Source organism: Microbacterium schleiferi (assembly GCF_015565955.1).
Taxonomy (GTDB): Bacteria; Actinomycetota; Actinomycetes; order Actinomycetales; family Microbacteriaceae; genus Microbacterium; species Microbacterium schleiferi_A.
In genome coordinates this window covers 2,007,273-2,064,253 of record NZ_CP064760.1, presented here as the reverse complement: position 1 = coordinate 2,064,253, position 56,981 = coordinate 2,007,273, and the positions used below count along the sequence as shown (strand labels likewise).

Annotated in this window: 53 protein-coding genes, 1 tRNA gene and 5 pseudogenes (2 of these 59 cut by a window edge); 38 read left to right on the top strand and 21 right to left on the bottom strand. The window is 66.9% G+C overall.

The window, feature by feature from the left end:
* Positions 1-2,252, top strand: the 3' portion of a protein-coding gene (locus tag IT882_RS09945; protein WP_194385032.1) for an AAA family ATPase. It extends 493 nt beyond the left edge of the window; only the last 2,252 of its 2,745 coding nucleotides appear in the window; its start codon lies beyond the left edge, outside the window; its stop codon occupies positions 2,250-2,252.
* A gap of 112 nt (positions 2,253-2,364) precedes the next feature.
* Positions 2,365-3,294, top strand: coding sequence for a virulence protein RhuM/Fic/DOC family protein (rhuM, locus tag IT882_RS09940; protein ID WP_194385033.1), 930 nt, complete (start codon positions 2,365-2,367; stop codon positions 3,292-3,294).
* Positions 3,295-3,303: 9 nt separating this feature from the next.
* Here the strand turns inward: rhuM and IT882_RS09935 are convergent, their stop codons facing one another.
* Complete coding sequence (locus IT882_RS09935; protein ID WP_228480987.1) at positions 3,304-3,483, bottom strand: helix-turn-helix domain-containing protein; 180 nt, start codon at positions 3,481-3,483, stop codon at positions 3,304-3,306.
* Positions 3,484-3,618: 135 nt separating this feature from the next.
* Between IT882_RS09935 and IT882_RS09930 the strand changes: the two genes are divergently transcribed.
* A complete protein-coding gene (locus IT882_RS09930; RefSeq protein ID WP_194385034.1) occupies positions 3,619-4,242 on the top strand; it encodes a hypothetical protein in 624 nt (207 codons plus the stop codon).
* Positions 4,243-4,509: 267 nt separating this feature from the next.
* Here the strand turns inward: IT882_RS09930 and IT882_RS09925 are convergent, their stop codons facing one another.
* From IT882_RS09925 to IT882_RS09900, 6 genes are all read right to left on the bottom strand, one after another.
* Positions 4,510-5,001, bottom strand: a complete 492-nt coding sequence (locus IT882_RS09925) for a Fur family transcriptional regulator (RefSeq protein WP_195691740.1) — start codon at positions 4,999-5,001, stop codon at positions 4,510-4,512.
* A gap of 102 nt (positions 5,002-5,103) precedes the next feature.
* The gene (locus tag IT882_RS09920; protein ID WP_229382046.1) at positions 5,104-6,081 is read right to left on the bottom strand and encodes a hypothetical protein; all 978 of its coding nucleotides are present in this window, start codon (positions 6,079-6,081) and stop codon (positions 5,104-5,106) included.
* Between the two features lie 22 nt (positions 6,082-6,103).
* Positions 6,104-7,021 carry a zinc ABC transporter substrate-binding protein AztC gene (gene aztC, locus IT882_RS09915; RefSeq protein WP_229382045.1) on the bottom strand — a complete coding sequence of 306 codons (918 nt, stop codon included), beginning with the start codon at positions 7,019-7,021 and terminating at the stop codon, positions 6,104-6,106.
* Positions 7,018-8,184 carry an ABC transporter gene (locus tag IT882_RS09910; RefSeq protein WP_195691738.1) on the bottom strand — a complete coding sequence of 389 codons (1,167 nt, stop codon included), beginning with the start codon at positions 8,182-8,184 and terminating at the stop codon, positions 7,018-7,020. Before IT882_RS09910 ends, aztC begins: the two co-directional genes overlap by 4 nt.
* 34 nt (positions 8,185-8,218) lie before the next feature.
* Positions 8,219-9,127: a hypothetical protein gene (locus tag IT882_RS09905; RefSeq protein ID WP_229382044.1), complete on the bottom strand. Its 909-nt coding sequence runs from the start codon at positions 9,125-9,127 to the stop codon at positions 8,219-8,221.
* 121 nt (positions 9,128-9,248) lie between these two features.
* A complete protein-coding gene (locus IT882_RS09900) occupies positions 9,249-10,196 on the bottom strand; it encodes a hypothetical protein (protein WP_195691736.1) in 948 nt (315 codons plus the stop codon).
* Between the two features lie 440 nt (positions 10,197-10,636).
* Between IT882_RS09900 and IT882_RS09895 the strand changes: the two genes are divergently transcribed.
* The 6 genes from IT882_RS09895 (at position 10,637) to IT882_RS09870 (ending at position 15,210) form a co-directional block, all read left to right on the top strand.
* On the top strand, positions 10,637-10,924 hold the full coding sequence (locus IT882_RS09895; RefSeq protein WP_195691735.1) for a hypothetical protein: 288 nt from the start codon (positions 10,637-10,639) through the stop codon (positions 10,922-10,924).
* Positions 10,925-11,356: 432 nt separating this feature from the next.
* On the top strand, positions 11,357-12,199 hold the full coding sequence (locus IT882_RS09890) for a sulfurtransferase (RefSeq protein WP_195691734.1): 843 nt from the start codon (positions 11,357-11,359) through the stop codon (positions 12,197-12,199).
* A gap of 186 nt (positions 12,200-12,385) precedes the next feature.
* Entirely contained in the window at positions 12,386-13,213 is an 828-nt protein-coding gene (locus tag IT882_RS09885) for a DUF4397 domain-containing protein (RefSeq protein WP_195691733.1), read from the top strand.
* On the top strand, positions 13,213-13,866 hold the full coding sequence (locus IT882_RS09880; protein WP_195691732.1) for a class F sortase: 654 nt from the start codon (positions 13,213-13,215) through the stop codon (positions 13,864-13,866). Before IT882_RS09885 ends, IT882_RS09880 begins: the two co-directional genes overlap by 1 nt.
* A 14-nt stretch (positions 13,867-13,880) precedes the next feature.
* Complete coding sequence (locus IT882_RS09875) at positions 13,881-14,450, top strand: RNA polymerase sigma factor (RefSeq protein ID WP_195691731.1); 570 nt, start codon at positions 13,881-13,883, stop codon at positions 14,448-14,450.
* Positions 14,437-15,210 carry an anti-sigma factor gene (locus tag IT882_RS09870; protein ID WP_195691730.1) on the top strand — a complete coding sequence of 258 codons (774 nt, stop codon included), beginning with the start codon at positions 14,437-14,439 and terminating at the stop codon, positions 15,208-15,210. The genes IT882_RS09875 and IT882_RS09870 overlap by 14 nt, the downstream gene beginning before the upstream one ends.
* 96 nt (positions 15,211-15,306) lie before the next feature.
* On the opposite strand, the gene IT882_RS09865 is transcribed toward IT882_RS09870, so the two are convergent.
* Both IT882_RS09865 and IT882_RS09860 read right to left on the bottom strand, forming a co-directional pair.
* The gene (locus IT882_RS09865; protein ID WP_195691729.1) at positions 15,307-16,629 is read right to left on the bottom strand and encodes a flavin monoamine oxidase family protein; all 1,323 of its coding nucleotides are present in this window, start codon (positions 16,627-16,629) and stop codon (positions 15,307-15,309) included.
* A gap of 43 nt (positions 16,630-16,672) precedes the next feature.
* The gene (locus IT882_RS09860; protein WP_195691728.1) at positions 16,673-18,367 is read right to left on the bottom strand and encodes an ABC1 kinase family protein; all 1,695 of its coding nucleotides are present in this window, start codon (positions 18,365-18,367) and stop codon (positions 16,673-16,675) included.
* Between the two features lie 56 nt (positions 18,368-18,423).
* Between IT882_RS09860 and IT882_RS09855 the strand changes: the two genes are divergently transcribed.
* Positions 18,424-18,960 (top strand): hypothetical protein, encoded by a 537-nt coding sequence (locus IT882_RS09855; protein WP_195691727.1) that lies wholly within the window; start codon positions 18,424-18,426, stop codon positions 18,958-18,960.
* Positions 18,961-18,962: 2 nt separating this feature from the next.
* Here the strand turns inward: IT882_RS09855 and IT882_RS09850 are convergent, their stop codons facing one another.
* The 5 genes from IT882_RS09850 to IT882_RS09830 all read right to left on the bottom strand — a co-directional run bounded on the left by IT882_RS09850 (position 18,963) and on the right by IT882_RS09830 (position 23,173).
* Positions 18,963-19,544 carry a hypothetical protein gene (locus IT882_RS09850; protein WP_195691726.1) on the bottom strand — a complete coding sequence of 194 codons (582 nt, stop codon included), beginning with the start codon at positions 19,542-19,544 and terminating at the stop codon, positions 18,963-18,965.
* On the bottom strand, positions 19,541-19,891 hold the full coding sequence (locus IT882_RS09845; RefSeq protein WP_195691725.1) for a hypothetical protein: 351 nt from the start codon (positions 19,889-19,891) through the stop codon (positions 19,541-19,543). Before IT882_RS09845 ends, IT882_RS09850 begins: the two co-directional genes overlap by 4 nt.
* Complete coding sequence (locus tag IT882_RS09840; protein ID WP_195691724.1) at positions 19,888-21,681, bottom strand: TIGR03767 family metallophosphoesterase; 1,794 nt, start codon at positions 21,679-21,681, stop codon at positions 19,888-19,890. Before IT882_RS09840 ends, IT882_RS09845 begins: the two co-directional genes overlap by 4 nt.
* 74 nt (positions 21,682-21,755) lie before the next feature.
* Positions 21,756-22,337 (bottom strand): hypothetical protein, encoded by a 582-nt coding sequence (locus IT882_RS09835; RefSeq protein WP_195691723.1) that lies wholly within the window; start codon positions 22,335-22,337, stop codon positions 21,756-21,758.
* The gene (locus tag IT882_RS09830) at positions 22,334-23,173 is read right to left on the bottom strand and encodes an inositol monophosphatase family protein (RefSeq protein WP_418887745.1); all 840 of its coding nucleotides are present in this window, start codon (positions 23,171-23,173) and stop codon (positions 22,334-22,336) included. Before IT882_RS09830 ends, IT882_RS09835 begins: the two co-directional genes overlap by 4 nt.
* A gap of 105 nt (positions 23,174-23,278) precedes the next feature.
* Here IT882_RS09830 and IT882_RS09825 point away from each other — a divergent pair.
* Positions 23,279-23,354: transfer RNA gene (locus tag IT882_RS09825), tRNA-Lys, on the top strand.
* Between the two features lie 225 nt (positions 23,355-23,579).
* On the opposite strand, the gene IT882_RS09820 is transcribed toward IT882_RS09825, so the two are convergent.
* The 3 genes from IT882_RS09820 to IT882_RS09810 form a co-directional block, all read right to left on the bottom strand.
* Positions 23,580-24,821: an MFS transporter gene (locus IT882_RS09820; RefSeq protein ID WP_195691722.1), complete on the bottom strand. Its 1,242-nt coding sequence runs from the start codon at positions 24,819-24,821 to the stop codon at positions 23,580-23,582.
* Positions 24,818-25,207, bottom strand: a complete 390-nt coding sequence (locus IT882_RS09815) for a MarR family winged helix-turn-helix transcriptional regulator (protein WP_267490551.1) — start codon at positions 25,205-25,207, stop codon at positions 24,818-24,820. Before IT882_RS09815 ends, IT882_RS09820 begins: the two co-directional genes overlap by 4 nt.
* A gap of 137 nt (positions 25,208-25,344) precedes the next feature.
* Entirely contained in the window at positions 25,345-25,908 is a 564-nt protein-coding gene (locus tag IT882_RS09810; protein ID WP_195691721.1) for a TetR/AcrR family transcriptional regulator, read from the bottom strand.
* Positions 25,909-26,549: 641 nt separating this feature from the next.
* Here IT882_RS09810 and IT882_RS16485 point away from each other — a divergent pair.
* The 10 genes and pseudogenes from IT882_RS16485 (at position 26,550) to IT882_RS09760 (ending at position 35,959) form a co-directional block, all read left to right on the top strand.
* Positions 26,550-27,149, top strand: coding sequence for a nitroreductase family protein (locus IT882_RS16485; protein WP_324253942.1), 600 nt, complete (start codon positions 26,550-26,552; stop codon positions 27,147-27,149).
* A 167-nt stretch (positions 27,150-27,316) separates the two neighbouring features.
* Complete coding sequence (locus tag IT882_RS09800) at positions 27,317-28,519, top strand: substrate-binding domain-containing protein (RefSeq protein WP_195691720.1); 1,203 nt, start codon at positions 27,317-27,319, stop codon at positions 28,517-28,519.
* Between the two features lie 15 nt (positions 28,520-28,534).
* Positions 28,535-29,341 carry an ABC transporter ATP-binding protein gene (locus IT882_RS09795; protein ID WP_195691719.1) on the top strand — a complete coding sequence of 269 codons (807 nt, stop codon included), beginning with the start codon at positions 28,535-28,537 and terminating at the stop codon, positions 29,339-29,341.
* Positions 29,338-30,084, top strand: a complete 747-nt coding sequence (locus IT882_RS09790) for an ABC transporter ATP-binding protein (RefSeq protein WP_195691718.1) — start codon at positions 29,338-29,340, stop codon at positions 30,082-30,084. Before IT882_RS09795 ends, IT882_RS09790 begins: the two co-directional genes overlap by 4 nt.
* Complete coding sequence (locus IT882_RS09785) at positions 30,081-30,956, top strand: branched-chain amino acid ABC transporter permease (protein WP_195691717.1); 876 nt, start codon at positions 30,081-30,083, stop codon at positions 30,954-30,956. The genes IT882_RS09790 and IT882_RS09785 overlap by 4 nt, the downstream gene beginning before the upstream one ends.
* A pseudogene (locus IT882_RS09780) lies at positions 30,953-32,067 on the top strand (branched-chain amino acid ABC transporter permease). Before IT882_RS09785 ends, IT882_RS09780 begins: the two are co-directional and overlap by 4 nt.
* Positions 32,064-33,632: a class I adenylate-forming enzyme family protein gene (locus tag IT882_RS09775; protein ID WP_195691716.1), complete on the top strand. Its 1,569-nt coding sequence runs from the start codon at positions 32,064-32,066 to the stop codon at positions 33,630-33,632. Before IT882_RS09780 ends, IT882_RS09775 begins: the two are co-directional and overlap by 4 nt.
* Complete coding sequence (locus IT882_RS09770; RefSeq protein ID WP_195691715.1) at positions 33,616-34,305, top strand: TetR/AcrR family transcriptional regulator; 690 nt, start codon at positions 33,616-33,618, stop codon at positions 34,303-34,305. The genes IT882_RS09775 and IT882_RS09770 overlap by 17 nt, the downstream gene beginning before the upstream one ends.
* On the top strand, positions 34,302-35,054 hold the full coding sequence (locus IT882_RS09765; RefSeq protein WP_195691714.1) for a 3-hydroxybutyrate dehydrogenase: 753 nt from the start codon (positions 34,302-34,304) through the stop codon (positions 35,052-35,054). The genes IT882_RS09770 and IT882_RS09765 overlap by 4 nt, the downstream gene beginning before the upstream one ends.
* Positions 35,051-35,959 carry an alpha/beta fold hydrolase gene (locus IT882_RS09760; protein ID WP_195691713.1) on the top strand — a complete coding sequence of 303 codons (909 nt, stop codon included), beginning with the start codon at positions 35,051-35,053 and terminating at the stop codon, positions 35,957-35,959. The genes IT882_RS09765 and IT882_RS09760 overlap by 4 nt, the downstream gene beginning before the upstream one ends.
* A 47-nt stretch (positions 35,960-36,006) precedes the next feature.
* Here IT882_RS09760 and IT882_RS09755 read toward each other — a convergent pair whose 3' ends face one another.
* Positions 36,007-36,792: an IclR family transcriptional regulator gene (locus IT882_RS09755; RefSeq protein WP_195691712.1), complete on the bottom strand. Its 786-nt coding sequence runs from the start codon at positions 36,790-36,792 to the stop codon at positions 36,007-36,009.
* A 139-nt stretch (positions 36,793-36,931) separates the two neighbouring features.
* Here IT882_RS09755 and IT882_RS09750 point away from each other — a divergent pair.
* From IT882_RS09750 to IT882_RS09740, 3 genes and pseudogenes are all read left to right on the top strand, one after another.
* A pseudogene (locus IT882_RS09750) lies at positions 36,932-37,713 on the top strand (CoA transferase subunit A).
* Between the two features lies 1 nt (position 37,714).
* The gene (locus tag IT882_RS09745; protein ID WP_195691711.1) at positions 37,715-38,368 is read left to right on the top strand and encodes a CoA transferase subunit B; all 654 of its coding nucleotides are present in this window, start codon (positions 37,715-37,717) and stop codon (positions 38,366-38,368) included.
* Positions 38,365-39,548, top strand: a pseudogene (locus tag IT882_RS09740) (acetyl-CoA C-acetyltransferase). Before IT882_RS09745 ends, IT882_RS09740 begins: the two are co-directional and overlap by 4 nt.
* Before the next feature lie 68 nt (positions 39,549-39,616).
* Here the strand turns inward: IT882_RS09740 and IT882_RS09735 are convergent.
* Complete coding sequence (locus IT882_RS09735) at positions 39,617-39,844, bottom strand: hypothetical protein (protein ID WP_195691710.1); 228 nt, start codon at positions 39,842-39,844, stop codon at positions 39,617-39,619.
* 104 nt (positions 39,845-39,948) lie between these two features.
* On the opposite strand from IT882_RS09735, the gene IT882_RS09730 reads away from it, so the two are divergent.
* The 9 genes and pseudogenes from IT882_RS09730 (at position 39,949) to serA (ending at position 50,164) form a co-directional block, all read left to right on the top strand.
* Positions 39,949-41,343: an alpha,alpha-trehalose-phosphate synthase (UDP-forming) gene (locus tag IT882_RS09730; RefSeq protein ID WP_195691709.1), complete on the top strand. Its 1,395-nt coding sequence runs from the start codon at positions 39,949-39,951 to the stop codon at positions 41,341-41,343.
* 32 nt (positions 41,344-41,375) lie between these two features.
* Positions 41,376-42,191: a trehalose-phosphatase gene (gene otsB / locus IT882_RS09725; RefSeq protein WP_195691708.1), complete on the top strand. Its 816-nt coding sequence runs from the start codon at positions 41,376-41,378 to the stop codon at positions 42,189-42,191.
* A gap of 9 nt (positions 42,192-42,200) precedes the next feature.
* Positions 42,201-43,906: pseudogene (gene ilvD / locus IT882_RS09720) on the top strand (dihydroxy-acid dehydratase).
* A 45-nt stretch (positions 43,907-43,951) separates the two neighbouring features.
* Positions 43,952-45,753, top strand: a pseudogene (locus tag IT882_RS09715) (acetolactate synthase large subunit).
* A 3-nt stretch (positions 45,754-45,756) separates the two neighbouring features.
* A complete protein-coding gene (gene ilvN, locus IT882_RS09710; RefSeq protein ID WP_195691707.1) occupies positions 45,757-46,266 on the top strand; it encodes an acetolactate synthase small subunit in 510 nt (169 codons plus the stop codon).
* Positions 46,267-46,353: 87 nt separating this feature from the next.
* The gene (gene ilvC / locus IT882_RS09705) at positions 46,354-47,379 is read left to right on the top strand and encodes a ketol-acid reductoisomerase (protein ID WP_195691706.1); all 1,026 of its coding nucleotides are present in this window, start codon (positions 46,354-46,356) and stop codon (positions 47,377-47,379) included.
* Between the two features lie 232 nt (positions 47,380-47,611).
* Positions 47,612-48,025 (top strand): DNA polymerase III subunit gamma/tau, encoded by a 414-nt coding sequence (locus IT882_RS09700; RefSeq protein ID WP_229382042.1) that lies wholly within the window; start codon positions 47,612-47,614, stop codon positions 48,023-48,025.
* Complete coding sequence (locus IT882_RS09695; RefSeq protein WP_229382041.1) at positions 48,022-48,405, top strand: bacitracin resistance protein; 384 nt, start codon at positions 48,022-48,024, stop codon at positions 48,403-48,405. The genes IT882_RS09700 and IT882_RS09695 overlap by 4 nt, the downstream gene beginning before the upstream one ends.
* A gap of 154 nt (positions 48,406-48,559) precedes the next feature.
* Positions 48,560-50,164: a phosphoglycerate dehydrogenase gene (gene serA / locus IT882_RS09690; protein ID WP_195691705.1), complete on the top strand. Its 1,605-nt coding sequence runs from the start codon at positions 48,560-48,562 to the stop codon at positions 50,162-50,164.
* Positions 50,165-50,168: 4 nt separating this feature from the next.
* Here the strand turns inward: serA and IT882_RS09685 are convergent, their stop codons facing one another.
* Entirely contained in the window at positions 50,169-50,723 is a 555-nt protein-coding gene (locus tag IT882_RS09685) for a TetR/AcrR family transcriptional regulator (protein ID WP_195691704.1), read from the bottom strand.
* 78 nt (positions 50,724-50,801) lie between these two features.
* Between IT882_RS09685 and IT882_RS09680 the strand changes: the two genes are divergently transcribed.
* The 5 genes from IT882_RS09680 to IT882_RS09660 all read left to right on the top strand — a co-directional run bounded on the left by IT882_RS09680 (position 50,802) and on the right by IT882_RS09660 (position 56,824).
* On the top strand, positions 50,802-52,412 hold the full coding sequence (locus tag IT882_RS09680; protein ID WP_195691703.1) for an MFS transporter: 1,611 nt from the start codon (positions 50,802-50,804) through the stop codon (positions 52,410-52,412).
* Entirely contained in the window at positions 52,375-53,427 is a 1,053-nt protein-coding gene (locus tag IT882_RS09675; RefSeq protein WP_195691702.1) for a 3-isopropylmalate dehydrogenase, read from the top strand. The genes IT882_RS09680 and IT882_RS09675 overlap by 38 nt, the downstream gene beginning before the upstream one ends.
* Positions 53,428-53,499: 72 nt before the next feature.
* Entirely contained in the window at positions 53,500-54,606 is a 1,107-nt protein-coding gene (locus IT882_RS09670) for a branched-chain amino acid aminotransferase (protein ID WP_195691701.1), read from the top strand.
* 116 nt (positions 54,607-54,722) lie between these two features.
* Positions 54,723-55,502, top strand: a complete 780-nt coding sequence (locus IT882_RS09665; protein ID WP_195691700.1) for a fumarylacetoacetate hydrolase family protein — start codon at positions 54,723-54,725, stop codon at positions 55,500-55,502.
* Positions 55,499-56,824, top strand: a complete 1,326-nt coding sequence (locus IT882_RS09660) for an MFS transporter (protein ID WP_229382040.1) — start codon at positions 55,499-55,501, stop codon at positions 56,822-56,824. The genes IT882_RS09665 and IT882_RS09660 overlap by 4 nt, the downstream gene beginning before the upstream one ends.
* Here the strand turns inward: IT882_RS09660 and IT882_RS09655 are convergent.
* Positions 56,821-56,981, bottom strand: partial view of an aminotransferase class V-fold PLP-dependent enzyme gene (locus tag IT882_RS09655; protein WP_195691699.1) — the final stretch only. 937 nt of this gene lie beyond the right edge of the window; the window shows 161 of its 1,098 coding nt (coding positions 938-1,098); its start codon lies beyond the right edge, outside the window — the gene reads right to left on this strand; its stop codon occupies positions 56,821-56,823. The two genes, IT882_RS09660 and IT882_RS09655, sit on opposite strands and share 4 nt — an antisense overlap.

The following is a 56,981-nucleotide window of genomic DNA, read 5'->3' as shown; positions in this document are numbered from 1 at the left end:
AGTTGCAGCACCGCCGTTCGCGCGCGCTTGACCCGCACATCCATCGTCATCTGTGGCTCAACGTGAAGGTGCTCGGCGCCGACGGCAGGTGGTCGAACGTCGACTCCCGAGTCGCGATGAAGCTGCACACCGTTGTGAATGCCGAAGGTGAGCTTGCTGCGCGCACCGATCCTGAGTGGATCGCAGCGCTGGCCCGCCACGGCTACACGATCGGGATCGACGGCGAGATCGCTGAGCTGGCCGCTACCGTGCGCCCGCTGTCTCGTCGGTCCGCGCAGATCGAAGCCAACCGTGCACGCCTGATCGCTGAATGGACGTCTGCTCACGGCGGGTCCGCGCCCAGCATGGACGCGCTGACGCAGATCGATCGGCGCGCGTGGGCGGTGTCGAGGCCGAACAAGCCCCAGGGCCTCGATGAAGGCTCGTGGGAAGCAGTCGTGCGCGACGAGATCGCCGAGATCGATCAGACCCTGCGCCAGGAGCGCGCCACGGTCGAACTCGATCACGTCGATCCTGCGGTGCTCGATCGTGACCTGCTCGCGGCGATGGCGATCGTCGACGCGGACGGGCGCTCTGTGGGCTCCAGTGGGCGATTCAGTGCTTTCGACGTGCGCGCCGGCGCCATCCGCGCGCTCTCACGCAGTGGAATCGTCGCCGCGCGTGCCGACCTCGATCAGGTGATCGACGACGTCACCGCACGAGCGCTGCGCGAGTCGGTCGACCTCGGAGGCGGGGCCGACGCCCCCGCGCACGTCAAGGTCTTCATGGCGACCGAAACGATGAGGTCGAAGATCTTCCTCTCGCACCGGCTCGACCGAATCGCAACGCCCGGACGCTCCCTCCTCCCCACCGAACTGCGAAAGCAGGCCGGTGGGGAGTGCGGCCAACTGGACTCGGCGCAATTCGTCGCCGCAGCCGCGATCGCCGGAAGCGACGGCCTGGTCGCCGTCACCGGGCCGGCCGGTGCAGGCAAGACGACCATGCTGCGGGTCGTCTTTCGCGCGCTGAGCGCGCAACGCCGACGCATGCTCATCGTCGCGCCCACGCGCAAGGCGGCTTCGGTTGCAGCGCGCGAGGTCGGCGCGGCCGCAACCAGCATCCACGCGCTCCTCGCGGATCACGGATTCCGGTGGGGCACGGATGCCGCGGGTGCCACGACCTGGCATCGACTGTCGATCGGCGACGTGGATGCTGCTACCGGAGCGATCTACGACGGCCCGACGAGCTTCGTCCTGCGCGCGCGGGACCGCATTGTCGTCGACGAGGCCGGCATGGTCGACCTGCAGGTCGCGAACGCGCTCGCAGAACTCGCCCACGAGCGCGGTGTCGGCGTCGCCATGGTCGGCGACCCTTATCAAGCTCTCCCCGTCGGACACGTGGGTGCCATGGCTGCCGCCGTCCGGCACGCTTGCGCCGCGGTCGAGCTGGACGCGGTGCACCGATTTGCGGATGCCGAGTACGCGGCCCTCACGCTCGAGCTGCGGCATCCCGACGATGCCGAGCACGCGGCGCGTATCGCGAGCCGACTGGACGAACGCGGGCACCTGACACGAGTCGACCATGCGGAGGATGCCCATCGGCACATGATCGACGCCTACTTCGCATGGCAGGCGCGCGGCAAGCGTGTCGCGCTCGTCACCGGCGCCAATAGCGACGCCGGCGCACTCAACGACGAGATCCAGCAGCGGCGGGTCGATCGCGGGGAACTGGACCCGACCGTTCTCGCGTGGGGCATGGGGGAGCAGCGCATCCTCGTCGGCGACACCGTTCAGACGCGCCGCAACGATCGTCGTGTGGGGGTGGAGAATCGCGCCACCTGGGTCGTCAGCAAGATCGCCGAAGACTCGCTGCTGCTGCGATCCGTCAACGACAGCGGCGACGTGCGGAAGGTCACACGCGTCTACGCGCTCGAGCACGTGCAACTCGCGTACGCGTCGACCGTGCACGGCATCCAGGGCGAGACGGTGGATGCCTCGATCGTCGGCCCTGACGTGGACGCCGCCGGCCTCTACGTCGGCCTCACCCGTGGACGCGAGCACAACGAGGTGGTCACTGTCGCACCCACCGGCCGCGCCGCGCGCGCGAACGTCGCGACTTGCATGCTGCGCGGCACCACGGAGCTGACGATGCAGGACGCCGTGCGCGCAGCCCAGGCAGAGATGCAGCGGGCTGCGCAGGTTCGAGATCGACACGAGGCCTTCACCCGCGGGCCTCACGTTGCGCCGAGCGCGGGGCGTGGGATGTCGATCTGACGGAGGCAGTCCTGACTCGCGTACCGATGCCATCGCCCGCGCGAAAGACGTCGGAGCAACAGACCCGGTGCGATCGCGCTCCGTTGTCGGCCGCTCATGGTGAACTAGGCGAATGACGTCGGCGATCGAGATCTTCGAGTCCATGGATGGTGTGGTGTCCCTCGAGCTGCGCACGGAGGGTGAGGCCGTGTGGGCGTCGCAGGCTGACATCGAGCAGCTGTTCGGGATCGATCAGTCGGGCGTCTCGCGCCACATCCGCAACATCCTGCGGTCGGATGAGGTGGACTCCGAGAGCAATATGCAAAAAGTGCATATTGCTGGGGTCGCCAGGCCGGTGACGTTCTACAGCCTCGACGTCGTCCTCGCAGTCGGGTATCGCGCAAACTCCGCCCGCGCTGTGGAGTTCCGCCGCTGGTCGACCGATGTGCTCAAGAGATACATGCTGAAGGGAGTCGCGACCAACGAGCGCCGGCTCCTGGAGCTCGACTCGCTTGTGAAGGTTCTGTCGCGGTCGACTGATCAGCTCGTTGCCGGGGTAGCCGAAGTCGTCGCCAGATATCTGCCGAGCCTGCGCGCGCTCCGCGACTACGACGAGGGCGAGATCCCGGTTGTTGACGGCGATGTGCCGACCTGGACGCTGACTTATGACGAGGCGCGGGCGGTGATTGACGAAGTCGGGGCGGAGTTTCCGGTCGACGCGCTGTTCGGCGGCGAACGGGGCGACGCGCTGCGCGGTGTGGTGGCGACGATCTATCAGGGATTCGGGGGAGTGGATCTGTACCCGACGGTGCAGGAGAAGGCGGCGAATCTGCTCTACCTCGTCGTGAAGGACCACCCGCTCACCGACGGGAACAAGCGCAGCGCGGCGGCGCTGTTCGTGCACTTCCTCGCCCGTAACCAGGTGCTCGATGACGCGCGCGGCGTGGCGCGGATCTCCAACAACGCGCTGGCAGCGATCACGCTCATGGTCGCGATGAGCGACCCGAAAGAGAAGGAACTGATGATCGCTCTTCTCGTGAGCATGCTCGCCGGCGAAGGCTGACCCGAGTAGTCAGGGCTCGACGCCGAAGATCCTCAGCAATGCAGCCCTCGGGATCATTCGCCGGGGGCCCAGCTGGACAGTCGGGATCGTCCCGCTGTCGATGCCGAGCTTGATCGTGCGGTAGTCCACGCCGACGAGTTCTGCAGCAGCCTTCATCGTCAACGCGAGCGACGTCGATGTCTGGTTCATCGTTCCATCTCCCATGGTGTTTGCGCAGTGCGTGACAGCACTTGCGCACACCGTACACCCGAAGTGAGCAATGCGCGACATGAATTCTTCACGTCACGCATTGCCCTCCAGAAATGCGCATGGCAGACTCGCCGCATGACCGAACTTGTCGTCGAGTCGATCGCGCCCGAGCGAGTCGAGGTAGGCGATGGCATCAGCATCCCGACTGCCTGGGACGTCATCGTGACGGGTGAGCCCGGCGTGCCTGGCGCCATCCGACTCCACGGCGAATACGACCACGCCCTGCGTCGCGCGGTAGCCGCGACAGTTCGTGTCGACCGCGTCGGCGAGGGCGATGAGGTCACGGCGCAGGTGCTGCGCGAAGCGCGGGTCCAGTGGCTCGTCGCGGCATCCGCGTTCCGGATTGTCACGGTCGCACGAGAGGGCGGCGAGTTCCAGCCGCTGTCGTCCTATCTCGCAGACGTGAGGGCACACAGCGATCGCACGCCGACCGAGGCTCGCGACCAGGCGATCGTCCTGTACCGGATTGCATCCACCATCAATCTCGCTCCGCTCAAGTTCGTCTCGGACTACCTCAACGTGAGCGTCAGCACTGCGACCCGGATGATGGCTCGGGCGCGCCAGCAGGGGCTGGCTGCAGATCTGATCACCCGTGAGACCTACAACCGCATGCAGCAGGACGAGCAGCGACGGATGACGGGGCCACACCGGGTGCCGGGCTCGAGCCCCTCGCGTTCCGGCCCCTCGATCGGCATGTGATTCCCGCGTCGCTGCGACTCGGATGGATTCGCGAGCGCGAGCGGCGTAGCCTTGACTGAAGCCGGGGATCAGCCACGCGGCGGCGTTTGCGGCCTTGGTCAACTCCCCGATCTCCATCGATTCGATGTTGAGAATCTCCTCCGTCGGATCGCCCACATATCGCCCGCATTTGCCATGAATGTGGGCGATTCTTCTTGCATGTTCCTGTCGGCGCATGCCCTCGACAGCCGCAGGATTCAGCGGTTTTCGGCGCCGAATGCGGGTCGTTCACATGCCCCAAGCCTCATTCGATTCCCCCCATCTCCACCACGGCACACAGAAGATGGATGCCGAAGCCGCTGTCACACTGTCGGATTTCCCGCACTCGCGGCATCGGCCGAATACCTCGATGCGGTGATGGGTGACCGTGAAGCCGTGCTCAACGGCGGCCGCACGGATCCAGTCCTCATCGGGAGGGTCGATATCGGCCGCGTTTCCGCACGCCTCGCAGATGAGGTGATGATGATGGTCCTTCGGCCTGTGGCACGTGCGAAAGAGCTGGCCAGCGCTCACCGTTACCGTGTCAGCCTCGCCCATGTCTGCGAGAGACCCGAGATGCCGGTAGACGGTGGCAAGCCCGATGGACTCGCCATGGCGCGTGATCTGCAGGTGTAGCTGCTGGGCTGAGACGAACCCGTCGGCCCGGGCGAGGGCCTCGCGTACCGTCTCCCGTTTCGCGCTCTCCCGAGTGGGTGCCTGATCGCTCGTGGATTCGGTCACGGTGCCTCCTTGCACACGGGAAACGTCGACGGGGGACGAGGGCACCGGTGCGGATCCCCCCGAGGGTTCCGCACCGGTGCCTGTCTCATGAGTCGAACGAGATCAGCTGATCGCGATCTCGTTCGGGGTGTGGTCGAGCTCGACGCTGGAGAGGACCTCGCCAGTGGTCAGGTCGATCGCGTGAATCGAGTTCTTCGCCGGCTCGGTGACATACGCGATGGTGCCGTCGACCTTGATGGCCGGGTGAGGGTTCTGCCATTCGGCGGGACCCTCCCATGCCTCGATGACCGGATACGCGTCGGTGATCTCTCCGGTCTCGGGGTCGAGCACATGGATCTGGCCGTCCGTCGAGAGGATGTAGGCACGGTCGCCGGGGCCGCGAGCGACGTCGCGCCAGGTGTACTGCACCTCGTCGGGGAGGTCGATGACCTCGTAGCTGTGCGCGGCAGTGTCGATGAGAGCGACCGCGTTCAAGAGGTAGCTCTCGTCATCGGGATCGTTCTTGTAGTCACCGACGATGACGGTACGGCCGTTCTCATCACCGACGGTTGTAAGAAGCAGGCCGTCTTCGAGGACGATCGACACGCCGTGGTGGGGCGCGTCGGACGTGTAAGCGGTCGCCTCGGGGAGCGAACCGTATCCGTCCGCGAAGGCATCGGTGTCGACGATGGTCGTTGTTCCCGTTCCGTCGTCGAACAGGACGGTCTTTCCCCCGTGGATGACCACGTGGCCAGCGGCCGTCGCGTCGAAGACGAGATCGGTGAGGGCAGGCTCGGCCGTGTCGAGGATCTGGAAGCCCTCGGAGGTGGTCACGGCGACGGTGCGGCCGTCGCCGAACGCGTTGAGGCGGACGAAGTCCTCCGATGCGAATTCTCCGACGACTTCGAGGGTCTCCGGATCGAGGACGGCGACGCCGCCCTCATAGCCGACCGCGATGCGTCCTTCAGCCGCATCGACGGAGTTGCTCGACGCATCCGATTCGCGAGGACTCTCGGTCGTTCCGCTCGCGCATCCCGCCGCGAGCAGCGAGATGCCTGCCACGGTCGCGGCGAAGGCGACGCGGCGCTTGTGCTGTGTCATGGTGTTTCCTTTCATTGTTGCCTCAGCGAGTGAGGCCGTCGGAGATGCGCGCAGTGTTCTCGCGCATCATCGCGAGGTAGGTGTCGGCGCCTTCGCCGGGGTCGGTGAGGGACTCGGTGAACAGCTCGACGACGTCGACGTCGAGGCCGACCTCGCGCGCCAGAACCTGAACGAGCCGGTCTGGCTGCGAAGACTCGGCGAAGATCGTCGGCGCGCCGGCGGTCTCGATTGCGTTCGCCAGGTCGCGGAGGTCTGCCGCACTCGGCGCCGCAAGGGTCGTCCCGCCGGGGATGACGGTGCCGACGATCTCGAAGTCGAACCGGTCGGCGAGGTAGCCGAAGACATGATGATTCGTGACGAGAGCGCGCTGAGCGGCCGGGATGGCAGCGAAAGCTGAGACCATCTCGTGGTCGAGCTCGCCGAGCTCGGCGAGGTAGGCATCCGCGTTCGCTCCAACGGCCGCCGCGTCGACGCCGTCGACCTCGATCAGCGCCGCTTCGACTGCCTCGACCACGTCGACCACACGCGCCGGGTCTGTCCAGAAGTGCGGATCAGGCACCCCGGCGGTTTCTCCGGAGGCATAGTCAAGCACCTCGATGACCTCACCGGCGACGACCATCGCTACCCCTGCCGAACGCGCCCGGTCGACGTGCTGCTGCAGCCCTTCCTCGAGGCCCAGCCCGTTCGCGACGAGGAGGTCAGCGTGTTCCATCGCTGCCGCCTGCTGCGCAGATATCTCGAACGAATGCGGGTCGGCGTTCGGCTTCATGAGCTTGATGACCTCTGCCTGGTCGCCCGCGATCTCCGCCACGACGTCGCCAAGGATGTTGGTCGTGACGACGACGTGGGGCCGGATGTCCACCGCGCTTGGGGTGCAACCCGCGAGGGCGAGTGCTGCCAGAGCGGCACCAGCCATGGCGAGCGCGCGTGACGGCATCATCGTCCCACCTCCGCGATGTACAGAGGGAGCGTTGATGTATCAAGAGAGCGGGCCACGCGGGCTCCGTCGGCGTAGTCGATCTCGTAGACCACACCGGCCACTGCATCGTTGACGTATGCGCGCTGGCCATCGACTGCCAGCGCTGTCCCCTCGCCAGGTTGGTCGACGAGCGTGTCTGTGACAGCCATCTCTTCGCCGGTTGCTGCAGCGTAGACCCGCACGCGGCCGTCGGCATCCAGCGTGACAACGTGACCGTCTTTGTCGTCGACCGCGCTCACGCGCACCGGTGTGTCTTCTGTCGCGACATACGTCCACGACTTCTCGCGAGTGTCGAGCAGCCAGAATCCTGACGAACCGGTCAGTCCTGCCACCGTCGGACGTCCCTTTCGGGCGTCGAATTCACGTACGCGAGGGGCCTCGAGATCGTCCGGGTAGGCAATGAGCGTGAACTCGGCGGTCTCGTCGTCTCCGCCGACCAGAACGGCACCCTCGGCGCAGCCGATCACGAGCCCGACGACCGTCGTGATCGCTCCCGCCGGTTCGGTGCACACCGCAGACAGCCCGGTCTTCGTGCCCGTGGAGTCGTACGCCGCCAGCGTGTCCCCGTCGCTGATAATTGCTCCCTCGCCGAGAGGGACGACGACGGCCCCTGCCGCGGCGTCCACCCGGAAGCGCTCGACGATCTCCCCTTCACCGAGGGCGCGGTTATCGAGCAGAACGGCTTCGCCGGATCCCTCGAAGTGCATCGCGGTGGAGCCCGCAGTGGCGAGCATCCCCCAGGTGACGGTGACCGGACCTGACCCGGGGACCGTTCCGGAGATCTGCGGGGCACCCAGGTAGTAGTGAAAGTGGTCGCCGTGATTCCAGCTCCACCGGGCGGAGTCAACGATCTGGACTCCGTCCGTGGTGCTGACAAAGGCATATCGGCCATCGGTCGCCAGTGCACGCGGCTTCTCGACGGATCCGAGATCTGTGGCTTCCTCCGATAGCAGGTCGAGCATGCCGACGTTGCCGTCACCGTCTACGGATATGAGGGCGAGCGGTGGCTCTTCCACCTCGGCTGCGGTGGCGATGTGTCCGTGCCCGTCGGAGGTGTCTTCGGTGGGTGCGGCGTCGGGCGCGAGAGATGACCTGGTGGGGGACGCTCGTGTGTGCGTTTCCAATCCTCAATCGCACACGCACATCGGGGCGTCCCGGTCAGTAGTCGGTGGAGATCTCGTATTTGTCTTCAAGCCCGACGATCCGGACTGAACCGTCAGGCTGGTTCTGGACGCCGACCTCGTACGTGCCGCGCACATGAAGCAGGTTCGTGCCCGTGCCATCACCGAGGATGTCCTCGGGGATGTTGGACGAACCGATCGCTTCCAGGTACGCCGCCATAGCCTCGTCAGACACCCGATACGACACATCCATGCGGAAAGAAGCGTTCCCGAAGACGGTACCCGCGTCGTTCTGAACCAGCTTGAAATCGGTCGGCGTCAGGTAGTTGCCGAAGTTGCGCGTTACCGAACGTGGTCCTCCGTCGTGAAGGAGCTGCGGTAGTTGCCCGAGGCCATCGGCGTAGCCTTCGATGACAACTTGGTTGTCTGGTTGGGAGAGCAGCCCCTTGATCTCATCAGACATGGGGAGACTGGCTGCGACCGTATTCACCCATTCCGCTCGTTCACTATCGCTGAATGTGCGGTCGGCAGCGTCGGAGTCAAAAGCGAGGGTCGCCATCTGGAAGGCGAGTTGCTTCGCTGCCACGATCTGCTGATCGGTCCAGCCGTTGTCTGTGAAAACCCCCAGGTCCGTTCCCCAGCTGTCGTACACGCCAGACGAGTTCTCTTGCGTGGGGACGAACCACCGATAGTAGGAACCATCTGCGGTTTCCACCAGCCCATCCTTGGCGAGGAAGCCGTAGTAGGAGTCCCCGTCAACCTCTTCCGAGTAGGAGAGGTAATCGCCAAAGTCGTCAAGTGTGGGTTTCTGTTGGGGCGCAGCTGTGACGTCGGCAGGCTCTGACGCAGCGGAGGAAGGTTCCTCGGGCTGGGCGCAACCAGCAACGCCGAATGCCAGCACCGGCACAACAGCCACGGCAATAAAGCTCTTCCAACGCGTGTTCATCAGTCCCCCAGGGTTGCTCCATTGGAGCCGTCCGTTCACGCAGAGCATATCGGCAGGCTAGGGGACACCTGGAGAACGGGTGCGCTACGCCCAAACGCACACGCAAGCTGGAACGTCCCGGTCAGAAGTCGGTGGAGATCTCGTACGTGTCTTGGAGCCCTACGATCTGGAGTGAGCCGTCCGGTTGCTTCTGAACTGCCACATTGTAAGTGCCGCGCACGTGGAGAAGGTTCGTGCCTACTCCATCACCGAGAATATCCTGGGGGATGTTGGAAGCCCCCTGGGTTTCCAGATAAGCCCGCATGGACTCATCTGAAACGCGGTAGGCGATGTCAACGTTGAAAGCCGCATCCATGAATGGACCATTGCCAGAATCTTTGAGAGTGAACCCTGACGGTGTTGCCAGAAAGCCGGTAGTCGTTACAGAGCGGGGTACTCCATCTTGAATCAGCGTCGGCAACTGACCAACACCGTCTTTGAAGCCCAGCAGTACAACCTGCGTGTTGTTCTGGCTCATCAGCGACTGAACCTCATCCGATAGCGGGATGTTGGCTGAGACAGCTGTTACCCACTCAGCCCTCTCAGAATCTGAGAGTGACTTGTCTACCATTTCGGAATCAAAAGCAATCTGAATCATCTGGTATGCGAGGTGGCGCGCCTCAAAGACATCTGCCTCTGTGTACCCCGCTTGTTGTAGCTCCTGTTTGTATGTATCGCTACCGCTGTTCCAGACGGTGTCGGTGAACATGGATGCTCCGTCTTCTTCCGGGGACGGAACCCACCAACTGTAATATGAACCACTATCCGTTTCTACGAATCCATCTTTGGCGGCGGATGCTGTGTACCAGTCATCCATGTTTTCTGGATCCTCTTCGTAGAGCAGGTAATCGCCAACATCAACGAGTTCAGCAGCCGAAGTAGTTCCGGTCTCCGCTTCAGTTGAGGGTGCGGCGCATCCAGCAATCCCGATCCCGAGCACCGGAACTGCCGCCATCGCAACAAAGCTCTTCCAACGCATCTGTAGTCCCCCAATGTCCTCTGGCAGAGCCGCCCAGCTCACGGAGAGCATAGCGGCAGGCTCGGGGACGTCCGGAGAATGGGTGCGCATTGAACGATCGCGCACGCACGGTCCAGTGGTCCCGTGAGGTGCCCGAATGTTGCTTCGGGGCCGTACGATCCGGTTGCCTCCACCTGTGCGGGAGGCCCGATATGACCGAATGGAAGTCACCATGAGAAGCGCACGCATAGCAACCGTCACCGCCATCGCAGCCATCTCCCTCGCGTTCACCCTCATCGGGTGCGGAGCGAGTTCCACCGGCACCACAGGAGGGGAGCGGCCCCAGCCGGAAGCCTGACACCGCAGCGTGGGCAACGTTGGAGGAAGCCGCCCTCTCCTGGCAGACCCTTACCTATGAGGGTCAGTATGCGGAGGCTTGTAGGTACCTGTCGGAGAAGGCGGAAGCCGTGACCCTCGCGGTGGGCGGCTGCGAAGCCTTCCTACCGCGATATGTGGACAACCACCACCTACGGAGCTACCCCTTTGATGACACCACCGTCATTGAGTGGATCTCGTGGGATGAGACAGAGGAGCAGCTGCGGGAACGCTTCTCGGAGTTCAACGACGGCAACGGGTACTCCCTCTCCGGCATCGGCTCAGCCCCAGGCAACCCTATCCCGTTGGAAGACGGCACCAAGCTGCGTTACTCCAACCACTACCAGCATTCCTCAGCCGCCTTCTTCGGGTGGGATGAGGCTCGTGGGGGCTGGGTGATCACCAATTTCCAATACACCGGGTGACTGCCTCTGACGGTGCGCAGCGGGTGACGGCGATGGTTCGCCACCCCCTGTTCTCGTGGTGCGCGGGACGCGCCTGCCAGAATGACTCCACGGTGTGGTGGAGACAGGTGGGGGCATCATGGACTGGGCAGCCGTACTGCTCTGGGCGATAGATATCCGCGGGTACCTGCTCGCGGCTTGGTCGGATGGGTCGTAGCGAAAGTGCTGGCGCCGTGGAGCGAAGAAACGGCAGATAGCGTGACCGATAGTGTGACCTCAGGCCTTTCACGCCCCTTCCGGCTACGGAAAGCCGCATAAAATCAGGACGTTCTGGCACAGATTGACCGGTTCTGTGGATTCCCCCCATCTCCACCACGGCACACAGAAGATGGATGCCGAAGCCGCTGTCACACTGTCGGATTCCGATGGCATATCTCGTGCGAGGATGCAGGTATGCCCGGCTCCCCGCTCATCTCGGCCCACGAACTTCACGGTCTGCTCGAAACGGGAAGCGGCATCCGCCTTCTCGACGTTCGCTACCGCCTCGATAAGCCCGACGGTCGTGACGACTACCGCGCGGGGCATCTCCCCGATGCCGTCTACGTCGATATGGACACGGAACTGGCGACGCACGGTGCGCCGTCTGAAGGGCGGCACCCGCTGCCATCGCGCGAGACGCTTCAGGATGCCGCCCGTCGCTGGGGGCTGAACGCCGGTGACACGGTGGTCGTCTACGACGACTACCGCTCGGTCTCGGCAGCGCGCGCCTGGTGGCTGCTTCGCGGTGCAGGGGTCGCGGGTGTCCGAGTTCTCGACGGTGGTCTGTCGGCGTGGCGGTCGGCAGGGTTTCCGCTCGAGACGGGCGCGGTCTCACCCGAGCGGGGATCGATTGCGTTCGATGACCTGGATGAGGGCATCTCGATCGACGACGCCGCGGCCTGGCCGCAGCGCGGAGTGCTGCTCGACGCGCGTGCACCCGAGCGCTACCGCGGAGAGTCCGAGCCGTACGATCCGGTCGCCGGACACATCCCGGGCGCGGTGAACCTGCCCGCGGATGCCGTGCTGGACGGACAGGGTTTCGCGTCGCCCGCGGCGATTCGCTCAGCGTTCGAGAGTGTCGGGGTGAGCGAACTCACACACGTCGCTGCCTATTGCGGGTCAGGTCTGACCGCGGCGCACACGGCGCTTGCCGGGGCAACTGCAGGCCTGGAGGTCGCTGTCTATCCCGGATCGTGGAGTCAGTGGTCCAATACGCCGGATCGCCCTGTCGCGATAGGCGCCCAGCCCGGAGTCTGAGGCACACCAGATAGTCATCGTGCGCGGCGGGCCAATAGCCCGCGCGAACTGGGTCTCTCTTCGCGCCGCCGCCGTGCCTTGGCGCGCCCTTCAAAGAATTTTGCATTCCGCTGCATCCAAATCGCACCTTCCCCAGGAATCACTAGGTAGTGGGGCAACAACGACCCACCTGACCCTGGAGGAACGATGCGCAAGACACTTCTCGCCGGCGCAACGGCCGGCGCTCTACTCGCTTTCGGTGCCGTCACCCCGGCCTTGGCGATCTCCGACACCAGCGCCGACCTGTCGGTGTTGCACGGCATCCCCGACACCCCTGTCGACGTCTACGTGAACGGTGAGCTCACGATCGACGACTTCCAGCCCGGTGACCTCGCTGGTCCCCTCGACCTTCCTGCGGGCGACTACGAGGTCGCCCTGACGGCGCCTGATGCCGCTGATGCGTCCAGCCCTGTGCTCGGACCCATCACGCTGACGCTGGCAGCCAACACGAGCTACACCGCCGTCGCGCACCTGACCGAGGCCGGTGACCCCACGGCGACGCTGTTCACCAACGACATCAGCGAGACCGCCGCCGGCGAGGGCCGTCTGACGGTTCGTCACGTCGCTGCCGCGCCCGCTGTCGACATCCTCGCCGGCGACACAGCCGTCGTTGAGGGTCTCGCCAACCCCGACGAGGCAACTCTCGATCTCGCGGCGGGCACGGTGTCGGCATCCGTCGTGGCGGCAGGAACGACCAGCCCGGCGCTGCTCGGACCCGCCGACGTCACGATCGCTGACGGGCAGCTCACGATCGTCTACGCGTGGGGCAGCCTCGATGACGACAACCTCGCCCTCGCCGTGCAGACCATCGATGGCCTGTACTCCGCGCCCGGCGGCGTGAACTCTGGCACGGGCGGACAGCTGGCCCAGCAGGACGCCATGATGCAGGGAGGCCTGCTCATCGGCGGGCTCGTCGCTGCCGCGGTTCTCGCAGGCGGTGGCGTGCTGATCGCTCGTTCGGTCGCTCGCCGCTGATGCCCGCCTCAGCGCGAGCGCGTACCGCGGCTGCCACCGCTGCCGTCGTCGCCTTGTCGCTGCTCTCGGGCTGCGCCCTCATCCCCTCCGGGGTGGGGGCGCAGCCCCCGGTTACTCCGAGCCCGAGCGCGACAGTCCCGACTCCTCCGCGGCCAGCGGTCGATGTGCCGGTCGTCTCGGCGGCACCGCAGGCGCTTGCGCCAGCACCGCAGCCGCAGTTGTTGACCGTTCCGGACGTCTCGCTATCCGTTCCTGTCGTTGCGGTCGGCGTCCTCCCGGATGGCTTCATGGAGATCCCGGAAGATCCCGCGGTCGCCGGGTGGTACCGGTTCGGGCCGGCACCGGCATCCGAGGAAGGAAACACCGTGATCGCGGCTCACGTCGACTCCGCAACGTACGGCATCGGCCCGTTCAGCAGGCTCCGGGACCTGGGAGTCGGCGCCGAGGTCAGTGTCGCTGACGAGTCGGGCCGCGACTTTACGTACCGCGTCGAATCGGTCACCGAGTACGTGAAGAGCGAGCTACCCGATGAGCTCTTCGCCAGGTCGGGGGAGCGTACGCTGGTGCTCATCACCTGCGGCGGACCCTTCGATCCGGCGCTCGGACATTACCGAGACAACATTGTCGTCGTCGCCGGCCCCGCAGATGCGTAGGCGCGGTGATCGCAATGAGGCGGGAGGTCTCCCTGGTGCAGGACGAGGAACACCTCGAACTGAGCGACCGGTTCCGCGCGGGTGACGAGCGGGCGTTGGCGCAGATGTACGAGCGGTGGTCTGCCGTGGTCTACACCATCGCGCTGCGATCGCTTGGCGACCGGCTCGATGCCGAGGATGTCACGCAGAAGACCTTCGTGTCGGCGTGGCGCTCTCGGGATTCGTTCGACCCGTCCCGGTCGATGCTCTCGACGTGGCTCGTCTCGATCGCCCGTCGTCGTATCGCCGATGCGCACGAGGCGCGCTCTCGCGCGGCTCGCCTCCAACAGGAGCTCGAGCGCGTGGCAGGCCCGGACATCAGCGGCGCGGAGGTGGACCTGGGCGATTCCCTCCTTCTGGCCGAAGAAATCGACCTTCTCGAGCCCGATGCGAAGGCCGTAGTGAAGCTCGCCTTCTACGATGACCTCACACATCAACAAATCTCCGAGCGGCTGGACATGCCGCTCGGGACCGTCAAGAGCCATATCCGACGAAGTCTGTCCAGACTTCGCGACCGACTGGAGGTGAGTTATGTCGCATCTTGACCCCGACATCCTTCCTCTTGTCGCCCTGGGGGAGCAGGAGCTCACGGCGGATGACCGTGCCCACCTGGAAGAGTGCCCGGTGTGCGCGGAGGAGGTCGACGCACTGAAGCGAACCGCTGTCGTCGGCCGGTCGACGATTGTCATCGACGCGCTCGAATCACCGCCTCCGCGGGTGTGGGATGCCATTGTCGATGAACTCGGTATGAGTCCCGGTGCGACTGCCTCGACGGCGGACGACGCGACAGTTTCAGCATCCGAGGAGGCTCCGGCGCAGACCCGGCGTGAGCACGTCGCACGAACGCGTGACCGAGCTCCCCGGCGTCGGGCCGGCGGGCTGACACGCGGCCTGCTCGCATTGGCCGCTACGGTTGTGCTCGTGGTGGTTGTCGGCGGCGTCTGGTCGCTGACATCCTTGCCGCAGACGACCCCGATCGCATCCGCAGAGCTGCTCGCGTTCCCTGACCATCCCGGTGCTCACGGGGAAGCGGTAGTCGAGGAGCGCGGCGACGAACGGACCGTCGAGGTGACACTGGAGGCTGCGCCGATTCCCGGCACGTTCCGCGAGGTCTGGTTGATCTCCGCGGATGCCACGCAAATCGTGAGCCTCGGAGTGCTCGACAGCCAGACCGGGACCTTCCCCATCCCTGCCGATATCGATCTGGATGAGTTCGTTCTCGTGGACGTATCGGCCGAACCCGATGATGGTCCGCCCGAGCACTCCGGAGACTCCATCGTGCGCGGCGAGCTGCAGCGCATTTAGCGGCGTCCGTCTCACGCGAGGGGTCGCAACACGCCGTACGTCATCGACCTGCAACGGCGTGTTGCGACCCTTCGCGTGAGGGTTCGACGTAACTGCTCAGCGCCAGAGCGTGTCAATCGGGATGTCGTGATTCGCGATCCGCTCGGCGGCGCGGTGGCCCGAGAGCATCGCCGCGGGAACCGTCGCGGGATCGTCGGTCCAGGTCGCCTCCCCGGCCAGATGCAGCACGCCACCGATCGGTGTCGCGAGATCGTCGTGGTCGGCCGTGGTCGAACCGAGCGTCATATACGCATAGGAGCCTCGGGTGAACGGGTCGTCGTGCCACGACGTGATCGCCACGCTCGTGGGTTCGACGACGCGGTCGCCGTAGAGCCGGCGGAGCTGCACGAGGATGTCGGCGACGATGCGTTCGGCATCCCATCCGGCGACCTGTCGTGCTGTCGGTCCGGCCGCGAAGGTCAGCAGGGTCGGGGTGCCGTGCAGCGCGGTCAGGTCGTACCACGAGTGCCAGGCCCGCCCTTCGGGGCCCTGCTGACGAATCGCGTACACACCCTCATCCCAGAACTTCGTCGGGAAGCGGAGGAACACCTTTTCGAACGCGTTCATCGTGAGGCGGCTGAGCGCACCGGCGACCGGTTCAGGCAGCGGCGGATGGATGACGAACTCGTCGGACTGCAGGACTCCGACCGGCACCGTCACGACCGCGGTCTCGCCGCCGAACACGCCCCGGTCTGTCGAGACGACGACCCCGTCATCCGACCACTCCACCCGCGTCACGACATGCTCGAGGCGGATATCGAGCCCCGCGGACAGCCGCGTAGCGAGCACGTCGTAGCCATCCGGGAAGACGACCTCGTCGCCCTCGATCGCGTCATCGTCGAGGCCGTGCGCCGCAAGATCCTCGATCCAGGCGCCGTACTGCTCCTCCGCCCGGTGCTCGAGGTACTCGCGCACCCGCTGGGTCCGCTCGGCATCCCACCCCTGGTCCGCGAGCGCCTGTTCGGTGACATCGCGATACGACGCGTCGGGGGCGGATGCCGCGATCACGGCGAGCAGCGCCGCATCGACCGTGTGTACGTCGTCGGCGAAGGCTCGAGCCTCGGCATCCGAGAGGCGAACGCCGTCCGGGCCGTAGTAGGCGATCGGACGGCTATCGGGCTGGTATCCACCGACCGTGAACTCGACCATGCGCATCCCGAACGCGTCCGCAGCTGCAGCGACGGGGCTGCCGGTGATGCCGTGGATCCACGACGCGCCGAGGTCGGTGACTTCACCGCCCGTGCGATCGGTCTGTACGCGGCCGCCAACGCGGTCGCGCGCCTCGAGGATGACGACGGTGCGGCCGGCCGCCACGAGTAGTCGCGCGGCGGTCAGGCCAGAGATCCCGGCGCCGATGACAACAGTGTCGAAGCGTTTCATGCCCTGATTCTGCACTGTCCGGGTGCTCACGGGCAGTGCCCCGTTACGGACGTCGTCCTAGGAGGGCATCCACCGACGCGGTGACGAAGGATGCGGCAGCCCCAATCGCCAGCGCCACGCCGGCTGCGACAGGGGAGAGTGATCCTCCCTCGAACGGTGGAAGCACGAACATGACGAACGACGCGACGGCCAGCATCCCGCCGAGAATCACGGTCGAGACGCGACGGATGACGCCCGTGACGACACGGCGATCGCGGTCGTCGGCGAACAGCCGGATCTTGACGGTGAGTTTGCCGTCGGCAAGATCGCCGACGATGGTCTCGAGACGATCGGGAAGCCGCCGCAGGCGCGGGAACGCGCCCAGGGCTGAACGTCCGATGGCGCCGGCGAGCGCGCGCGGACGCAACTGGGAGAGGATGAGCGCCTGCGCCGCGTCGCGCGATTCGCCGATGACATCCATCGTCGGTGCCGCGGTGCGGAGGGTCCCCTCAAGGATCGCGAAGGCGCGACCCGCGGCGACGAGATCGGCAGGCAGCGCGCTGCCGTAGCGGGTGAACAGGTCGCTCGCGTTGTCGATCGTGCGCAGGGTGACGCGGGAACCGCTGCCGAGATCGTGGGTGACGAACTCGGCGAGTGCCCGTCGGAATCCGGGCTCGTCGGCGGGGTTTGCCAGCGGCATGATCGCCAGGGCGGCATCCGCGACCCGACGGGTATCGCCCTGCAGGAACGCAATCGCGAGGTCCTGAACCGTCTGCCGCAGGTCCCTGTCGAGCCGGCCGACCGAGCCGAAATCGATGAGTGCCGGTGTGCCCTCGGGATCGATGATGACGTTGCCCGGATGCAGGTCGGCGTGAAAGACGCCGTCGATCACAAGCTGGCGCAAGAAACTGCGCAGCACCGTGCGCAGGGCATCCTCGATCTCATCGGTCTGCCCCTCGCGCCGCAGTGCCGTGATCGTCTCGCCGTCGATGAACTCCATCGTCAGGACGCGGTCGGTGGAGAGGTCGGGGAAGATCCGCGGGATGCGCACCTCATCGCGGGCCGACCGCGCGGACTGGGCGAGACTCTCGAGGTTGCTCGCTTCGCGCGCGAAGTCGGCCTGATTGCGCAGATCCTGGGCGTACTGCTTCGCAATATCCAGCGCACCGAACTGGCGGGCCTGCTTGATGCGGCGGGTCGCCCAGCCGGCAAGCCGCAGCATGATGTCGATGTCGCAGTCCAGCAGGGCACGGATGCCAGGACGCTGCACCTTCACGGCCACGACGGTGCCGTCATCCAGTGTCGCCCGGTGCACCTGGGCGATGGATGCCGCAGCCAGCGGATCCACGTCGAAGGTCGCGAACCGACCACGGCGCTCGCCGAGTTCGCGCTCGAGGAGTTCCTCGATCTGCGCGGCGGGTGCAGGATTGACCTCTTTCTGCAGCCGTGAGAGCTCGCGTACCCACTCAGTCGGCAGGATGTCATCGCGGGTCGAGAGCAGCTGCCCGGCCTTGATGAAACCGCCGCCGGCCTCTTCGAGCGCTTCGCGCAGGCCGCGTGCCTGGCGTGCACGAACCTCGGCGGTCGCGGGGTCATAGCTGAAGTCGAGTTTGCGGAACGGCAGGAGCCCGTGACGCCGGGCCAGGGTCCAGATCTGACGGAACCGGGCGCGACGCTGTCGCCAGGTCAGGGGCTTCTCGCCCGCTGCCGCGGCGGCGAGGTTCGAGAATCGGGGTGGAGCGAACAGGGATGAGCTCACGGTCCGATTCTTCCCTGTCTTGCGGCCGCCCGGGTCATCCGGGTTACGGTGGGGCCATGACTCACGCGGATGCCGAGATCCAATCATCCGTCACGGGCAGCTCCGTGCTGCCCGGCGTCGAGATCGTCGCGCGCATTCGTCGGGTCGCGACCGTGACGGCCCTCGCGCTCTGGGTCTATGCGACCTTCACACGAGGCATGGCTGGCACATGTGCCGGTGGGATCGGGGCAGACGGGGGCTACATCGATTCGAACGGCAATCCGACCGAGGTGGTGCCGCAGTGCATGACGTTGACGCTGGAGCCGAGCCTGGTCGTGATCATCGCTGTCGTCCTCGCCTTCATCGTCGCGCTCACTCTCGTCATACGGCGAGCGCAGACGATTCCTGCGGCGCTTCGCATCCTCGACTGGGCTGCCATCGTGATCCTCGCTATCGCCGCGGTATCGCTGGTTGTTTCGCTCGCGTGGTTCGCGGTTCTTGAGGCCCCGATTCGCGACTGGAGCCCCGACGGCGACTGGTCGCTGATCTTCCCCTTCCCGTTCGGGGCGGTCGACGTGTCGATCACGCCGATGCCGGCATCCGTCACGGGGTAGCGTCAGGCCCGCTCGCGGCGCGGCGTCGCGAACCACGTCGCGAGCACGAACGCGCCGATCACGCCGATGACCAGCCACGTCAACGCGGCGCCTACACAGCCGGTGACGAAGAAGCCGAACATGAGCGCCGCAAACCACAGCAGCGCCACCAGAGCGAGTGTCACGAGGGTCAGCAGGATGCCGCGCAGCGGTGCTCGTGCGAACAGGCCGAAGCCCCACGCTGTGCGCTGCGGAACTCCGAAGACGGCCGGCAGCATGATGGCCGCGACAGCGAGCACCGGGATCACGAGCCACGCCGCGACGAGAGCGCTCGCCGACACTGCCAGCGTCAGCAGGAGCACCGCGAGCCACTCGCCCCAGGACGGCCACCGGGTGCCGCCCCCGAGCGCGGATCGGAACGCCGCACCGATAAGCCCCACGCTCACGACGACGCCGGCAATCGCGGCGAGCACCAGCACGACGAAGACCACGGATGCCGCGGGCGTGACGAACGGCGCCACGAGAAGCGCCTGCAGTGCGGTGTTCAGCACGACGGCGGGCACCCATACCCGCCAGGCGTGTCCGAGCAGAGCTCCCGTACTCACAGGTCACCTCGCACGGCATCGTCCAGGATGTCCCAGTACTTCCCGCTGTAGACGGTCTCGTCGCCGACGGTCACCGTGACGGTGTCGGTCGCATCGGCGGGGGACTCGACGGTGATCGTCTGACCCTCTGCCGTCTCGCCGGTGCAGGAAACCGCCTCGCCGGACTGCTCGCAGACCGGCGCGACGAGTACGTCGATGTTCTTCGCGAGCAGGATGTCGATCGCGGCGTACCGGATCTCGGTCATGTGGTTTCCGCCGACCGGTGCCAGAGCCTCAACCTGCGAGCATCCGGCCATGGTCAGCACGCTCGCCGCCAGCACGGATGCCGCGATCAGTGGCCGTTTCACAGTCCACGCTCCGTTTCGTAGGCCAGGATCCGAGCGTTCTCGGTCATGTGCTGGGTCTCCAGGGCGGCATCCGTGATCCGAGACAGATCGAACGGGGCCTTCAGGAGAAGCTCGGTATTGCGATCCAGCGGCGAACCGCGTCGCATCATGGGGCTTTCGGCCCAGTCGTTGGCGGCGAGTTCGCGCGAGCGCGATGCGAGGTCGGCGACGCTGCCGCTGGACCCGGGAACGGCGGGGGAGGCGTGATCGAGCACCGTCGTGAACAGCGAGAGCGTGCCGTCACGGTTGTCGACGATCTCGACGACCTGTTGCTGCTGCGGGAAGTCGATGCACGACGCGGTCGTGATTTCCCAGAACCCACGGTCGCCCTCGCCGTGCGCCAGGATCTGGTTCAGATGGGTGTGACCGTTGAGCCACCCGATCACGACGGGGTACTTCAGCAGCATCGCCACGAACTCCTCAGCGCCGTAGAGCTTCTGCGGGTCATCGAACCGCTGCGCCTTGTTCTCGAGCGTGAGGCTGTTGTGGTGGCTGAAGATGAGGACGAGCTTGTTCTCAGCCTGCGCCTGCTGCAGTTGCGCCTCGAGCCACCGGAACTGCACCTCGGGCACGCCGCCGTCGGGTCCGGCGACCTGATTGCACGTGTCGAGTCCGAAGCCGCGCACGTTCGGCGAGAGGTCGGTGACCCACCACGTCTCTCCGGAGTCGAGGTTGTGCTGCGTGAATCCGTGCCCCACGGGCCCGGGGGTCGGCTGCGTGTTGAAGTGCTCGGCCATGAATTCGCGCTGCTCGAACAGGTAGCGCTCGGGACTGGCCGCGACCTCCCGGAAGCCGGGACGTCCCCAGCCGAGGCCGAGGGCATCGACAGCCTGTTGCAGGACGCCGGTCGCCGCGGCCCACCCGCCAAGGGCCATTCCCGCGGTGCCCTCGAGCGCGTACGACTTCTGGGCGCCCACGGCGAGAGCGTGCAACTGCGGGCTCAGATTGAATGTGCCGAGCAGCAGCGTGTCGTGATTTCCGTACACGGCGTACCAGGGGGCGGGGAGTCCCACAGAGTCGACGGGCTTGGCGATCGCCTGGGAGAGCAGGTCGGGAAGCTGCGGGAACCCGTAGTCGCCGAAGGCGCCGCCTGTCGGGTCACCGGGTCGGTAGGCCCAGATCGCCTCTGCCCACGCCTGCACGCCCTGGAAGGTCGAGCTCGCGTACGCGGGGTCGACGCTGAGGCCGTCCATGAGGTCGATGTACCAGCGCAGCTCCTGGTGGGAGTGCATGTCGGCGGAGTCGCCGGTCACGATCGCCGCGCTCATCGGCGCCCCCGTCAGCGGGCTGTATCGCGCATCCGAGAACGCCTGCACCATGGCCGCCGTCGCGTGCGGGCTCAGCGGATCCTGGGGGTGGAACGCCGATCCCCAGGCCGAATGGTCTTGCACGATCATCGGCTCGATGCGCCCGGGCGACTGTGCGTCGATGACGTGGAGGTCTGAGAGGTGACCGAGGTAGAGCAGGGAGCGGCGCGCCGCCGCGCGCGACGCGGACGGTGCAGCGCGCAGGATGTCGAGCCGGGGAAGGTAGGGCTCGCCCGGGCCCGTCGTCAGACCCCGGTACGAGCCCTGGATCACGCTGCCCTGCAGGATCGTCTGCTGCAGCGTCGTCGGGATGCCGGCTGCTGTCTGGGCCGTTGTCTGCGCACGGGCGGCGAGGCCGCGTCCGAGCACGTCGATGTTCAGTCCGGTGGCAGCCGCGAGTGCGGCGACGCCGGTGAGAAAGTGGCGGCGGGAAAGTCCGGGCATCGATGCCGTCCGTTTCGGGTCAGGCGACAGTGCTCTGACTTTATCGGAACGGCGTGCGCCTGACGGGAACGAACTCAGGCATCGGGTCGCTCGATGAGGACGAGACCTTGTTTCGTCAGCGCAACGGTCACCCATCCGTCGCCGAACAGGTACGTCATCCCATACCCGTCCTCGTCGACAGCGACCGCGTACTGCGGATCCGTCGTGATGTAGGTGCCCTGGGGGCCGTCTTCACGGAGCCATCCCTGGGCAATGAGGTCTGACTGCAGGCGCGTTGCTTCGCTGGCGGCAACCGGGGCCCATCCGAAGACCAGCAGGTTGTCGGTCGCGGGGCCGTCGAAGTCAGCCCACGTGCACTGGAGGCCGCCTTCGACGACCGTCGCGCCGACGAGGAAATCGTCGGTGCGCGCGGTCCAGCCGTAGCTTGTCAGTTCTTCCACGAGCGAGGCCGAGATGAGCGTCTCGCACGACGGAGCAGACGCTTCCGCGGTCGGACTCGGTGTTGCATCCGGCGTCTCGATCGGCGCAGCGGGCGGCGCAGATTCTGTTGCCGTCGCGGTAGGCGCTGGTGTCGGGCTCGCCGAGCACGCCGCCAGCGCGAGTGCACCGAGAACGATCGGTGCAAGCAGGGTCGCGCGCGGTGTTGTGGATCTCACGATGCGGATCCGTCGTCGCGCAGCAGGTCGATGAAGGCGTCGTGCAGGATGCCGTTGGTGGCGATCCCGGAGCGATCGCTCAGGGTGTGGCTTCCGTCGACCGCCGTGAACCGGCCGCCGGCCTCGTGCAGGATCGGGACGTACGGCGCGACGTCGTACTCCTTGACGCCAAACTCGGCGACCATCTCGAGCCGGCCCTCCGCCAGCAGCATGTAGGGCCAGGCGTCGCCGTACCCGCGATCGCGCCAGACGGCCCGGGTCAGGCGGATGAGGTCATCGACCCGGCCCACCTCGTCCCACTGTTCGATGCTCTGAAAACTGATGCTCGACTTCTCGAGCGAATCGATCTCGGAGACCCGGAGCCGAGTTGGCGTGCCTGATGGGGTTGCGGTCCACGCGCCGAGTCCCGTGGCGCCCCACCAGCGGCGCCCGATCGCGGGTTGGCTCACGACCCCGACGCGGGGGACGCCATCGATCGCGAGCGCGATCAGCGTCGCCCACATCGGGATGCCCTTGAGGTAGTTCGCGGTGCCGTCGATCGGGTCGATGATCCACTCTCGTGCGGCGTTGCCGGAGGACCCGAACTCTTCACCGAAGATTCCGTCTTCAGGACGCTCGGCCTCGAGGATGTCGCGAATGGCCCGCTCGGTCGCCAGGTCTGCCTCCGTAACGTACGTGGCGTCCGGTTTGATCTGGATGTCGAGATCCGCGGCGTCGAAGCGTGCCATCGACACGGCATCGGCGGCATCCGCGAGCCTGAGCGCGAGCGCCAGTTCTGCCGAGAGATCGCCGTCGAAGGGGGCATCGAAGCTGTTCATCGAGGGGGAGGAGATCACGCGATCAAGGATAGGCCGCACTGCCCGGCGCGATTTCCGGGTGACGTCATCGTGATGGTAGTGTTGACCCTCGGTTCGCCGCGCGATCTGCGTGGTCATCCATCCGCACCTCTAGCTCAATCGGCAGAGCAACTGACTCTTAATCAGTGGGTTCAGGGTTCAAGTCCCTGGGGGTGCACCATTTTGTTACTGCACCTTCGTGGTGAGCGCCCGTCGCACCGGCTCCCGCTTCCGCACACCGTGTGAGAGTGCTCTCACATAGCGATCGCATAGCTGACGCCGAAGGTAGGTTCGTTACCAGAGCAACACCTTCGCGATATTCGGGTAATCGCGAAGAAGGCGGCCCGGGTGAGAGCCTCTCCCCGGGCCGCGTTTCTGTCTCGGGGGAACCCGCCGACCGGATGCCTCAGCCGGCGTCTCCGATGAGCACTGCCGCGCCCTCTTCTTGCGTGTCAGCCACACGGCCATCCACGCGGGCGAGGGTGCTGCGTCCGAGCAGGATGATCAACGCCGCGAGCATCACCGCGACAGCGGCGACGTAGTACGGAACGCTCGCCGAGAACGCGTGCCACAGCAGGGCTGCCAGCGGGGGAGCGGCAGCGCCGCCGAGGAAGCGAACGGCCGAGTACGCCGAGGACGCGACAGCCCGTGGGTGATCGGTCGCTTCCATGACCGCTTCCGTGAGCACCGTGTTCATGACGCCCAGCAGGAGTCCTCCGATGACGATGCAGGTGACCAGGGCTGCGGCAGACGACACCAGCAGCCCGGCGGCCAACAGATCGAGGGCCAGCAGCACCAGGACGATCTGCATGATCGTGGTGCGCGGCATCCGTCGTGCCAGCGCCGGCGCGACCCAGACGCTGGTGACCGCGAGCGCGACTCCCCAGCCGAAGAATGTCAGGCCGATCCCCATCGCGCCGAACCCGAGCGGGAACGGTGAGAAGGCGAGCAGGATGAAGAACCCGATGTTGTAGAAGAGGGCCGCTGCAGCGAGCACCGCAAGCGCCGGCGTGCGTAGTGCGCGGATCGGCGCCGACAGGGGAACGGGTGCCCGCCGCTCGCCGGTGCCGCGGACCAAGACCGCGACCGCGATGAACGCGATCGCCATGAGCACCACCACCCCGAAGAACGGGCCGCGCCAGCTGATCTCGCCGAGAAGGCCTCCCAGGAGGGGGCCGATCGCAATCCCGAGCCCGAGGGCAGCTTCGTAGAGGACGATGGCAGAGCCGCTGCCCCCGGATGCTGCCCCGACGATCGTGGCCAGCGCGGTGGAGATGAACAGTGCGTTGCCCAGGCCCCAGCCGGCGCGGAATCCGATGATCGCATCGACGCTCCCGCTGAGCGCCGACAGGAGGGAGAAGAGCACGATGAGCCCGAGTCCTGCCATGAGGGTGGCCTTGGTTCCGATGCGGCTCGAGATCCAGCTCGTCACGAGCATCGCGAGTCCTGTCACGAGGAGGTAGCTCGTGAACAACAGCTCGGTCTCGACGGCGGTCGCGTCGAGCGAGGCGGCAATCGCGGGCAGGATCGGATCAACCAGCCCGATTCCCATGAAGGCGACGACACACGCGAACGCGACGGCCCACACCTGCGCCGGCTGGCGCCACACCGAGGCGGCGGATGTCGGGGCGTGCGTTGCCGCGGTCATTGGTTGCGTCCTGAGGGGTTGAAGGGGGCATCGATTGTGCGCTCGCTCAGCACCTGGGCCGTGCGCTCGAGCGCCGCACGGTCGCCGTCGGTGAGATCAGCGAACAACGGAGCGAGCGTCTCACTCAGCTGAGCCCGCCAGCGAGTGAGAGCTCCGCGCCCGTCCGCGGTGATGCGCACGACGGTGGCTCGCGAATCCTCCGGGTCGGGGGAGCGGGTCACCAGGGCCTCATCGGTCATCTGGCCGATCAACCGCGTCATTCCGGGTTGCGTCGTCCGTGCGGCCGCAGCGAGTTCGCCGATCCGGAGCGCGCCCTCCCGATCCAGCACGGCGAGGGCGCGCCACTGCGCTGCGGGAGCGTCGTTTCCGGTGCGCTGGGCCGCAATGCGCGTAAGCGCATACGCCGCACTAATGATCGTCTCGAGGGGGTGCTGTCGGTCACGAGGTCAAATATATACCGCATGTATATAAATGCGGTATGTAAGCGGTGTGTACCCTGGCGATCGCGCCCCGGCTCTCGCGTTCACGGCGTGCCATATCCGGCGAGGAATCCGTCCACGATCCTTTCGACGGTCGCCGGTTCCTGCAGCGCGGGCGCGCCAGCTCGCTGCCACAAGCTCGCCGTAATGAACGGTGACAGTAGCTGGGCGGTTAAGACCATCGGGTCGCCTTCCTGCAGGCGGCCCTCGTTCTGATGTGTGGCGATGATATCGGCGCAGTGGCGCAGGTTCGGCATGAGCCCGCCGATGGCGGGCCTGAGCTCGGGATGCCGTGAGGCCTCGACCAGTACGGTCATCACGGCCCCTCCGTGTGCCTGGTTGGTCGCGCCGTAGGCGCGCGCAATCGATATGAGATCGGCTCGGAGGTCGCCGGAGTGGGGTGGCGCGGAGAACGCGGATGCGGCGAGCCGGTCGGCTAGCGCGGCCGCGATCAGCCGTGCTTTGGTTCCGAAGCGGCGGAAAAGCGTTACTTCACTGACGTCGTTCTCGGCGGCAATCGCCTGGACGGTCGTGCCGTCGTAGCCGCGTTCGGCGAGCACTCGTACGGTCGTGTCGAACACCGGCGTGAGGTTCACGATCTTCGGCATCCGACCTCCCTCTGGCGATACCCCTACCGGGTCGTTTATTGTAAGTCCAGACTATCAATAATTTGAGGAGAATCGACGATGGCCGCGACGCCGAGCGCTGGCGCCACGCGGCGGCGCCGCACAGTTCTTGAGCGGTTCGTCGCCGTGAAGACCAGGCTGCAGTTCACCGGCTGGCTGCAGTACCTCCCCACCGTGGCCGTTGCGCTCCTGCTGCTGGCAGCTGCCGGTATTACCGCCCTCGCGATCGGGTGGCACCCGCTCGGGGTCGGCATCCCGCTCTTCCTCGGCGGCGTCCTCGCGGCGATCTCGGCTGTCGACGTCGTGACGCTCAAGGGAGGAATCCGCCCCGCCGAGCGGCGCCCCCCGCGCCGGGACGACCTGGATGCCTTCGAACTCATGCGCTCGCGCCGCTCCTGCCGGTCTTTCCAGAGGCGCCTTCTGAGTGACACCGATCGCGCCGACCTTCTCACTTCCGTCGGGGTGCACACCCGCTCCGATGTCCTGATCGGGAAAGCTCAGGTGCGCCTCGAATATGTGCAGGCGACCCTGACGGTGTGGCCGGCTGTCGGTGCGACGGAGTTCTTGGTCGCGGTCGCCCCTGCTGAGTATGCCGGACGGCGGTTGTCGATGTCGGACGCAGCCTGCAGCGGGTTGTCATCGACGCGACGCGTGCGGGTGTCGCCACATGTTGGATCGGACCGGGCGCCCACCACGGAAGCATCATCGAGAATCTCGGTTCCCGGTTCACCGCCGACCGCGACCACATCATTTGCGTGTGTGCCATCGGCTACCGCTCGCGACTACTGCCGATCATGATCCGCCTCATGCAGCTCATTCAGCACCGTCGCAAGCCTCTGAGTGAGCTCTTCTTCGGAGGCGGGGACCTCGCTCGGCCGCTCGAAACCACGAGGGCACCGTTCTCGGAATTCGGCCGAACCTACGAGGCGTGCCAGTGGTCGCCCTCGTCCTTCAACGCTCAGCCCACGCGGGCCGCGGCCATCATCGAAGAGAATCTCGGCGAGCGTCGCCTCGTGCGCGTCGATTTCGTCTCGGCCGCAGCCTCCCGCTACTACGCGCCTGTCGCGGCAGGCATCTGGTGCGCGAGCTGGGAGTACGGCGCGGAGGCGCTCGGCATCCACGGGCGCTTCGCGCTCGTGGACGCGGCGGATGCCGGCGTCGACGAACCGCTCGTCTACAACGTGTCGTGGGTGCTCGACGAACCCCTGCTCGCTTCGGGCTGACAGGAGTGCCGCCGCGATCAGTTGCTCCAGACGACATCCGGTCGCGAATCGGTAACGATGCCGACATCCACCCAGCGTGACTTGCCCTGCGTGTCCTCGTCACCTACTGTAGGTGCCACCTGAATCAGCTTTCAGGTATGCCCCTTCCAACGGTGAAAGGCACGCACATGCGGGTTACAAAGAAGTTGCTCCTGGGCACGGTGGTTGCCACCAGCGCCCTTGTTATGGCGGCCTGTGCGCCGCAGGCCGACGGTGGTGACACCGGCGGCGACGAGACCATGGGTCCCTCTGAGGTCACGGTCGGCATCGTCTCGAGCGAGAGCGGAGCGCTCGCCGGCTACGGCGAGCAGTACCTCTGCGGTCTCCGCGCGGGAATGTCGTACGCGACCGACGGCACGAACGAGATCAACGGAACGACCATCAACGTCGAGTACCGTGACGACGCGGGCGACCCCGACAAGGCCGTCACTGCCGTCAAGGAACTCATCGGTGACGGCGTCAACATCATCGCCGGCACCGTCTCCTCGGGTGTCGCACTCGCGGTGGCCGAGCAGGCTGAGCAGAACAAGGTCCTCTACATCTCGGGCCCCGCCGCTGCCGACGCGATCACCGGCATCAACGAGTACACCTTCCGCTCGGGACGCCAGAGCTCGCAGGATGTCGCAACAGCGGGCACCTTCCTCGATGACATCTCGGGCAAGACCGTGACCGTATTCGCTCAGGACACGGCGTTCGGTCAGGGCAACGTCGCCGCCGTCGAGGCGATCCTCGGTGGCCAGGGCGCCACGGTCAACTCGGTCCTCGTGGCCGAAGATGTGACCGAGTTCACCCCGTTCGCGCAGCAGGTGCTGGCGGGCAGCCCCGACCTCGTCTTCGTGGCCTGGGCCGGCGCGACCTCGGGCGCGATGTGGCAGGCGATGAGCCAGCAGGGCGTTCTTGACGCGATCCCGGTCGTGACCGGTCTCGGCGACTCGGCCACGTTCGGCGCGTACGGTGAGGCTTCGGAGAAGATCAACTTCCTGAACTACTACTTCCCCGGCGCTCCCGACAACGCGGTCAACACCGAGATGGTCAGCCTTCTCGAGGCCGACGGCTGCACGCCCGACCTGTTCAGCCCCGATGGCTTCAACGCGGCGCTCATGATCGTGCACGCGATCGAAGAAGGGCAGGGCGACGTCGACGCGATGATCTCCGCACTTGAGGGCTACTCGTTCGACGGACCCAAGGGCACCCTCACGGTCCGCGCGGGTGACCACGCGCTCCTGCAGGAGATGTACCAGGTCAAGCTCGTCGCCGACGGTGACACGTTCGTTCCTGAGCTGATCGACACGGCTTCGGCTGACGCGGTAGCACCCGCCGAAGCGCAGTAAGAGGCTGATCGAACAATGAGCAATCCGGTTCCGTCCGCGCCCGCGCACACCCCCGCGCCCTCCGCCCTCCGGGTGGAGAACCTGGGGCTGCAGATCGGCGGCGCGACAATTCTGAAGGATGTCGACCTCGATGTCGCCCCGGGTTCCCTGGTCGGCGTCATCGGGCCGAACGGCGCGGGCAAGACCACGCTGTTCAACATCGTCTCCGGCATCATGACCCCCACAGCAGGTCGGGTCTTGATGAACGGTGAAGACATCACGACGATGTCCGTGCCCGCCCGGGCGCGGGCGGGACTGGGGCGCACGTTCCAGACCTCGAGCCTGTTTCCCAAGCTGAGCGTGCTCGAGAACGTCCGGCTGGCCGCGCAGGTGGCGGTCGGTCGCGACTACTCCCTCTTCCACTTCCCCTCCCGAGCGGGTGGTGCGAAGAAGGATGCCGCGACGCAGCGCGCCTTGCACAACCTCGACGAGGTGGGCCTGACGCACAAGCTGCTCACCCCAGCCGGCGACATCTCTCACGGCGACAAGCGCAAGCTCGAGATCGCCGTGCTCCTGGCGATGGACTCGAAGATCGTGCTGCTCGATGAGCCCATGGCCGGTGTCGCCTCGGGCGACGTCACGGGGCTCGTCGACAACATCCGCGAGCTCCAGGAGCGCACCGGCTGCACCGTCCTCATGGTCGAACACCACATCGATGTGCTCATGGGACTCGTGGAGAAGGTCGCCGTGATGTACTTCGGGTCGATCATCGCCTTCGACTCACCCGCCGAGATCATGGCTAACCCGCTCGTGCAGAGCGCGTACCTGGGGACCGCCGCATGAGCGCCATCCTTGAGGTCACCGACCTGCGTTGCTCGATCGGCGGTCAGCCCGTGGTCGAAAGCGTGACCTTCTCTGTCCCTGCCACCGGAATCACGGCGGTTCTCGGACGCAACGGCGTCGGCAAGACCTCGACGTTGCGCGGCATCCTGGGCCTGATCCATCGCCGCGGCGAGGTTCGCCTGTCGGGGGAGCGCGTCGACGCTCTTCCCACCCATCGGATCGTGAAGCGCGGAGTCGGGTACGTCCCCGAGGATCGCGAAGTCTTCGCCAAGCTCACGGTCGCCGAAAACCTCGCGTTGGCCGAGCGACAGCGCAATCCGCGACGTGAGTTCGTCGCCGAGCTCTTCCCCGACCTCGTGAATCGTCGCGACCAGATGGCGGGCACGCTTTCGGGCGGCCAGCAGCAGATGGTTTCGGTCGCTCGAGCGCTCATGAACGACAACCAGCTGCTGTTGGTCGACGAGCCGACGAAGGGGCTCGCGCCCAAGATCGTCACCGAAGTGGCGGACGCCCTCGAAGAGGCGGCCAAGACGGTTCCGATCCTGCTGGTCGAACAGAACCTCGAGGTCGTCAAGCGACTTGCCCACGACGCGATCGTCATCGACAGCGGTCGTGTCGTCCACGTCGGCTCGGCCCGCGAGATCCTCGACGACGAGGAGCTCACCCAGCGTCTGCTCGGCGTCCACGCCGAGCGGCCCGCGGATGCCGACACCGCCGCACCGTCTCCGGAGGCCCACTCGTGAGCACCATCATCCTGACGCTCGTGACCGGTGTCGGTCTCGGCGCCCTGTACTTCCTCGTCGCATCGGGGCTGAGCCTGATCTACGGGCTCATGCACGTTCTCAACTTCGCCCACGGGGCCTTCCTGACCCTGAGCGCCTTCCTCGGATGGATGGTCGCGCAGGCGCTCGGCACGGATTCCTGGTGGTCGTTCCTCGTCTCGATCCTGGTCGGCGCCGGCGTCGGCGCAGTGTTCGCCACCCTCACCGAACTCGTCCTGATCCGACCGCTCTACGAGCGACACATCGAACAGGTCCTCGTCACGGTCGGGCTCTCCTTCGCCGCCGTTGCGCTGTTCGAAGGAGTCTGGGGAACCGACGCGATCCCGATCGCCGGTCCGCCGTGGCTCAAGGAGACGACCGAGATTCTCGGCGCCCGCATCCCCAACGTGTACTGGGTGCTGATGCTTGCCGCCGCCCTCGTGCTGGCAGCGCTCGTGCTGTTCTTGCAGAAGACCCGGTACGGCATGATCATCCGCGCCGGCGTCGAGAACCGCTCGATGGTGACGGCACTCGGGATCGACGTGCGCCGATCCTTCACGCTGGTCTTCGCGATCGGCGGGGCCGCTGCCGGTATCGGCGGCGTGCTGGCGATGCATTACTCCACCTTCGTGTCAGCGCACCTGGGCTCGACCCTGCTGATCTTCGCGTTCATCGTGACGGTGGTCGGCGGCCTCGGATCGCTGACGGGGGCTGCCGTGGCATCCGTGCTGGTCGCGGTGCTGCAGCAGTTCGCGAACTTCTACCTCGGCGGCACCGGCGACTTCATCGTCGTCATCCTGTTGGCGGTCGTCCTCCTCGTGCGGCCCTCTGGTCTCCTCGGGAGGAAGGCATGAGCATTCGTCGATACTGGCCGGCCCTTGTCGGCGTTGCGCTCGTGATCTTCATGGCCGTCCTGCCGCTCTTGAACATCTCGATCCCGGGCATTCTCCCGACGCCCACCTACCAACCCGGCACGCTCGCGCTGCTCTCGCTGTGCATGGTGTTCGCATCCCTCGCGCTGTCGTACAACCTGCTGCTGGGCACGTCGGGGATGCTCTCCTTCGGCCACGCGCTCTACTTCGGCGCCGGCGCCTACGGCTTGGGTATCGCCCTCGAACACTTCGGAGTCCCCTGTTCCCGGGTGTGTTCGTCGCGCTCATCGGCGGGATGATCATCGCCTTCGTCACGGGTGCTGTCGCCATGCGCGTCTCGGGAATCCCGTTCGCGATGGTCACGCTCGCCTTCGCGCAGGCAGGCTCCGTGCTCGTGCGTCGCAACTCCGCGATCACGGGCGGTGAGGAGGGCCTGAGCCTCAATACCGAGCAGGTGCCCGACTTCCTGGTTGGCGTGATCAACACCCGCAACCTGTACTGGTTCGCTCTCGCGGTGCTGGTGATCGTGTACCTCGTGACCCTGTGGGTCGACACGTCCCGTCTCGGCCACCTCGCGCGGGCCACCCGCGAGAACGAGCAGCGCGTTCGCGTCCTCGGGCTCCGGCCGTACCGGGTGCGGCTCATCGTCTTCGTGATCGCGGCGGTGCTCGCGAGCCTCGCCGGCGTCGCGTACATGTTGCTGCAATCCGGCACGGTGCCGCGTTCTGTCTCGGCCGATCTCACCATCACGGTGCTGGTCATGGTCGTGCTCGGCGGTGCTGGATTCCGATGGGGTGCGATCGTCGGGGGCGTGCTGTACACGCTGCTCGATCAGCGTCTGACGGTTCTTGCCGGATCCGAAGCCATCGAATCCCTCCCCGATTTCCTGCGCATCCCGCTGTCCGAGCCGCTGTTCCTGCTGGGCGCCTTGTTCATCATCGTCGTCATGTTCCTGCCCGGCGGTATCGCCGGCACGATCGACGGGTGGTGGCGTCGCCGACACGGCGAGCGCCACGTGCGCGATAGTCTGCGGAGCATCGATGACGCGGAGGCAGATGCCGACGCGGTCGGTGCCTCGGAGGTTCGAGCGTGAGCAACGACGTACAAGACGAGTCGCACACGATCGGCCGGTGGCTGATCGAGCGCGCCGCGCACACGCCGCATGGCGTCGCGATCGACGATCGCGGGGTAACCATCGACTACGCCGATCTTGCGCGGCGGGCTCGCGAACTCGCCGACCGCCTCGCGGAGGCGGGTTTCGGCCCGGGATCGCGCATCGCGACCCTCGCGGGCAATTCCATCGATCACGTCGTGCTCTTCTTCGGCTGCGCGTTGGTCGGTGCCGCGTTCGTTCCGCTCTCGTGGCGCCAGAGCACACGAGAGCTCGTCGACACGCTCGGCCGCAGCGATCCGCAGCTGCTGGTCGTGGATGACGAGTTCGCCGTAGCCGCGGGCGAAGCCGTGCGGGAACTCGCGGACCCGCCGCTGCTGGCCTTTCTCGGCACCGCGGGCGTCGAGAACGCGGTGCCGCCAGCTCGCGATCCGCAGCCGGCCCGTGCTGTCCGGGACGACGATCCTCTGCTGATCGTCTACACGTCGGGGAGCGAAGCGGCACCCAAGGGCGTCATCCTCACCCACGCGAACTGCTTCTGGAACAACCTGGCCCTCGGTCGCGCCCTGCCGCTGGGCGAGGGGGATGTCGTGCTCAGCGTGCTGCCGCAGTTCCACGTCGCCGCGTGGAACTGCCAGCCGCTGCTTGCGTGGTGGGGCGGAGCGACGGTCGTGCTGGAGCGGTCGTTCGACACCGAGCGGGTGTTGCAGCTCATCCGCGAGCGCCGCGTCACGGCGATGATGGGAGTGCCGACGCAGTACGCGATGCTCGCTGAATCCCGCGGCTGGGACACGAGCGACCTGTCTTCGATCCGCCTCGCCCTGGTGGGCGGGGCGACCCTCCCCGGCGCGGTCCGGGACGCGTGGCAGGACCGGGGCATCGAGTTGGTTCAGGGCTACGGCCTCACCGAGGCCGGCCCCAATGTGCTGCACTGCCCGAACGGCATCGCCGAGGGTCACGAAGGGGCGGTCGGTCGGCCATACCCCCACGTCAGCGTTCAGATCGTTGACCCCGACACGCTGCTGCCGCTTCGGGGAGAGGCGACGGGCGAGTTGTGGGTGCGAGGCCCCAGCGTCTTCGCGGGATACCTCGGCGACCCGGATGCGACGGCGCGGGCCATGCACGGCGACTGGCTGCGCACCGGCGATCTCGTCCACCGCGATCGCGACGGCGTCTTCACCGTCGTCGACCGGCTCAAAGACATCTTCATCTCCGGGGGAGAGAACGTCGCGCCCGCCGAGGTCGAGCACGCGCTGGGTCTGCACCCGCTGGTCACCGGGGCCGCCGTGGTCGGCGTCCCCGACCCGGTCTGGGGCGAACGGGGCGTCGCGTTCGTCACGGTTCGCGTTGGCGCGCTCGTCTCAGCGGACGAGATCATCGCGCACGCGCGGCGCACGCTCGCGGCCTTCAAGGTCCCGGTCGCCGTCGAGGTCGTCGAGCGGTTGCCGCGTTCGTCCATTGACAAGCTCGCCCGATCGCGGCTGCGTGAGCGCGCCCGCGTGATCATGGCATCGGCTCAGGAGGTGTCCCATGAGCATTCCCGCTGAAGACGAGGACCTCGCTCCGGTCTCGTCGGCCACGGGACGCCCGCTGACCAAGCGCGGGGAGGCCACCCGGCAGCGGCTTCTCGAGGCCGCCGAAACGGTGTTCGCCGAGCAGGGCTACCACGAGGCATCCATCGTGAAGATCACCGAGCGCGCTGGTATTGGCCTGGGAACCTTCTATCTGTACTTCGACAGCAAACAGACGATCTTCGAGGCGCTCGTGATCGATCTGAACCGTCGGGTGCGGCACTCGATGTCGGAATCGATGGCGGGCGCCGCGAGCCGGCTCGAGGCCGAACGCGCGGGGTTCGCCGGGTTCTTCCGGTTCACCGCCGCCCACCCCGCGCTCTACCGGGTCGTGCGCGAGGCAGAGTTCGTGTCACCCGAGATTCTGCGATTGCACTACACCCGGATCGTCGAAGGCTACGAGGCGGGGCTACGCGCAGCCCAGGGGAGTGGGGACGTCGACCGCGCCCTCGATCCCGAGGTGACGGCGTGGGCGCTCATGGGTATGGGAGAGCTCATCGGCATGCGTTTCCTGCTGTGGGAGCGCGATGCCGAGGGCCGACCTCCTGCCGAGCTCGACCCCGCGGTGATGGCGTCCATGTCGACGCTCATCGACAACGCGCTCGCTCCCCGAGCACATGAGCGCAGCGAGAAGGAGGAGAACCGATGACCGAGCAGGATCTTGCGGGTCGGCGTGCACTGGTCACGGGTGGCGCGAGCGGCATCGGGCTGGCGTGCGCTACCGAGTTCGCCTCGCGCGGCGCCACCGTCGTCGTCGCCGATCTCAACGCCGATGCCGCGCATGCGGCTGCCGAGAACATCGGTGGCGAGGCGTGGGTCGTGGACCTCTCTGACACCGAGGCGCTCGACGACCTGAGCCTCGAGGTCGACATCCTGGTCAACAACGCCGGCATCCAGCGCGTGAGCCCCATCGCCGAGTTCGACCCCGGCACCTACCGGATGATGATGCGCCTGATGCTCGAATCGCCGTTCCTGCTGGTGCGCGCAGCCCTGCCGCACATGTACGCGAAGGGGTGGGGGCGGATCATCAACATTTCGAGCGCCCACGGGCTGCGCGCGAGCCCGTTCAAGGTGGCCTACGTCGCTGCCAAGCACGGACTGGAAGGTCTGTCGAAGGTCACGGCGCTCGAGGGCGGACCGCACGGGGTCACGAGCAACTGCATCAATCCGGCCTACGTGCGAACGCCGCTCGTAGAGAAGCAGATCGCCGACCAGGCCAAGGTTCACGGCATTCCCGAGAGCGAGGTTGTCGAGAAGATCATGCTCACCGAGACTGCCGTCAAGCGGCTCGTGGAGTCGGACGAGGTGGCTTCCCTGGCCGGGTGGCTTGTGTCCGACAAGGCGGGGATGGTCACGGGCGCGTCCTACACGATGGACGGTGGGTGGACCGCACGATGAGCGCACACACGTATCGCACCGACGACGTCGCCGTTCCCGGGGGAGACCTGCACGTCGGCGTCTGGGACCCGGTGGCTCCGCAGACCGGACAGGTACTGCTCATCCACGGCGTGACCGCCTCTCACCTGGCATGGCCGTTCGTGGTCGAGGAGCTTCCCGGCATCCGTGCCATCGCCCCCGATCTTCGCGGACGCGGGCGCAGCAACGACCTGGCGGGACCCGCGGGGCTTGCGGCCCACGCCGATGACCTGGTCGCCGTGCTCGATCACCTCGGCATCGAGCGCATTCCCGTCGTCGGCCACTCCATGGGAGCCTTCGTGGCCGTCGTGTTCGCCCACCGGCATCCGTCCCGGGTCGAGAGCCTGCTGCTCATCGATGGTGGGATGCCCCTCGACGTTCCGGCGGGGATGGATGCCGACGCTGTCGTCGCGCACGTGCTCGGCCCCACGGCTGCTCGGCTGTCGATGCGGTTCGCCTCCATCGATGACTACCTCGACTTCTGGCGCCCCCATCCTGCCTTCACGCAGGCCTGGTCGCCGGAGCTCGAGAGCTACTTCGCGTACGACCTCGTCGAGGACGGATCCGGCCGGCTGCGTCCCGCAACGAGCTACGAGACGACGGTCGAAGACACGATCGACATGAACACCGGATCGTCGTTGCCGGCGGCGCTCGCCGATCTTCAGCACCCGACAGCGCTGATCACGGTGCCGCGGGGGCTGCAGAACGAGAAGCCCGGCCTCTACGCGCCGCCGTACCTCGAGGGCATCTTGGCGGAGTATCCGAGCGTCGAACACACGCGGCTCGGGGATCTCAATCACTACACGATCGTGATGAGCCGGCCCGGTGCACGCGTCGTCGGCGACGCGATCCGCGCGGTGGTGGCACACCAGCACCCCGTCGCCTGACCTGCGCCCGGTCGTCGAGCTGCGCCTTCCGGTCTGCCCGGCTCGGCTCAGCCGCGGGCTGCAGAGACGCGGGTCGTGAGCTGGTGCGCGTGGGCGAGCAGGATGCGTCCGAGTTCGGGGAGCCGGTCGGGGCCGAACCGGAACTCGACTCCCGTGAGGCTCAGGGCCCACTGCGGATGACCTTCGCGCGTGAACACTGCCGCCCCGACCCCGAAGCTGCCCTCCACGATCAGCCCGGGGTTGACCGCGTATCCACGCTCGTGGGTTTCGCGGAGGCGCCCGCGAAGGCGTCCGGGAGCGTGGGCGGTGCCCCACCGCTCGGGTAGTTCGGGATGCCGTTCGAAGTAGGCGTCCACATCGTGGTCTGGGAGGAAGGAGAGAATCGCGAGTCCTGCCGAGGCCACACCCAGGGGAAATCGCACGCCCTCCGACAGGACGAAGGAACGGATGGGGAAGCTTCCCTCTTCGCGCAGCAGGCACACCGTCTCGTCGCCGCGTCGCACCGACAGGAAGGCGCTCTCCTCTGTCCGCACCGCGAGGGAGCGCACGATGTCGCGGGCAAGACTCGTGATGTCATAGCGCGACGCCGCGGCTGCCCCCATGAGATAGAGCTCGGGACCAGGCATCCACGTGCCTCGGGCTTCGTCCTGGTCAACGAGGCCCTCGTGGCGGAGGGCCGTCAGGAGTCGATGCGTGGTGGGGCGGGTGAGCTCGGAGCGGCGAGCCAGCTCCGAAACGGTCAGGCCGGTGGCGCCGCCGGCAGACACGAGGCGCAGCAGCGATGCCGCGCGGGCGATGGCCTGCGCTCCGGGCACCGATCGAGCACTGTCCATGATGTGGACGCTAGTCGGGATCCTGTCCACATCGCAAGCGGATGCTGGAGTCACCCCGTGTGCCGCAGCGACGATGAGAGTGCGCTCGCGCCCCGATGCGCGGCGCGAGAGAGAACCGGCAGACCAAAGGAGCTCATCCGTGATCGACAAGACGTGGGAGTCGCCGGCGGCGGCCGTGGCCGACATCCCGGAGAGTGCGACCCTCGCCGTCGGCGGCTTCGGCCTCTCGGGCAATCCGATGGCGCTGATCGAAGCGCTCCACGCCCGCGGCGTCGGTGATCTGTCGATCGTGTCCAACAACTGCGGGGTGGATGACTGGGGCCTGGGTATCCTGCTCGCCGACAAGCGCATCCGCAAGATGACCTCGTCGTACGTGGGGGAGAACAAGGAGTTCGAGCGCCAGTTCCTCTCGGGCGAGCTCGAGCTCGAGCTGACGCCGCAGGGGACCCTCGCCGAGAAGCTCCGCGCCGGCGGCGCCGGGATCGCGGCTTTCTACACCCAGACCGGCGTCGGAACGCAGGTCGCCGAGGGCGGCCTGCCCGCCGGTACGACGGCGCGGGCGGCGTCGCGGTCGCCTCTCCGGTCAAGGACGTTCGGACATTCGAGGTGTCGGGGCGAGCGCGTGAGTACGTGCTCGAGGAAGCGATCGTGACCGACTATGCGCTCGTCCACGCGCTGCGGGGAGACCGCCACGGCAACCTGGTCTTCAACAAGGCTGCCCGCAACTTCAACCCCCTCGCGGCGATGGCGGGGCGCATCTGCATCGTGCAGGTGGAGGAGCTCGTGGAACCCGGCGAGATCGATCCGGACGCCGTTCACCTGCCGGGCGTCTACGTCCACCGCATCGTCGAGGTCGGTCCCGACATCGAAAAGCGCATCGAGCGTCGCACCGTCTCGGTGACCACCCCGGAAGGAGCCTGAGATGGCACTCACCCGCAACGAGATGGCTGCCCGCGCCGCCCAGGAACTCTCCGACGGCGCCTACGTCAACCTCGGCATCGGACTGCCGACCCTCGTGCCCAACTACGTTCCCGACGGCGTGACGGTCGTGCTGCAGTCTGAGAACGGCATCCTCGGCGTCGGTCCGTATCCGTTGGAGGCGGATGTCGATCCCGACCTCATCAACGCCGGGAAGGAGACCGTGACGACGCTGCCTGGCGCTGCCTTCTTCGACTCCGCGACGAGCTTCGGGATGATCCGGGGCGGCAAGATCGACGCGGCGATCCTCGGTGCCATGCAGGTATCGGCGTCCGGTGACCTCGCCAACTGGATGATCCCCGGAAAGATGGTCAAGGGACCCGGGGGAGCGATGGATCTCGTGCACGGTGCGGCGAAGGTGATCGTGCTCATGGAGCACGTCGCCAAGGACGGCACCCCGAAGATCGTCACCGAATGCTCGCTGCCCCTGACCGGTAGAGGCGTCGTCGACCGCATCATCACCGACCTCGCGGTCCTCGATGTGACCCCCGAGGGCCTTGTTCTGGTGGAGCTTGCGCCGGGAGTCAGCGTCGAGGATGTCGCCGCGGCGACCGAGCCCGAGATCACCGTTTCGAGCGACCTTAAGGTGGAGGCATGAACCACGAGGATGTCGTCATCGTCGGTGCCGCGCGCACCCCGCAGGGCCGCCTGAAGGGCCAGCTGTCGTCGCTGCCTTCCACGGCGCTTGGCAGCGCCGCAATCCGCGGCGCGCTCGAGAAGGCGGGAATCGAACCCGAGGCCGTCGACGCGGTTCTGGTAGGACAGGTCCTCCCCGCGGGCGCGGGACAGAACCCCGCACGACAGGCTGCGATCGGGGCCGGCATCGGCTGGGATGTCCACGCATCCTCGATCAACAAGGTCTGCCTCTCGGGCCTGACAGCTGTCATCGATGCCGTCCGCATGGTGCGCCTCGGCGACGCGCGGGTCGTCGTGGCGGCAGGCATGGAGTCGATGTCGCAGGCACCGCATCTCCTCATGGGCTCTCGCGAGGGTTGGTCGTACGGATCGATCGAAGTCCTCGACCACATGGCCCACGACGGGCTCACCGACGCGTTCGACCGGGAGAGCATGGGCGGGTCGACCGAGCGGCACAACGCCCGCTACGCGGTCACCCGCGAGGATCAGGATGCCGTGGCCGCCCGCTCCCACCAGCGCGCCGCGGCCGCGTGGGAGGCCGACGTCTTCGCCGACGAGATCGTTCCGGTGGAGATTCCGCAGCGCAAGGGCGACCCGAAGCTGGTCACCCGCGACGAAGGCATCCGTCCCGAGACGACCGTGGACACGCTCGCGGCGCTTCGCCCGGCTTTCTCGAAAGAGGGCACGATCACGGCGGGCAACTCGTCCCAGATCTCCGACGGCGCCTCAGCGGTGATCGTCACGAGCCGGTCGCACGCCGACGAGAACGGCTGGCCGGTGCTCGCCGTGATCGGATCGGCGGGGCAGGTCGCAGGCCCCGACAACACGCTGCACGCCCAGCCGGCCCGCGCCATTGCCGCGGCGTGCGCGCGGGAGGGGATTGCTCCTTCAGATCTCGATTTCGTTGAGATCAATGAGGCCTTCGGCGCGGTTGTCGCCCGGTCCCAGGCAGAGCTCGGGCTCTCGGACGAGGTCGTCAACATTCACGGGGCGGCATTGCGATCGGGCATCCGATCGGTGCCTCGGGCAACCGGCTCGTCGTGCACACGGTGTATGAACTGCTCCACCGGGGCGGCGGTACGGCAGCTGTCGCGCTGTGTGGCGGCGGCGGTCAGGGCGACGCGCTCATCCTCAAGCGCTGAGCACGCTCGGGGAGTGCTCGGGTGAGCGGATGTCGTTCGCGCAGCATCCTCTCAGCTGGTGACGCTGCCTAGTCTTCGAGTCGCCGCGCCGCGGGGGAGTCCGCCGGAACGGGCTTGCCCTGATCGATGCGCCGCATGTCGATGATCGCGCCGACCGCGAGAGCGACGGTGATGCCCCAGTTGATCCAGGCCAGCGCGGTGCGCCACGTGAAGGTGTCCTCCCGGAGCGCGCGCAGGAGCGAGAAGCCGGAGATGACTGCTCCGATGATGCCGGTGCCGAAGAGGTACTTGCCCATGCGGTCCACGCTACACATCCGACCGTCTCTGTCCACCCCGACAGCCCGCCGCGCGGAGCGACTAACCTGGAGGGGCCCGCGTCCGCCATCGTGAAGGAGCTCGCGTGTCGCAAGCTGATTTCGTCGTCGTTGCCAATCGCCTCCCTGTGGACCGAGACGACGACGGAGGATGGCGGCGCTCTCCCGGAGGGCTCGTGACCGCGCTCGAGCCGGTCATGCGCAAGACCGAAGGAGCCTGGGTGGGATGGCCGGGCAAGCCCGGGCTCGAGCTGGAACCGTTCGACTTCGAGGGAACGCATCTGGTTCCCGTGGTCCTCAGCGCCGATGAGGTGCAGAACTACTACGAGGGCTTCTCCAACGATACGATCTGGCCGCTCTATCACGATGTGATCGCAGCCCCGCGCTACCGGCGCGTCTGGTGGGATGCGTATGTCGACGTCAATCGACGATTCGCCGAAGCATCCGCTGCAGCGGCAGCCGAGGGTGCGACGGTCTGGGTGCAGGACTACCAGCTGCAGCTCGTTCCGGCGCTGCTGCGCAAGCTCCGGCCCGACCTCACGATCGGCTACTTCCACCACATCCCGTTCCCGGCATACGGCCTGTTCTCGCAGCTGCCGTGGCGCCGCCAGGTGCTCGAGGGTCTCATGGGCGCCGACGTCGTCGGCTTCCAGCGGGTCGCGGATGCCGGCAACTTCGCTCGCGCGGTGCGACGGCTTTTCCACTACACGACGAAGGCTTCGGGCATCAGCGTTCCGCTCGAGGACGGCGGGAACCGCAACGTTCTGGCCAAGGCGTTCCCGATCTCGATCGACACCGAGTCGTACATCGAGATGGCGCAGCGACCCGAGATCCAGGCGCGCGCCAAGGAGATCCGTGAGGGTCTCGGCAACCCCAAGGCCGTCTTGCTGGGTGTGGACCGCCTCGACTACACGAAGGGCATCCGCCACCGCCTGAAGGCTTTCGGTGAGCTCCTCGAAGACGGGCAGCTCACCGTCGAGGACGCAACGCTCGTGCAGGTCGCCAGCCCCAGCCGCGAGCGCGTGGAGGCCTACATCCAGCTGCGCGACGAGATCGAACTGACCGTGGGCCGGATCAACGGCGACTTCGACACGATGGACCACACCGCCATCCGCTACCTGCACCAGGCGTTCCCCCGCGAAGAGATGGTTGCGCTGTATCTTGCCGCTGACGTCATGCTCGTCACGGCGCTGCGCGATGGCATGAACCTCGTCGCCAAGGAATATGTCGCCAGCCGCATCGACAACCGCGGCGTACTGCTGCTGAGCGAATTCGCCGGCGCGGCCGATGAGCTGGGCTCCGCGATCCGGATCAACCCCCACGACATCGGCGGCATGAAGGACGCGATCATGCGTGCCACCGAGATGCCCGGGAGCGAGCAGGGTCGGCGGATGCGGGCCCTGCGCCGTCGGGTTCTCGATCACGACGTGACCGACTGGTCCCGCTCCTTCCTTGACGCCCTCGCTGCCGCGAAGCGCTGATCCCTGTCCACCCGACGACGAAAGCACCGGAGATGACACCTCCCGACGCCCCTCACGTTTCTGCTGTCCCCGACGAGGTGCGCGACGCGCTGGCCTCCGTTGCCGGCGTCCCCACCCTGTTGGTTGCGCTCGACTTCGACGGCACACTCTCGCCGCACGTCGTTGACCCGATGTCGGCGAGGATGCTGCCCGCAGCCCGCGACGCCGTGCACGCCCTGGCGGCCTTGCCGCAGACGGTCGTCGCTCTCGTGTCGGGCCGCAGCCTCGTCGACCTGCGGATCATCGCCGAGCACACCGACGACTCACCGATCACGCTTGCTGCCTCGCACGGCGCCGAGTACTGGTTCCCGGGTGAGGGGGCGGTCGAGCCGGCCGAGGACGATTCCGAACGCGGGCTGCGCGACCTCCTGCGTGCGCGCGCAGAGGAGATCGCCGCCGACTACGAGGGCGTGTGGATCGAGCCGAAGACCTTCGGCTTCGGCGTGCACACGCGCAACGCCACCGACGAGGCGGGAGATGCCGCATCCGCCGCCGTCGACGAGATGGTCGGTGACCTGGCGCCCGACTGGCGCCGCCGGACCGGCAAGAAGATCGTCGAGTACGCCTTCCGCCACGAGGGCAAAGACAGTGCGATTGCCGCGCTGCGCGAGCGGTTCGCCGCTGACGCGGTGCTGTTCGCGGGCGATGACACCACCGACGAGGATGCGCTGCGGAGCCTGCAGTCGCAGGACCTCGGCATCCACGTCGGAGATGGTGAGACGGCGGCGCGCGTGAGCGTCGCGAACATCCCCGCGATGGCCGCGGCCTTGGCCGACCTGGCGCAGCAGCGGCGCGACGCGCAGGAATAGACTGCGAACATGGCCCCGCACGACAGCACCATTGACATCAAACCTCGGAGCCGGGTCGTCACCGACGGCATCGAAGCCACCACCTCCCGCGGAATGCTCCGCGCGGTCGGGATGGGTGACGAGGACTGGGACAAGCCCCAGATCGGCATCGCCTCGAGCTGGAACGAGATCACCCCCTGCAACCTGAGCCTGGACCGCCTCGCTCAGGGCGCGAAGGAGGGTGTGCACTCCGGTGGCGGCTACCCGCTCCAGTTCGGCACGATCTCCGTCTCCGACGGCATCTCGATGGGACACGAGGGATGCACTTCTCCCTCGTCTCCCGCGAAGTCATCGCTGACTCCGTCGAGACCGTCGTCATGGCCGAGCGCCTCGACGGCACCGTGCTCCTCGCTGGATGCGACAAGTCGATCCCCGGGATGCTGATGGCCAGCGCCCGCCTCGACCTGTCGAGCGTCTTCCTCTACGCCGGGTCGATCGCCCCGGGCTGGGTCAAGCTCTCGGACGGCACCGAGAAGGACATCACGATCATCGACTCCTTCGAGGGCGTCGGGGCGTGTCTCTCGGGCCGGATGAGCGAAGCCGACCTCAAGCGCATCGAGTGCGCCTTCGCCCCCGGCGAGGGTGCCTGCGGCGGCATGTACACCGCCAACACAATGGCCTCGGTCGCCGAAGCGCTCGGCCTGAGCCTTCCCGGCTCCGCCGCTCCGCCCTCGGCCGACCGTCGCCGCGACGCGTTCGCCCACCGCTCGGGCGAGGCTGTCGTGAACCTCCTGAAGCTCGGCATCACGACCCGCGACATCCTCACCAAGGAAGCGTTCGAGAACGCGATCGCTCTCGCGATGGCACTCGGCGGTTCGACGAACGTCGTGCTGCACCTTCTGGCGATCGCCCGGGAAGCGGATGTCGAGCTCAGCCTCCACGACTTCAACCGCATCGGCGACAAGGTTCCCCACGTCGCTGACATGAAGCCGTTCGGCCAGTTCGTCATGAACGACGTCGACCGCCACGGCGGTATCCCGGTTGTCATGAAGGCGATGCTCGATGAGGGCCTCCTGCACGGCGACGCGCTCACGGTCACGGGTAAGACCCTCGCCGAGAACCTCGCCGACCTGAACCCTGACCCGGTCGATGGCACCGTCATCCACGGGTTCGACAACCCCATCCACGAGACCGGCGGCATCACGATCCTGCACGGATCGATGGCGCCCGAGGGTGCCGTCGTCAAGTCTGCGGGCTTCGACAGCGATGTCTTCGAGGGCCCCGCCCGGGTGTTCGAGCGCGAGCGTGCCGCGATGGACGCCCTGGAGGCCGGCGAGGTCTCGGCCGGCGATGTCGTCATCATCCGCTACGAGGGCCCCAAGGGCGGACCCGGAATGCGCGAAATGCTCGCGATCACCGCCGCCATCAAGGGCGCTGGGCTCGGAAAAGATGTACTACTCTTGACAGACGGCAGATTCTCGGGCGGCACAACCGGCCTGTGCATCGGCCACATAGCACCCGAAGCGGTGGACGCAGGTCCGATCGCCTTCGTGCGCGATGGTGATCTGATACGGGTCGATATCGCGGCTCGCTCTCTCGACCTACTCGTCGACGAAGCCGAGCTGAGTTCCCGCCGCCAGGGCTGGGAACCGCTTCCTCCGCGCTATACCCGTGGCGTTCTCGCCAAGTACACGCGACTCGTGCGTTCGGCATCCGAAGGCGCGACGACGAACTAGGCGTTCCTCTCTCGCAACTCTCGATCTCATCGCAAGGAATCCATCATGTCTTCCGACATCGCCACGGCCGTGCCCCGGCCGCCCGCTCGCAGCGCTTCGGCGCCTGTGATGACGGGAGCCGAGGCGGTCGTCCGTTCGCTCGACCTGCTGGGCGTGACCGACGTGTTCGGTCTGCCCGGCGGCGCGATCATGCCCGTCTACGACCCGCTCATGGACGATGACGCGGTTCGTCACATCCTCGTCCGGCACGAGCAGGGTGCCGGCCACGCAGCCGAGGGGTATGCGGCAGCATCCGGCAAGGTCGGCGTCGCCATTGCGACCTCGGGCCCCGGGGCAACGAACCTGGTGACCGCGATCGCGGATGCCTACATGGACTCCGTGCCGCTGCTGTGCATCACCGGCCAGGTCTTCTCGAGCCTCATGGGAACCGACGCGTTCCAGGAGGCCGACATCGTGGGCATCACGATGCCGATCACGAAGCACTCCTTCCTGGTGAAGCGCGCCGAAGACATCCCCGGTGCGATCGCCGCCGCCTACGAGATCGCCTCGACGGGCCGCCCGGGTCCGGTGCTGGTGGACATCACCAAGGACGCGCAGCAGGCCGAGGCGCCCTTCGTCTGGCCGCCGCAGATCGACCTACCGGGGTACCGGCCCGTCACCAAGGCTCACGGCAAGCAGATTCAGGCAGCCGCGCAGTTGATTGCCGCGGCTGAGAAGCCGGTTCTCTATGTCGGCGGGGGATCATCCGTGCTCGGGCATCCGAGCAGCTCCTCGCGCTGGCCGAAGCGACGGGCGCACCCGTGGTCACCACGCTCATGGCGCGGGGCGCGTTCCCCGACTCACACGAGCAGAACCTCGGCATGCCCGGCATGCACGGGACGGTACCCGCCGTGCTCGCGCTGCAGGAGTCCGACCTCATCGTCGCGCTCGGCGCCCGATTCGATGACCGGGTCACCGGCAAGGCATCGCATTTCGCGCCGAACGCGAAGGTCATCCACGTCGACATCGACCCCGCCGAGATCTCGAAGATCCGCGCGGCCGATGTGCCGATCGTGGGGGATCTGCGCGAGGTTCTCGTCGACCTGGATGCTGCTTTCCGCGCGAATGCTGACGCGGGCCGCGCCGACACCACGCAGTGGTGGGCGTACCTCAAGGGTCTTCGCAGCGAGTTCCCGCTCGGCTTCGCGCCCACCAGCGACGGTCTTCTGGCCCCGCAGCACGTGATCCAGCGGATCGGTGAGCTCACCGGGCCCGAGGCCGTGTACGCGGCGGGCGTGGGACAGCACCAGATGTGGTCGGCGCAGTTCATCAAGTACGAGCGCCCGAACGCCTGGCTGAACTCCGGCGGCGCCGGCACGATGGGCTACGCGGTTCCCGCGGCGATGGGCGCGAAGGTTGCTCAGCCCGATCGGGTCGTCTGGGCGATCGACGGCGACGGATGCTTCCAGATGACCAATCAAGAGCTGGCCACCTGCGTCCTGAACAACATCCCGATCAAGGTCGCGATCATCAACAATTCGTCGCTCGGGATGGTGCGGCAGTGGCAGACCCTGTTCTTCAACGGGCGTCACTCGCACACCGACCTGAACACCGGTCACGGCACGGCGCGCGTCCCCGACTTCGTGAAGCTGGCGGAGGCGTACGGATGCCTCGCGATCCGTGTCGAGAAGGAAGAAGAGATCGACGACGCGATCCGCCTCGCCCTCGAGACGAATGATCGCCCCGTCGTCATCGACTTCGTCGTCTCGGCTGACGCCATGGTGTGGCCGATGGTGCCGCAGGGCGTCGGCAACAGCGAGATCCAGTACGCGCGTGAGCACGCGCCGGCATTCGACGAGGAGGACTGAGCCATGACAAGCCACGTGCTGAGCCTTCTCGTTGAAGACAAGCCCGGTCTGCTGACTCGTGTTGCGGGTCTGTTCGCCCGTCGCGGCTTCAACATCGAATCCCTCGCGGTGGGTGTCACCGAGGTGCCGGGGCTGTCCCGCATCACGGTGGTCGTCGACGTCGAGGGCCTCCCGCTCGAGCAGGTGACCAAGCAGCTGAACAAGCTCGTGAACGTCATCAAGATCGTCGAGCTCGACTCGGCGGCATCCGTGCAGCGCGAGCACATGCTCGTGAAGGTGCGCGCCGACAACGCGAGTCGTTCGAGCGTGCTCGAAGTCATCAACCTCTTCCGCGCCTCCGTCGTGGACTACGCTCCCGACGCGATGGTGATCGAGATCACCGGCGACAAGGGCAAGGTTGAGGCGTTCCTGCGTGCCATCGAGCCGTTCGGCATCAAGGAGCTTGCTCAATCCGGCATGCTCGCGATCGGCCGCGGCGGCAAGAGCATCACCGAGCGCGTCCTGCGGGGCTGACACAACCGCGCCGATCCGCTCCCGGTCGTTGAACGGGCTCGGCGAGAGAAAACGACCACAATCGCACAGTCAAGGAGAGACACCCCCATGGCCGAAATGATCTACGACCAGGATGCTGACCTCGCCCTCATCCAGGGCAAGAAGGTAGCCATCGTCGGCTACGGCTCGCAGGGCCACGCCCACGCACAGAACCTGCGTGACTCGGGCGTCGAGGTCGTCATCGCGCTCAAGGACGGCTCGAAGTCCGCGCCGAAGGCTCAGGAAGACGGCTTCGAGGTCAAGTCGGTCGCCGACGCGACAGCGTGGGCCGACGTCATCATGATCCTCGCGCCCGACCAGCACCAGCGCGGCATCTACAACAACGAGATCAAGCCGAACCTCACTCCGGGCAAGACCCTCGCATTCGCGCACGGCTTCAACATCCGCTTCGGTTACATCGAGGCTCCCGAGGGCGTGGACGTCATCCTCGTCGCCCCGAAGGCTCCGGGTCACACCGTCCGCCGCGAGTACGTCGCCGGTCGCGGCATCCCCGACATCATCGCCGTCGAGAAGGATGCCTCGGGCAGCGCCTGGGAACTCGCGAAGTCGTACGCGAAGGCGATCGGCGGCACCCGCGCCGGCGTCATCAAGACGACCTTCACCGAAGAGACCGAAACCGACCTCTTCGGTGAGCAGGCTGTGCTGTGCGGCGGCGTGTCCCAGCTGATCCAGTACGGTTTCGAGACCCTGACCGAGGCCGGCTACCAGCCCGAGATCGCCTACTTCGAGGTGCTGCACGAGCTCAAGCTCATCGTCGACCTCATGTGGGAGGGCGGCATCGCCAAGCAGCGCTGGAGCGTCTCCGACACCGCCGAGTACGGCGACTATGTCTCCGGCCCGCGCGTGATCGACCCGCACGTCAAGGAGAACATGGCGGCAGTCCTCGCCGACATCCGCTCGGGTGCGTTCGCCGAGCGCTTCATCACCGACCAGGACAACGGTGCCGTCGAGTTCCTCGAGCTGCGCGAGAAGGCCGCGAAGCACCCGATCGAGGCCGTCGGCAAGGACCTGCGTTCGCTCTTCTCGTGGAAGCAGCAGGACTCGGACTACGTCGAGGGCTCGGCAGCGCGCTGATCCTCGCACCCTGCTTCGAGCGAACCCACACCTCCAGCCCCGAACCCACCCGTTCCGCACCCGCGGACGTGGGGGTTCGCGCCGGGGCGTGTGGGTTCGGTCGTGAGTAGGCTGAACTCGTGAGCACCGACCGCGACGACGACGCCCTCTCGTGGGGTGATGACGACCCCACGCTCGACACGGGACGAACCCTGCCCCCGGCTACGTTGCGGTCGGCAAGGGGAGCGAGGCAGTGTCTTCCGCTCCCGCGCCGCAGTCGGATGCCGAGTCAGGTGCCACCACGCCCGACGGTGATGCTCCCACGGCGGGGGATGACAGCCCCGAGGGCGAATCGGATGCGGCGCCCGCCACCGCCAGCAACGCTGCTCTCATCATCCTCGGTGTCTTCGGTGGCGTGTACGCCCTGGAGAGCATCGGGTGGATCATTGGCGGACTGCGACTGCAGCAGTACGCCGAGTTCCTTGTCGCGCCGCTGGCCTATCAGGTGAGCCTGTGGCTGGCTGTTCTCACGCCTCTCATCTGGTTTGTGACCGTGCTGCTGCTTACCCGCGGCGGAAGGTCCTGGGTGCGGATTGTGCTGCTTGCCGCGGGGGCTGTGCTCGTGCTGCCGTGGCCGTTCATCATGGTGGGGGCGATCGGACAGTGACCGAGGACACGAACGGCGCCGCCGAGGCCCAGGCGACAGCATCCGTCACCGAGCGCCGGAGCGCACTCCCGGTGTGGCTCATCGCCACGATCGCGGGGTTCTTCGGCCTGTTCTACGCGTACGCCGTCTGGAACGCCGTCGCATTTCTGATCTCGCAGGCCACGGGGCCTCTCGGACTAAACGGCGGCGGCTGGGCGCTGCTGCTGACGGCGATCGCCTTCCCGATCGTCGTGTTCGCTCTCGCGTTCGCGATCGGCTGGAAGCGTCGCGCCGGTGCTTTCGCGCTCATCATGCTCGCGGGCCTGGGCATCGTGGCGGTGTTCTGGATGAACGTCATCGCCTACGCCGCCGTCTACGGCGCATCACTGCTGGGCAGCTGAGCCGGCGGGACCAACGGCTCGTCATCTGGTCGGGGCGTCGGCTGCGCCCGCGATAGGCTGGCGAAGGCCCGCCGTCATGGCGCGCGGCGCGGCGTCCCCGTCATCCTGCGTGTGCGGCTTGTTCGCGTACGCATCTGCTCCGAAGGATCCACCCGTGTCCAAACCGGTCGTCCTGATCGCCGAACAACTGTCCCCTGCCACGATCGAGGCGCTCGGCCCCGACTTCGACGTCCGGAACGTCGATGGCACCGATCGGCCCGCGCTGCTGGCGGCTCTCGCCGACGCCGACGCGGTCCTCATCCGTTCGGCGACGAAGATGGATGCCGAAGCCATCGCGTCGTCACAGAAGCTGCGCGTGATCGCCCGGGCGGGCGTCGGTCTCGACAACGTCGACATCAAGGCGGCGACCGCTGCCGGTGTGATGGTCGTCAATGCGCCGACCTCCAACGTCATCTCTGCGGCCGAGCTCACTGTCGGACACATCCTCAGCCTTGCCCGCCACATCCCAGCCGCGCACGCGTCGCTTGCGCAGGGGCAGTGGAAGCGCAGCTCGTTCACGGGTGCTGAGCTGTTCGAGAAGACGGTCGGCATCCTGGGGCTCGGTCGTATCGGTGCGCTGGTGGCCGAACGGATGCGGGCCTTCGGCGTGCGTCTCGTTGGCTACGACCCGTACGTCACGCCGGCTCGCGCTCAGCAGTTGGGTGTCGAGCTGCTGAGCTTCGACGACGTCGTGCGCGAGAGCGACTTCCTCACGGTGCACATGCCGAAGACTCCCGAGACCACCGGAATGATCAGCACCGAGCAGCTTGCGGCGATGAAGCCCACGGCGTACGTCATCAACGTCGCCCGCGGCGGCCTCTTCGATGAGGAGGCTCTGCTGGAGGCGCTCACCACCGGCCAGATTGCCGGGGCCGGCCTCGACGTCTTCACCGCCGAGCCGCCGAAGCCCGACTCGGCTGCGGCCAAGCTCGTCGCCCTGCCGAACGTCGTCGGCACGCCTCACCTGGGTGCCTCCACCGACGAGGCGCAGGAGAAGGCCGGCGTCTCGGTCGCGAAGTCGGTCAAGCTCGCGCTCGAGGGGGACCTCGTCCCCGACGCCGTCAACGTCGCCGGTGGCGTCATCGATCCGTTTGTGCGACCCGGCATCGGACTGGTCGAAATGCTCGGCCAGTACTTCACGGGCTTGACCCACAGCGCGCTGACCTCGCTGGATATCGAGGTTCGTGGCGAACTCGCCGCCTACGACGTCAGCGTCTACCGGCTTGCGGCGCTCAAGGGCATCTTCACGAATATCGTCAGCGAGAACGTCTCGTACGTCAACGCGCCGCTGTTCGCCGACCAGCGCGGCATTGAGACCCGCATGATCGTGGAAGCCGACAGCCCCCAGTACCGCAACCTCACGGTGCTGCGCGGCACGATGTCGGATGGCACGACGCTCAGCGTCGCCGGAACCCTCGCTGGAACCCGCATGGTCCCGAAGATCGTCGCGATCAACGGGTACGACATCGAGGTGCCGATCGCCGGTCACCACGTCGTCATGCGCTATCAGGACCGCCCGGGAATCGTCGCGATCTACGCCAGGAAGCTCGGCGACGCGGGAATCAACATCGAAGGGCTGCAGGTTGCGCATCCGGATGCCTCCGGCCACGCGCTCTCGGTGCTGACGGTGGACGCGGCAGTCCCGGATGAGCTGCTCGACCAGATGCGCCAGGCAGTCGGGGCCGACCTGTTCTGCCAGATCGAGATCGTCGAGCCCTAGACCCTCAGCGGCGCGGCGCGGTCGCGCGGCCGATGAGATCGACCAACGCATCCATCTCCCGCCCGTGGGGGACGGGGGTTGCCAGGTGGTCATCGTGCTGGAGCGCGTTGTTGTAGTAGACGCCATCGCCGATCAGCATGACGAGATCGAGCGCCGCCTTGTCGGTCACGTGCGGGCGAAGTGTCTCGGCCCAGCGCTCGCGGAGGGCTCGCAGGGCGTCACTGGCCGCGCCGCGGCCTGCCTGAGCAAGCCGTGAGACCGCGCGGATGACGCGGTCCAGAGCCGTGCCATCCATCGCCGAGGTGCGCACGTAGTAGGCGACCGGACCTTCCGCTGAGGAGGTCATGCGGGCGAGATCTTCGTCAACGCGCTCTCCCAGGCGCGCCAGCAGGGCGTTCTCGAGCGCCTCCTTCGACGCGAAGTGGTACAGCAACCCACCCTTGGAGACCCCGGCATCCCGGGCGATCGCGTCCATCGTGGCACCGCGCTCACCCTCGGCGATGAGGAGGGCCTCGAACGCGTCGAGGACCTTCTCGCGGGCATGCGGGGGACGACTCATGCGCTCGATGCTAGCCAGGCGGACGTCATGACTGTTACTATACCAGCCAGACGGTATAGAAATTCTGACGGTGACACCATGACAACCCTGACTGAGGACATTCGCATCGCCGAGGCCGATGGTCGGCCGGTGACGTGGCGCGGCTGGGCCGCCCTCGTCGTGCTGATGCTGCCCGTGCTGTTGGTGTCGGTTGACAACACGGTGCTGAGCTTCGCCCTGCCCGAGATCGCCCTCGCCCTCGAGCCGACGGCGGCGCAGCAACTGTGGATCATCGACGCCTACCCGCTCGTGCTGGCCGGGCTGCTCGTCACGATGGGAACCCTCGGCGACCGCTTCGGGCGGCGGCGGTTGCTGCTGATCGGCGCGATCGGATTCGCCGCGGTGTCGGCCCTGTCGGCGTTCGCCCCCTCTGCCGAGTGGCTCATCGCGGGACGCGCCGCGATGGGCGTGTTCGGGGCCATGCTCATGCCGGCGACTCTCGCGCTTCTGCGCAGCATCTTCACCCTCCGCAGTCAGCGACGCTTCGCGATCGCGATCTGGGCCTCGATGTTCTCGGCGGGAGCCGCACTCGGCCCGATCGTCGGGGGAGTGCTGCTCGAACACTTCTCGTGGGGATCCGTGTTCCTCATGGCGGTGCCGGTCCTGGTGCCGCTGCTGGTGCTCGCGCCACTGCTCGTCCCCGAGAGCCGCAATCCCGACCCCGGTCGCATCGATGCCCTGAGCATCCTGCTGTCTATGGCGATGATGGTGCCGATCGTGTGGGCGATCAAGGAGTTCGCCGTACACGGATTCTCAGGCGTCGTCGTCGGCGCGGTCGCTGCCGGCGCGATCTTCGGTGTGCTGTTCGTGCGACGACAGCTGCGCGCCCGTGCACCGATGCTGGATATGCGCCTGTTCGCCCGCGGCACCTTCAGCGGGGCGCTGCTCGTGAACCTTCTGAGCGTCATCTCGCTCGTGGGCTTCATGTTCTTCATCGCCCAGCACTTGCAGCTCATCGCGGGTCTCTCCCCGGTGCAGGCAGGCTTTGCCCTGGTGCCCTCGCTCGCGTCGATCATCCTGTCGGGACTTCTCGTCGTGCCCATCGCGTCGCGGATTCCGCCGCGCATCGTCGTGCCGACGGCGCTCATGTTCTCGATGAGCGGCTACCTCCTCGTCGCGGCGACGGCGGGTCACGGAGACCTCGGCTGGTTGCTCCTGGCCAGCGTTCTGCTCGGCATCGGAATCGGTTCCGCCGAGACCGTCTCGAACGAGCTCGTTCTGGCGAGCGCACCGCCGAGCAAAGCGGGTGCTGCCAGCGCGGTGTCGGAGACGGCTTACGAACTGGGAGCTGTTCTCGGCACTGCCGTGCTCGGCAGCATCCTCACAGCCTCGTATCGTTCGGGGCTCGCGATGCCTGCGGGTGTTCCTCCCGAGCTTGCAACCCAGGCGCGGGAAACACTGGCTGGCGCATATGTCGTCGCGGGTGAGCTGACGGGCACCATCGGGGATGCCCTGCGTGACGCTGCCGCGACCGCGTTCGATTCCGGCGTCGCGGTCACCGCCGCTGTCGGGGCCGGTCTCATGGTCCTGGCTGCCGTGATCGCGGCCACTACGCTGGGATCGGTGCCGTCATCGGGGAGTCCGACGGCACGATCCGAGAACAAGGAGAGCAATGTCGCGCGAGGTGAAACTAGCCGTCATCCCGGGTGATGGCATCGGTGTCGAGGTGGTCGCTGAGGCCATGAAGGTTCTCGATGCGGCGACGGCAGACAGCGACGTCCGCTTCGAGAAGACCCCGTTCTCGCTGGGCGCGGCCCGCTACCTCGAGACCGGTGACACGCTCACGGATGCCGACCTCGACGCCATCAAGGCGCACGACGCTATCGTCCTCGGTGCTGTCGGCGGCGTTCCCGGCGACCCGCGTCTGAAGGACGCGAACATCGAGCGCGGACTGCTGCTGAAACTCCGGTTCGAACTGGACCACTACGTGAACCTGCGCCCGTCGAAGCTGTACGCCGGCGCGCCCGGTCCGCTCGCGAACCCCGGCGAGGTCGACTTCGTCGTCGTGCGCGAGGGCACCGAGGGACCGTACGTCGGCAACGGCGGGGCCATCCGGAAGGGAACGCCGCACGAGGTCGCGAACGAGACATCGGTCAACACCGCGTTCGGTGTCGAACGGGTCGTGCGCTACGCCTTCGCGCTCGCAGAGCGACGCCGCAAGAAGCTCACCCTCGTCCACAAGACCAACGTGCTCGTCCACGCCGGCGGAATCTGGCAGAGAATCGTGCGCGAGGTGGCAGAGGAGCACCCCGAGGTCGCCGTAGACTATCTGCACGTTGATGCGGCCACCATCTTCCTGGTCACAAACCCCGACCGCTTCGACGTGATCGTCACCGACAACCTTTTCGGCGACATCCTCACCGACTTGGCCGGCGCCGTCACCGGAGGCATCGGCCTCGCCGCTTCGGGGAACATCAACCCCGACGGCGCGTTCCCGTCGATGTTCGAGCCCGTCCACGGATCGGCGCCCGACATCGCGGGTCAGCAGAAGGCCGACCCCACTGCTGCGATCCTCTCCATCGCGATGCTGCTCGATCACCTCGGGCTGCACACCGAGTCCACTCGCGTCACCCGCGCCGTGGAAGACGACATTGCTGACCGTGGCGAGGCGGCCCGCACCACAGCGCAGGTCGGTGACGCGATCGTCACCCGCCTACAGGCGTAGCCTGGAGCCACTCGGCTCCCCGCTGGCCCTGGGGACTCCGACACCGCCGCGCTCGAACGACTGGATTTCGACATGACACTTCTTGACACCGACCCCGACGCCGGCCTTGCACCCCTGCAGTTCCAGGTCATGCGCAACCTGCAGGCCAAGTCGGCTGCTGAGCGCGATGCGATTCTCGCGAACCCCGGCTTCGGCACCCACTTCACCGACCACATGGTCGACGTCTGCTGGTCGGTTGGCGGCGGCTGGCACCGACCGCAGGTGAAGCCCTACGGTCCGCTCTCGCTCGACCCGGCCGCTGCGGTGCTGCACTATGCGCAAGAGGTGTTCGAGGGCATCAAAGCCTACCGTCACGCCGACGGATCGATCCACACGTTCCGTCCCGACCAGAACGGTCGCAGGCTGCAGCGTTCGGCGCGGCGTCTGGCGCTTCCTGAGTTGCCCGTGTCGTACTTCATCCAGTCGCTCGAGGAGCTCATCGCGGTCGACGGCGCGTGGGTGCCGTCAGGCGAGAACCAGAGCCTGTACCTGCGTCCGTTCATGTTCGCCAAGGAAGCATTCCTGGGTGTGCGTCCGGCCAACAAGGTCGGCTACTACGTCATCGCGAGCCCCGCGGGTGCCTATTTCAAGGGCGGCGTGACCCCTGTGTCGATCTGGCTGAGCGAGGACTACTCGCGTGCGGGCAAGGGAGGCACGGGCGCCGCGAAGACCGGCGGCAACTATGCGTCGAGTCTGCTGCCGCAGTCGGAGGCCTACGAGAACGAGTGCGACCAGGTGGTCTTCCTCGATCCGGATGGCAACGTCGAAGAGCTCGGCGGCATGAACATCGTGTTCGTCTTCAAGGACGGCACCGTGGTCACCCCGCAGTCGGACTCGATCCTCGAGGGCGTCACCCGCGACTCGATCCTGCAGCTCGCCATGGATCGCGGACACCGCGTGGAGGGCCGCAACATCTCGCTGCGCGAGTGGCGCGAGGGGGTGGCATCCGGTGACATCGTCGAGGTCTTCGCTTGCGGCACCGCCGCCGTCGTGACTCCTATCGGGGTGCTGAAGGGGCGTGACTTCGTCGACCAGCAGCCCGTGGGCTCGCTCGCACTCGAGCTGCGACAGGAACTCACCGACATCCAGTACGGCCACGCCGAGGATCGTCACGGCTGGATGCACCGCCTCGACGCCTGACCCGCGCCGACCCCCCACCCCGACCTGACTGGCGTTCCGCTGTCACAGACGCACGTTTGACACGGCGTATCGGTGACGTTTGTGACAGCGGAACAGGATGACGCAGAGGAGAAGACATGAGGATCGCGCGATTCCGTCACGAGGATGCGATTGCCTACGGCATCCTCGACGAAGGTGAGCTCATCGTGCTCGCCGGCGACCCCATGTTCGCCGGGTACGACACGACGGGGGAGCGGGTTCCCGTCGGCGAGGTGACGTTGCTCGCGCCGGTCATTCCGCGGTCGAAGGTCGTGTGCGTCGGCAAGAACTACCTCGATCACGCCGCCGAGATGGGCAGTGAGGCGCCGGGTGAGCCGTTGCTGTTCCTGAAGCCGAACACCGCCGTCATCGGTCCCGATGAACCGATCGTGCGGCCGTGGCAGTCCGAGCGCACCGACTACGAGGGTGAGCTCGCTGTCGTCATGGGGCGGATCGCGAAGAACGTGACGGCGCATGCTGCGCTGGACTACGTGTTCGGGTACACGATCGGCAACGACGTCACGGCCCGCGACCTGCAGCGTTCGGACGGCCAGTGGGCTCGCGCGAAGGGATTCGACACGTTCTGCCCGCTCGGACCGGTCATCGAGACGGAGTTCGATCTGGCAGGAGGGGCGACGCTCACGAGCCGGGTCAACGGCGAGGTCCGTCAGCGCGGCGCGATCAGCGACATGATCCACTCCGTCCCCGCGATCATCGAGTACGTGTCGGCGGCGTTCACGCTGCTGCCGGGCGATGTCATCCTCACCGGGACCCCCGCCGGTGTCGGGCCGTTCGTCGCGGGAGACGTCGTGGAAATCGAGATCGACGGCCTCGGCATCCTGCGCAACACGGCGCGGGATGCGGAGTCGCCTCGGTGAGCCTGTCCGCCGAGTGGGTTGACGACAGCCAGGAGGCTCGCGAGCTCGCCGGCATCCAGCGGCGCACCGTCTGGGTGCTCTCGGTCGGTCAGGTGTTGGGTGGACTCGGCTTCGGTGCAACCGTCTCCCTCGGCGCGGTCCTAGCCGCAGACATTGCCGGTGACGAGTCGCTGTCGGGGTTGGCCGCAGCGGGCGTGACCCTCGGTACGGCAGCGCTGGCCGTGCCGTTGGCGGCCCTCGCGCGGCGGCGCGGACGACGCATCTCGCTGGCCTCGGGCATGGCAATCGCGCTCGTGGGTGTCTCGCTGGTCGTCGTGGCAGCGGCGCTCCGGTCGTTCCCGCTGCTTCTGCTGGCTTTCGGTCTGGTCGGGGCCGGCCAGACCGCGAACCTGCAGTCGCGGTTTGCCGCGGCGGACCTCGCGACGGATGCCACCCGTGGCCGTGACCTCTCGATCGTGGTCTGGGCGACGACGATCGGTGCCGTCCTGGGCCCGAATCTCGTGCAGCCGGGGCAGGCGATCGGTGACGCGCTGGGGATGCCGCCCCTGACGGGACCGTACGTCTTCACGATCGTTGCGCAGGCGCTGAGCATCGTCGTCTACCTGGGTGCGCTTCGGCCCGACCCGCTCCTGGTGGCCCAGACGGTTGCGCAGCGCCGCCGCGACAGGGTCGTGGCGCAGATCGTCAAGCCCGACCGCCCGACCTCAGCCCGGTACGCGATTTTCGCGAACGCCGCCGCGCACGGGGTCATGGTGTCGATCATGGCGATGACGCCCGTGCACATGCTCCACCACGGGGCGAGTCTCACGATCATCGGTCTGACGATCAGTCTGCACATCGCCGGGATGTACGCCCTCTCGCCGGTGTTCGGCATCCTGGCCGACCGCGTGGGACGCATCCCCACGATCATGGTCGGTCAGGCGCTGCTCGCGGCGTCGCTTGTGACCGTCTTCTTCGGCGCCGAGTCGAACACGGCAGTGACTGTCGCGCTGATTCTGCTCGGTCTCGGATGGAGCGCCGCGACCGTGGCAGGCTCAGCACTGTTGACCGAATCGTCATCGGAGGCTCGTCGCACGACCCGTCAGGGGCGCAATGACCTCTCGATGAGCCTTGTCGGTGCGATCGGAGCGATCACGTCGGGGATCGTCCTCGGGTGGATCGGGTTCACGGGGCTGGCGCTCGTCGTCGGCGTCGCGGTGATCGCGACCGTGCTTCTCGCGCCGTATGGTCGCATCCGTCCGGTTGAACCGGATGCGCAGGCCCCGGATGCTCAGCCCTCGGATGCGCCGGGCGCGACGGTCGACGAGGACGGCGGACGCTAGCGGCCGAGCGCGCGGGCCGCCCCGTCGACGTCTTCTGCCGTCGTATAGAAGTGGAAGGCGGCACGGGCACGCCCCGAACGTCCGGAGGCGGAAATCCCCGCATCCTTGAGTCGCGCGAGGTCATCGCCCGTCGGGTCATCCCAGCTGACGATTGCAC

What these genes read in the sequence shown, in the direction of transcription:
- rhuM (WP_194385033.1), top strand. Translation starts at nt 2,365, where the DNA reads ATGACGTCGGCGATCGAGATCTTCGAGTCCATGGATGGTGTGGTGTCC.
- IT882_RS09935 (WP_228480987.1), bottom strand. Translation starts at nt 3,483, where the DNA reads ATGAACCAGACATCGACGTCGCTCGCGTTGACGATGAAGGCTGCTGCA.
- IT882_RS09930 (WP_194385034.1), top strand. Translation starts at nt 3,619, where the DNA reads ATGACCGAACTTGTCGTCGAGTCGATCGCGCCCGAGCGAGTCGAGGTA.
- IT882_RS09920 (WP_229382046.1), bottom strand. Translation starts at nt 6,081, where the DNA reads ATGACACAGCACAAGCGCCGCGTCGCCTTCGCCGCGACCGTGGCAGGC.
- aztC (WP_229382045.1), bottom strand. Translation starts at nt 7,021, where the DNA reads ATGATGCCGTCACGCGCGCTCGCCATGGCTGGTGCCGCTCTGGCAGCA.
- IT882_RS09905 (WP_229382044.1), bottom strand. Translation starts at nt 9,127, where the DNA reads ATGAACACGCGTTGGAAGAGCTTTATTGCCGTGGCTGTTGTGCCGGTG.
- IT882_RS09900 (WP_195691736.1), bottom strand. Translation starts at nt 10,196, where the DNA reads ATGCTCTCCGTGAGCTGGGCGGCTCTGCCAGAGGACATTGGGGGACTA.
- IT882_RS09890 (WP_195691734.1), top strand. Translation starts at nt 11,357, where the DNA reads ATGCCCGGCTCCCCGCTCATCTCGGCCCACGAACTTCACGGTCTGCTC.
- IT882_RS09885 (WP_195691733.1), top strand. Translation starts at nt 12,386, where the DNA reads ATGCGCAAGACACTTCTCGCCGGCGCAACGGCCGGCGCTCTACTCGCT.
- IT882_RS09880 (WP_195691732.1), top strand. Translation starts at nt 13,213, where the DNA reads ATGCCCGCCTCAGCGCGAGCGCGTACCGCGGCTGCCACCGCTGCCGTC.
- IT882_RS09875 (WP_195691731.1), top strand. Translation starts at nt 13,881, where the DNA reads ATGAGGCGGGAGGTCTCCCTGGTGCAGGACGAGGAACACCTCGAACTG.
- IT882_RS09870 (WP_195691730.1), top strand. Translation starts at nt 14,437, where the DNA reads ATGTCGCATCTTGACCCCGACATCCTTCCTCTTGTCGCCCTGGGGGAG.
- IT882_RS09865 (WP_195691729.1), bottom strand. Translation starts at nt 16,629, where the DNA reads ATGAAACGCTTCGACACTGTTGTCATCGGCGCCGGGATCTCTGGCCTG.
- IT882_RS09855 (WP_195691727.1), top strand. Translation starts at nt 18,424, where the DNA reads ATGACTCACGCGGATGCCGAGATCCAATCATCCGTCACGGGCAGCTCC.
- IT882_RS09840 (WP_195691724.1), bottom strand. Translation starts at nt 21,681, where the DNA reads ATGCCCGGACTTTCCCGCCGCCACTTTCTCACCGGCGTCGCCGCACTC.
- IT882_RS09820 (WP_195691722.1), bottom strand. Translation starts at nt 24,821, where the DNA reads ATGACCGCGGCAACGCACGCCCCGACATCCGCCGCCTCGGTGTGGCGC.
- IT882_RS09810 (WP_195691721.1), bottom strand. Translation starts at nt 25,908, where the DNA reads ATGCCGAAGATCGTGAACCTCACGCCGGTGTTCGACACGACCGTACGA.
- IT882_RS09800 (WP_195691720.1), top strand. Translation starts at nt 27,317, where the DNA reads ATGCGGGTTACAAAGAAGTTGCTCCTGGGCACGGTGGTTGCCACCAGC.
- IT882_RS09795 (WP_195691719.1), top strand. Translation starts at nt 28,535, where the DNA reads ATGAGCAATCCGGTTCCGTCCGCGCCCGCGCACACCCCCGCGCCCTCC.
- IT882_RS09790 (WP_195691718.1), top strand. Translation starts at nt 29,338, where the DNA reads ATGAGCGCCATCCTTGAGGTCACCGACCTGCGTTGCTCGATCGGCGGT.
- IT882_RS09770 (WP_195691715.1), top strand. Translation starts at nt 33,616, where the DNA reads ATGAGCATTCCCGCTGAAGACGAGGACCTCGCTCCGGTCTCGTCGGCC.
- IT882_RS09765 (WP_195691714.1), top strand. Translation starts at nt 34,302, where the DNA reads ATGACCGAGCAGGATCTTGCGGGTCGGCGTGCACTGGTCACGGGTGGC.
- IT882_RS09760 (WP_195691713.1), top strand. Translation starts at nt 35,051, where the DNA reads ATGAGCGCACACACGTATCGCACCGACGACGTCGCCGTTCCCGGGGGA.
- IT882_RS09755 (WP_195691712.1), bottom strand. Translation starts at nt 36,792, where the DNA reads ATGGACAGTGCTCGATCGGTGCCCGGAGCGCAGGCCATCGCCCGCGCG.
- IT882_RS09745 (WP_195691711.1), top strand. Translation starts at nt 37,715, where the DNA reads ATGGCACTCACCCGCAACGAGATGGCTGCCCGCGCCGCCCAGGAACTC.
- IT882_RS09735 (WP_195691710.1), bottom strand. Translation starts at nt 39,844, where the DNA reads ATGGGCAAGTACCTCTTCGGCACCGGCATCATCGGAGCAGTCATCTCC.
- otsB (WP_195691708.1), top strand. Translation starts at nt 41,376, where the DNA reads ATGACACCTCCCGACGCCCCTCACGTTTCTGCTGTCCCCGACGAGGTG.
- ilvN (WP_195691707.1), top strand. Translation starts at nt 45,757, where the DNA reads ATGACAAGCCACGTGCTGAGCCTTCTCGTTGAAGACAAGCCCGGTCTG.
- ilvC (WP_195691706.1), top strand. Translation starts at nt 46,354, where the DNA reads ATGGCCGAAATGATCTACGACCAGGATGCTGACCTCGCCCTCATCCAG.
- IT882_RS09685 (WP_195691704.1), bottom strand. Translation starts at nt 50,723, where the DNA reads ATGAGTCGTCCCCCGCATGCCCGCGAGAAGGTCCTCGACGCGTTCGAG.
- IT882_RS09680 (WP_195691703.1), top strand. Translation starts at nt 50,802, where the DNA reads ATGACAACCCTGACTGAGGACATTCGCATCGCCGAGGCCGATGGTCGG.
- IT882_RS09675 (WP_195691702.1), top strand. Translation starts at nt 52,375, where the DNA reads ATGTCGCGCGAGGTGAAACTAGCCGTCATCCCGGGTGATGGCATCGGT.
- IT882_RS09670 (WP_195691701.1), top strand. Translation starts at nt 53,500, where the DNA reads ATGACACTTCTTGACACCGACCCCGACGCCGGCCTTGCACCCCTGCAG.
- IT882_RS09665 (WP_195691700.1), top strand. Translation starts at nt 54,723, where the DNA reads ATGAGGATCGCGCGATTCCGTCACGAGGATGCGATTGCCTACGGCATC.